At 70.6% G+C, this 56,657-nt stretch carries 53 protein-coding genes and 1 pseudogene (2 of these 54 cut by a window edge); 18 read left to right on the forward strand and 36 right to left on the reverse strand.

Annotated features, from left to right (window positions below):
• The 3 genes from OG972_RS16950 to OG972_RS16960 all read right to left on the reverse strand — a co-directional run.
• Nucleotides 1-1,373, reverse strand: the 5' portion of a protein-coding gene (locus tag OG972_RS16950; RefSeq protein WP_266982469.1) for a serine/threonine-protein kinase. 274 nt of this gene lie to the left of the window's left edge; only the first 1,373 of its 1,647 coding nucleotides appear in the window; the start codon lies at nucleotides 1,371-1,373; its stop codon lies beyond the left edge, outside the window.
• Nucleotides 1,374-1,498: 125 nt separating this feature from the next.
• Complete coding sequence (locus tag OG972_RS16955) at nucleotides 1,499-4,153, reverse strand: protein kinase (protein ID WP_266982471.1); 2,655 nt, start codon at nucleotides 4,151-4,153, stop codon at nucleotides 1,499-1,501.
• Nucleotides 4,154-4,320: 167 nt separating this feature from the next.
• Nucleotides 4,321-6,279 carry a serine/threonine-protein kinase gene (locus OG972_RS16960; RefSeq protein ID WP_266982473.1) on the reverse strand — a complete coding sequence of 653 codons (1,959 nt, stop codon included), beginning with the start codon at nucleotides 6,277-6,279 and terminating at the stop codon, nucleotides 4,321-4,323.
• Between the two features lie 119 nt (nucleotides 6,280-6,398).
• Between OG972_RS16960 and OG972_RS16965 the strand changes: the two genes are divergently transcribed.
• On the forward strand, nucleotides 6,399-7,484 hold the full coding sequence (locus OG972_RS16965; RefSeq protein ID WP_266982475.1) for a serine hydrolase: 1,086 nt from the start codon (nucleotides 6,399-6,401) through the stop codon (nucleotides 7,482-7,484).
• A 36-nt stretch (nucleotides 7,485-7,520) separates the two neighbouring features.
• Here OG972_RS16965 and OG972_RS16970 read toward each other — a convergent pair whose 3' ends face one another.
• The gene (locus OG972_RS16970) at nucleotides 7,521-9,227 is read right to left on the reverse strand and encodes a glycerol-3-phosphate dehydrogenase/oxidase (RefSeq protein WP_266982477.1); all 1,707 of its coding nucleotides are present in this window, start codon (nucleotides 9,225-9,227) and stop codon (nucleotides 7,521-7,523) included.
• A gap of 249 nt (nucleotides 9,228-9,476) precedes the next feature.
• Between OG972_RS16970 and OG972_RS16975 the strand changes: the two genes are divergently transcribed.
• Entirely contained in the window at nucleotides 9,477-10,739 is a 1,263-nt protein-coding gene (locus tag OG972_RS16975; protein WP_266982479.1) for a nucleotide sugar dehydrogenase, read from the forward strand.
• 106 nt (nucleotides 10,740-10,845) lie between these two features.
• A complete protein-coding gene (locus OG972_RS16980; RefSeq protein WP_266982481.1) occupies nucleotides 10,846-11,445 on the forward strand; it encodes a hypothetical protein in 600 nt (199 codons plus the stop codon).
• Between the two features lie 66 nt (nucleotides 11,446-11,511).
• On the opposite strand, the gene OG972_RS16985 is transcribed toward OG972_RS16980, so the two are convergent.
• From OG972_RS16985 to OG972_RS17000, 4 genes are all read right to left on the reverse strand, one after another.
• On the reverse strand, nucleotides 11,512-12,636 hold the full coding sequence (locus tag OG972_RS16985; RefSeq protein WP_030914322.1) for a GuaB3 family IMP dehydrogenase-related protein: 1,125 nt from the start codon (nucleotides 12,634-12,636) through the stop codon (nucleotides 11,512-11,514).
• A 105-nt stretch (nucleotides 12,637-12,741) separates the two neighbouring features.
• Nucleotides 12,742-14,247, reverse strand: coding sequence for an IMP dehydrogenase (guaB, locus tag OG972_RS16990; protein ID WP_266982483.1), 1,506 nt, complete (start codon nucleotides 14,245-14,247; stop codon nucleotides 12,742-12,744).
• Nucleotides 14,248-14,386: 139 nt separating this feature from the next.
• Complete coding sequence (locus OG972_RS16995; RefSeq protein ID WP_030084428.1) at nucleotides 14,387-14,962, reverse strand: sigma-70 family RNA polymerase sigma factor; 576 nt, start codon at nucleotides 14,960-14,962, stop codon at nucleotides 14,387-14,389.
• Between the two features lie 279 nt (nucleotides 14,963-15,241).
• The gene (locus OG972_RS17000; RefSeq protein ID WP_003948568.1) at nucleotides 15,242-15,853 is read right to left on the reverse strand and encodes a response regulator transcription factor; all 612 of its coding nucleotides are present in this window, start codon (nucleotides 15,851-15,853) and stop codon (nucleotides 15,242-15,244) included.
• Nucleotides 15,854-16,267: 414 nt separating this feature from the next.
• Here OG972_RS17000 and OG972_RS17005 point away from each other — a divergent pair, with 414 nt between their 5' ends.
• Nucleotides 16,268-16,600: a WhiB family transcriptional regulator gene (locus tag OG972_RS17005; protein ID WP_266982485.1), complete on the forward strand. Its 333-nt coding sequence runs from the start codon at nucleotides 16,268-16,270 to the stop codon at nucleotides 16,598-16,600.
• A gap of 86 nt (nucleotides 16,601-16,686) precedes the next feature.
• Here the strand turns inward: OG972_RS17005 and OG972_RS17010 are convergent, their stop codons facing one another.
• The gene (locus tag OG972_RS17010; RefSeq protein ID WP_266982486.1) at nucleotides 16,687-17,577 is read right to left on the reverse strand and encodes a LysR family transcriptional regulator; all 891 of its coding nucleotides are present in this window, start codon (nucleotides 17,575-17,577) and stop codon (nucleotides 16,687-16,689) included.
• Between the two features lie 274 nt (nucleotides 17,578-17,851).
• On the opposite strand from OG972_RS17010, the gene OG972_RS17015 reads away from it, so the two are divergent.
• Together OG972_RS17015 and OG972_RS17020 are read left to right on the forward strand one after the other, a co-directional pair.
• A complete protein-coding gene (locus OG972_RS17015) occupies nucleotides 17,852-18,526 on the forward strand; it encodes an MOSC domain-containing protein (RefSeq protein WP_266982488.1) in 675 nt (224 codons plus the stop codon).
• Between the two features lie 34 nt (nucleotides 18,527-18,560).
• Nucleotides 18,561-19,334 carry an SDR family oxidoreductase gene (locus OG972_RS17020; RefSeq protein ID WP_266982490.1) on the forward strand — a complete coding sequence of 258 codons (774 nt, stop codon included), beginning with the start codon at nucleotides 18,561-18,563 and terminating at the stop codon, nucleotides 19,332-19,334.
• A gap of 21 nt (nucleotides 19,335-19,355) precedes the next feature.
• On the opposite strand, the gene OG972_RS17025 is transcribed toward OG972_RS17020, so the two are convergent.
• Entirely contained in the window at nucleotides 19,356-20,885 is a 1,530-nt protein-coding gene (locus OG972_RS17025; RefSeq protein WP_266982492.1) for a right-handed parallel beta-helix repeat-containing protein, read from the reverse strand.
• Nucleotides 20,886-21,051: 166 nt separating this feature from the next.
• On the opposite strand from OG972_RS17025, the gene OG972_RS17030 reads away from it, so the two are divergent.
• From OG972_RS17030 to OG972_RS17055, 6 genes are all read left to right on the forward strand, one after another.
• Nucleotides 21,052-22,149, forward strand: a complete 1,098-nt coding sequence (locus OG972_RS17030; protein ID WP_266982494.1) for a substrate-binding domain-containing protein — start codon at nucleotides 21,052-21,054, stop codon at nucleotides 22,147-22,149.
• A 160-nt stretch (nucleotides 22,150-22,309) separates the two neighbouring features.
• Nucleotides 22,310-23,638 (forward strand): ABC transporter substrate-binding protein, encoded by a 1,329-nt coding sequence (locus OG972_RS17035; protein ID WP_266982496.1) that lies wholly within the window; start codon nucleotides 22,310-22,312, stop codon nucleotides 23,636-23,638.
• The gene (locus OG972_RS17040; protein WP_266982498.1) at nucleotides 23,638-24,531 is read left to right on the forward strand and encodes a carbohydrate ABC transporter permease; all 894 of its coding nucleotides are present in this window, start codon (nucleotides 23,638-23,640) and stop codon (nucleotides 24,529-24,531) included. Before OG972_RS17035 ends, OG972_RS17040 begins: the two co-directional genes overlap by 1 nt.
• Complete coding sequence (locus OG972_RS17045) at nucleotides 24,528-25,382, forward strand: carbohydrate ABC transporter permease (protein WP_266982500.1); 855 nt, start codon at nucleotides 24,528-24,530, stop codon at nucleotides 25,380-25,382. Before OG972_RS17040 ends, OG972_RS17045 begins: the two co-directional genes overlap by 4 nt.
• A gap of 51 nt (nucleotides 25,383-25,433) precedes the next feature.
• The gene (locus OG972_RS17050; RefSeq protein ID WP_266982502.1) at nucleotides 25,434-26,462 is read left to right on the forward strand and encodes a hydroxyacid dehydrogenase; all 1,029 of its coding nucleotides are present in this window, start codon (nucleotides 25,434-25,436) and stop codon (nucleotides 26,460-26,462) included.
• Between the two features lie 66 nt (nucleotides 26,463-26,528).
• On the forward strand, nucleotides 26,529-27,224 hold the full coding sequence (locus tag OG972_RS17055; RefSeq protein ID WP_266982504.1) for an ester cyclase: 696 nt from the start codon (nucleotides 26,529-26,531) through the stop codon (nucleotides 27,222-27,224).
• A gap of 92 nt (nucleotides 27,225-27,316) precedes the next feature.
• Here OG972_RS17055 and groL read toward each other — a convergent pair whose 3' ends face one another.
• From groL to OG972_RS17070, 3 genes are all read right to left on the reverse strand, one after another.
• The gene (gene groL / locus OG972_RS17060; protein WP_266982505.1) at nucleotides 27,317-28,942 is read right to left on the reverse strand and encodes a chaperonin GroEL; all 1,626 of its coding nucleotides are present in this window, start codon (nucleotides 28,940-28,942) and stop codon (nucleotides 27,317-27,319) included.
• Nucleotides 28,943-29,042: 100 nt separating this feature from the next.
• Nucleotides 29,043-29,351 carry a co-chaperone GroES gene (groES, locus tag OG972_RS17065; RefSeq protein WP_190121666.1) on the reverse strand — a complete coding sequence of 103 codons (309 nt, stop codon included), beginning with the start codon at nucleotides 29,349-29,351 and terminating at the stop codon, nucleotides 29,043-29,045.
• Nucleotides 29,352-29,964: 613 nt separating this feature from the next.
• Nucleotides 29,965-30,330 (reverse strand): hypothetical protein, encoded by a 366-nt coding sequence (locus OG972_RS17070; RefSeq protein ID WP_266982509.1) that lies wholly within the window; start codon nucleotides 30,328-30,330, stop codon nucleotides 29,965-29,967.
• A 209-nt stretch (nucleotides 30,331-30,539) separates the two neighbouring features.
• Between OG972_RS17070 and OG972_RS17075 the strand changes: the two genes are divergently transcribed.
• Nucleotides 30,540-31,778: a class I SAM-dependent methyltransferase gene (locus OG972_RS17075; protein WP_266982510.1), complete on the forward strand. Its 1,239-nt coding sequence runs from the start codon at nucleotides 30,540-30,542 to the stop codon at nucleotides 31,776-31,778.
• A gap of 50 nt (nucleotides 31,779-31,828) precedes the next feature.
• On the opposite strand, the gene OG972_RS17080 is transcribed toward OG972_RS17075, so the two are convergent.
• Both OG972_RS17080 and OG972_RS17085 read right to left on the reverse strand, forming a co-directional pair.
• A complete protein-coding gene (locus OG972_RS17080; protein ID WP_266982512.1) occupies nucleotides 31,829-32,194 on the reverse strand; it encodes a hypothetical protein in 366 nt (121 codons plus the stop codon).
• Nucleotides 32,195-32,246: 52 nt separating this feature from the next.
• Nucleotides 32,247-32,906: a hypothetical protein gene (locus OG972_RS17085; RefSeq protein ID WP_266982513.1), complete on the reverse strand. Its 660-nt coding sequence runs from the start codon at nucleotides 32,904-32,906 to the stop codon at nucleotides 32,247-32,249.
• A gap of 125 nt (nucleotides 32,907-33,031) precedes the next feature.
• Between OG972_RS17085 and OG972_RS17090 the strand changes: the two genes are divergently transcribed.
• Entirely contained in the window at nucleotides 33,032-34,090 is a 1,059-nt protein-coding gene (locus OG972_RS17090; RefSeq protein ID WP_266982515.1) for an aldo/keto reductase, read from the forward strand.
• 22 nt (nucleotides 34,091-34,112) lie between these two features.
• Entirely contained in the window at nucleotides 34,113-35,000 is an 888-nt protein-coding gene (locus OG972_RS17095) for an aminoglycoside phosphotransferase family protein (RefSeq protein ID WP_266982516.1), read from the forward strand.
• Nucleotides 35,001-35,071: 71 nt separating this feature from the next.
• Here the strand turns inward: OG972_RS17095 and OG972_RS17100 are convergent, their stop codons facing one another.
• The 10 genes and pseudogenes from OG972_RS17100 to tsaB all read right to left on the reverse strand — a co-directional run bounded on the left by OG972_RS17100 (nucleotide 35,072) and on the right by tsaB (nucleotide 41,483).
• Nucleotides 35,072-35,203 carry a hypothetical protein gene (locus tag OG972_RS17100; RefSeq protein WP_266982518.1) on the reverse strand — a complete coding sequence of 44 codons (132 nt, stop codon included), beginning with the start codon at nucleotides 35,201-35,203 and terminating at the stop codon, nucleotides 35,072-35,074.
• 215 nt (nucleotides 35,204-35,418) lie between these two features.
• The gene (locus OG972_RS17105; RefSeq protein ID WP_266982520.1) at nucleotides 35,419-35,883 is read right to left on the reverse strand and encodes a VOC family protein; all 465 of its coding nucleotides are present in this window, start codon (nucleotides 35,881-35,883) and stop codon (nucleotides 35,419-35,421) included.
• 66 nt (nucleotides 35,884-35,949) lie between these two features.
• A complete protein-coding gene (locus tag OG972_RS17110) occupies nucleotides 35,950-37,230 on the reverse strand; it encodes an RNA polymerase sigma factor (RefSeq protein ID WP_266982522.1) in 1,281 nt (426 codons plus the stop codon).
• A 101-nt stretch (nucleotides 37,231-37,331) separates the two neighbouring features.
• Complete coding sequence (locus OG972_RS17115) at nucleotides 37,332-37,688, reverse strand: YciI family protein (protein ID WP_266982523.1); 357 nt, start codon at nucleotides 37,686-37,688, stop codon at nucleotides 37,332-37,334.
• 126 nt (nucleotides 37,689-37,814) lie between these two features.
• Nucleotides 37,815-38,449: pseudogene (locus OG972_RS17120) on the reverse strand (hypothetical protein).
• 259 nt (nucleotides 38,450-38,708) lie between these two features.
• Entirely contained in the window at nucleotides 38,709-38,855 is a 147-nt protein-coding gene (locus OG972_RS17125) for a hypothetical protein (RefSeq protein ID WP_266982525.1), read from the reverse strand.
• A gap of 84 nt (nucleotides 38,856-38,939) precedes the next feature.
• On the reverse strand, nucleotides 38,940-39,215 hold the full coding sequence (locus tag OG972_RS17130; protein ID WP_266982527.1) for a hypothetical protein: 276 nt from the start codon (nucleotides 39,213-39,215) through the stop codon (nucleotides 38,940-38,942).
• Nucleotides 39,212-40,309: a tRNA (adenosine(37)-N6)-threonylcarbamoyltransferase complex transferase subunit TsaD gene (gene tsaD / locus OG972_RS17135; protein WP_266982529.1), complete on the reverse strand. Its 1,098-nt coding sequence runs from the start codon at nucleotides 40,307-40,309 to the stop codon at nucleotides 39,212-39,214. Before tsaD ends, OG972_RS17130 begins: the two co-directional genes overlap by 4 nt.
• Nucleotides 40,309-40,824 carry a ribosomal protein S18-alanine N-acetyltransferase gene (gene rimI, locus OG972_RS17140; protein WP_266982531.1) on the reverse strand — a complete coding sequence of 172 codons (516 nt, stop codon included), beginning with the start codon at nucleotides 40,822-40,824 and terminating at the stop codon, nucleotides 40,309-40,311. The genes tsaD and rimI overlap by 1 nt, the downstream gene beginning before the upstream one ends.
• Nucleotides 40,821-41,483: a tRNA (adenosine(37)-N6)-threonylcarbamoyltransferase complex dimerization subunit type 1 TsaB gene (gene tsaB / locus OG972_RS17145; RefSeq protein ID WP_266982532.1), complete on the reverse strand. Its 663-nt coding sequence runs from the start codon at nucleotides 41,481-41,483 to the stop codon at nucleotides 40,821-40,823. The genes rimI and tsaB overlap by 4 nt, the downstream gene beginning before the upstream one ends.
• A 149-nt stretch (nucleotides 41,484-41,632) precedes the next feature.
• Between tsaB and OG972_RS17150 the strand changes: the two genes are divergently transcribed.
• Nucleotides 41,633-42,196, forward strand: coding sequence for a hypothetical protein (locus OG972_RS17150; protein WP_266982534.1), 564 nt, complete (start codon nucleotides 41,633-41,635; stop codon nucleotides 42,194-42,196).
• A 242-nt stretch (nucleotides 42,197-42,438) separates the two neighbouring features.
• Here the strand turns inward: OG972_RS17150 and OG972_RS17155 are convergent, their stop codons facing one another.
• The 11 genes from OG972_RS17155 to OG972_RS17205 form a co-directional block, all read right to left on the reverse strand.
• Nucleotides 42,439-42,630 carry a hypothetical protein gene (locus OG972_RS17155; RefSeq protein ID WP_266982536.1) on the reverse strand — a complete coding sequence of 64 codons (192 nt, stop codon included), beginning with the start codon at nucleotides 42,628-42,630 and terminating at the stop codon, nucleotides 42,439-42,441.
• Nucleotides 42,631-42,760: 130 nt separating this feature from the next.
• Complete coding sequence (gene tsaE, locus OG972_RS17160) at nucleotides 42,761-43,318, reverse strand: tRNA (adenosine(37)-N6)-threonylcarbamoyltransferase complex ATPase subunit type 1 TsaE (protein ID WP_266982538.1); 558 nt, start codon at nucleotides 43,316-43,318, stop codon at nucleotides 42,761-42,763.
• On the reverse strand, nucleotides 43,287-44,549 hold the full coding sequence (locus OG972_RS17165; RefSeq protein ID WP_266982540.1) for an alpha/beta fold hydrolase: 1,263 nt from the start codon (nucleotides 44,547-44,549) through the stop codon (nucleotides 43,287-43,289). The genes tsaE and OG972_RS17165 overlap by 32 nt, the downstream gene beginning before the upstream one ends.
• A gap of 64 nt (nucleotides 44,550-44,613) precedes the next feature.
• Nucleotides 44,614-45,771: an alanine racemase gene (gene alr, locus OG972_RS17170; protein ID WP_266982542.1), complete on the reverse strand. Its 1,158-nt coding sequence runs from the start codon at nucleotides 45,769-45,771 to the stop codon at nucleotides 44,614-44,616.
• 160 nt (nucleotides 45,772-45,931) lie between these two features.
• Nucleotides 45,932-46,315, reverse strand: a complete 384-nt coding sequence (locus OG972_RS17175; RefSeq protein ID WP_266982544.1) for a DUF488 domain-containing protein — start codon at nucleotides 46,313-46,315, stop codon at nucleotides 45,932-45,934.
• 58 nt (nucleotides 46,316-46,373) lie between these two features.
• Entirely contained in the window at nucleotides 46,374-47,834 is a 1,461-nt protein-coding gene (locus OG972_RS17180; protein ID WP_266982546.1) for an NAD(P)H-hydrate dehydratase, read from the reverse strand.
• A gap of 4 nt (nucleotides 47,835-47,838) precedes the next feature.
• Nucleotides 47,839-48,207, reverse strand: a complete 369-nt coding sequence (locus OG972_RS17185) for a holo-ACP synthase (RefSeq protein ID WP_266990539.1) — start codon at nucleotides 48,205-48,207, stop codon at nucleotides 47,839-47,841.
• 24 nt (nucleotides 48,208-48,231) lie between these two features.
• A complete protein-coding gene (gene glmS / locus OG972_RS17190; RefSeq protein ID WP_266982548.1) occupies nucleotides 48,232-50,079 on the reverse strand; it encodes a glutamine--fructose-6-phosphate transaminase (isomerizing) in 1,848 nt (615 codons plus the stop codon).
• 351 nt (nucleotides 50,080-50,430) lie between these two features.
• On the reverse strand, nucleotides 50,431-51,186 hold the full coding sequence (locus OG972_RS17195; protein WP_266982550.1) for a copper homeostasis protein CutC: 756 nt from the start codon (nucleotides 51,184-51,186) through the stop codon (nucleotides 50,431-50,433).
• Nucleotides 51,183-52,706, reverse strand: a complete 1,524-nt coding sequence (locus OG972_RS17200) for a M81 family metallopeptidase (protein ID WP_266982552.1) — start codon at nucleotides 52,704-52,706, stop codon at nucleotides 51,183-51,185. Before OG972_RS17200 ends, OG972_RS17195 begins: the two co-directional genes overlap by 4 nt.
• 23 nt (nucleotides 52,707-52,729) lie before the next feature.
• Entirely contained in the window at nucleotides 52,730-53,950 is a 1,221-nt protein-coding gene (locus tag OG972_RS17205) for an ROK family protein (protein WP_266982554.1), read from the reverse strand.
• A 285-nt stretch (nucleotides 53,951-54,235) separates the two neighbouring features.
• Here OG972_RS17205 and OG972_RS17210 point away from each other — a divergent pair, with 285 nt between their 5' ends.
• Both OG972_RS17210 and OG972_RS17215 read left to right on the forward strand, forming a co-directional pair.
• Nucleotides 54,236-56,053 carry a peptide ABC transporter substrate-binding protein gene (locus tag OG972_RS17210; RefSeq protein ID WP_266982556.1) on the forward strand — a complete coding sequence of 606 codons (1,818 nt, stop codon included), beginning with the start codon at nucleotides 54,236-54,238 and terminating at the stop codon, nucleotides 56,051-56,053.
• Nucleotides 56,054-56,103: 50 nt separating this feature from the next.
• Nucleotides 56,104-56,657: the 5' portion of an ABC transporter permease gene (locus OG972_RS17215; RefSeq protein ID WP_266982558.1), read on the forward strand. 406 nt of this gene lie beyond the right edge of the window; the window shows 554 of its 960 coding nt (coding positions 1-554); the start codon lies at nucleotides 56,104-56,106; the stop codon falls past the right edge of the window.

Genomic DNA, 56,657 nt, shown 5'->3' on the forward strand with positions numbered 1-56,657 from the left:
TCCAGGTCCACCATGTGCATGTACGGGTTGTCGAAGTCGGGCTCCGGGTCGGAGCTGATCCGGATGTAGTGCTCGCCGTCGTCCGGGGTGTAGTCGACGTTCTGGCCGTCCACCCGGCGTTCCCAGCCGTCGGGGACGACCAGACCGAACCCTTCGGGGTCGGTCACCGGGTGCCAGCCGTCGGGCGCTGCCTCGGCGGAGGGGCCGGGCCCCGGATCCTGGGACGCGGTGCGCGGCGGAGTGTTGGTCGCACGGACCGTCCCGCCCTCCGTGCCGCCCGTCCCGGAGCTCTCGCCGAACTTCATCGCGGCCAGCCCGGCGCCGCCGCCGACCAGCGCGGCGAGCGCGATGACCACGACCGTCGTACGCCACCGGCCGCGGCTGCGGCGGGTCACCGGGGCGGCCGTGAACTGCGGTAGGGGGCCGAGTGCCTCCGTCCCGGTACCGGCCGTGCGCCCCGTGCCCCCCGGGTCCGTCGCCCGCAGGGCTTCCTCGGGCACTCGCTGCGTCGGTACGTACGCCTGCGCCGCCCGGGGCTGCCGCCCCTCCATCGCGTCCAGCAGCATCCGTTCCGTCTCGGCCGCCGAGGGCCGGTCCGTCGGGTCCTTGCGGAGCAGCGCGACGATCACCGGGCCGAGCGCGCCGGCCCGGGCGGGCGGCGGCGGTTCCTCGGTGACGACGGCCTGCATGGTGGAGATCGGGGACGTACGGCGGAACGGCGAGCGTCCCTCGACCGCGGAGTAGAGCGTGGCGCCGAGCGACCAGAGGTCGGAGGCGGGACCGGGATCGCCGCCGCGTACCCGCTCGGGCGCCAGATAGTCGATGGACCCGACGAGTTCACCGGTCCTGGTGATGGTCGAGTCGCCCTCGATGGCGGCGATGCCGAAGTCGGTGAGCAGCACCTGCCCGTCACGGGCGAGGAGTACGTTGCCGGGCTTCACGTCCCGGTGCAGCACACCGGCGCTGTGCGCGGCGCGCAGTGCGCTCAGGACATGGAGGCCGATCCTGGCCGCCTCGCGCGGCGCGATCTCGCCACTTTCCTTGGCGGCGTCGGCGAGTGACGGCCCGTCGACGTACTGCATGACGATCCAGGGCCTGTTGTCGTACTCGACCACGTCATGGACGGTGACCACACCGGGATGGGTGATGCGGGCCGCGGCACGGGCCTCCTTCTGGGTCCGGGCATGGAGCACGACCCGGTCGGCCTCGGCGACGTACAGCCCGGCGGTCAACTCCTTGACGGCGACCGTGCGATGCAGCACTTCGTCATGGGCGCGCCACACCTTGCCCATGCCGCCGCGCCCCAGGACTTCACCGAGCCGATATCTTCCGGCCAGTACCAGCCCCGCGTCCGTACCTTGTGATTGTTCCACGATTCCCCGCCCCGTTTCCTTCGGATGCCAGGTTACGGAGGGGGAGTACGGCCACGGAACCTCGCACCGCCCACGAAACCGCACTGTGATGCTTGTCGCGCGGGCACGCTTCTCCTGGCGGTGACTCAGGAGTTCACGCGGTAGGAGGCGATGGCCTGTTCATAGACGGCGGTCACCTTGTCCCGCTGGTTCTCCGGGCCGATCACCTGGATGACGTGGTAGCGGCCGTCGACGATCATCGCGAGGTTACGGACGTACACCTCGCGCCCGGTCTCGTCCTGCCAGGTGAACTGGCCTTCCGCCATGGCCTGTCGGCCGACGTCGATACGGCGCAGCCCGGTCGCCGATGACCAGCTGGAGTCCCGGAAGGGCTGCAACTCCCTTTCCTTCTCGCTCTGGTAGACGAGGGGGTCACTGCCGTTCGCCTTCACGGTGTCGCGGCCCGGCACGACCAGCAGGCTGAACCCGTCGCTGCCGTACCTGACCTGACGGTCGGCGCCACCGGCGCTGCGCTGCCAGCCCTTGAGCACGCCGACCTCGAAGCCCTCGGCGTCCTTGCGCAGGGTGTAACCGGGTGCGAGCGCGACGGCCGAGCCGCTGGTCTGCGGCTGCTCCGCACCGGGCGACCCGGACGGTGACGGCGGCTCGGACTGTGCCGGGGGCTTCCCGTCGGAGGAGTCGGGGGAGCCGGTGTCCGCCGCCGCCGGGGCCGAACCCTTGGAGCCGGAGGGGGCGCCCTGCCCGGCACCGCTGTCCGCCTTGGGCATGAACATCACGGCGTACGCGATGGCGGCGGCCAGGCCCAGCAGGATCAACACGAGCAGCAGCCGTCCGAGCCGCCGCGGCGCACGCCCCTCGCCCTGCCGGGGGCGGGGCGGAGTGCGCAGCGCCTTGGGGCCCTTGGGCTCGCGGGGCGGCCGTGGCTTCTCGTACCGCTCGGGTCGCTCCCTCGTCTGGCGGTGGCGGCCGTGCGCGGAGGCGCTGCCCATGCGGCCGCGGCGCTTGCGGACCAGCTCGCCCCGGCGGCGCACGACGGGCAGCCGGGTGCCGTCGACGGACGGCAGCGGCACGACGTCGAGACCGGCCTCGGGCTCGGGCGCCGACCGGACGAGGGAGCGCAGCCAGCCGCGCAGCTCCTCGAAGTCCGGGCGTTCGGTGGGGTCCTGGCGCAGCAGCGACTCCACGACCGGGCGCAGCGGACCGCACTCCTCGGCGAAGGCGGGCGGCTCGCCGCAGACCATCTGGACGAGCTCGGCCGCGCTCTCCTCGGGGTACGGGGCGTGGCCCTGAACGGCGCGGTAGAGCAGGGCGCCGAGCGCCCAGAGGTCGGTGGCGGGGCCGATGGGCGGTGCCAGCTGCCAGTTCTCGTGCACCGGTCCGGCCTGCTCGGGTGCCCAGCGCTCGGTGACGGCGCCGACGACGGCGATCCGTGCCTGCCGGGCGCGCTCGGCGGCGAGGGTGGTGGCGGGGCCGCGATAGGCGGGGGCTCCCTGGCCACCGGCGACGATGTCGTCCCAGCGGCCGGAGGCGGGCTCCTTTTGGTGCTCCTGCTGCTGAGGTGCGGGGTTGCCGTCGCGACGGGCGTCGGCGCGCAGGGCGTCCTCGTTGGAGCCGCCCGCGGGGACAGGGCGGCCGGAGTCGGCGCCGTCGCCCCATGAGCCGATCAGGTGCATCCGCCGGTCGGGCGGCCCCTCGCCACGGTGGCCCCCCTCGCCGCCGTCACGGCCATCGCTGCCGTACGGGGAGTCGTACTCCTCGTCGTCCTCGTCGTCGTACGGGTCCGTCGCAGCGGGGCCCCACCCGCCCGTGAGCGGCGGGAGGCCGGTGTCGGGCGGTCCGGGGCGCTGAACGGGGAGGCGGCCGGTCCGGTCCGCTTCCTCCGGCTCGCCCGTCCGGGCATGTCGCTGGTCCTCGCTGACGCGTGCGGCGGCGCGGGCGCCCGCGCGGTAGGCGGCGATGGCTCCGGCGCGCGCGGCCCGCAGCTGCGCGGACCCGTCCGCGCCGTGGGCGGCCGCGTCGGGGTGCAGCAGCGACCGTACGGCCTCCAGCTCACCGGCCGGGCCGCGCGAGGACGGCAGCTCGACGGGGCCGGGCGGCCCGGCTCGTTCGGCGGGCTCCGCGGGCGGTACGTACGGACCGGTCGGGCCCGACTCGAGCGCGGGCCGCCCGTACCCGTTCTCGTCCTCGGGCTGCGGCGTCGGCACATACCCGCACAACGCCTCCTCCGCCGCCCCGGCCGCCAGACCGGTCAGCATGACGCGTCCGTCGTCGCAGATCAGCACCGTACGGACGGTGATGTTCCGGTGGGTCCAGCCGTGTGCATGCAGCACACGCAGGGCCGTCAGCACATCGGAGCCGATCTCGGCGGCCCGGTACGGATTCAGCGGCCGCTCGGCGAGCAGCGCGGCCAGCGGACGGGCCGCGACCAGTTCGCTCACGATCCAGAGCGATCCGTCCTCGGCGAACACGTCGAAGACCTGATCGAGCCTCGGGTGGTCGGGCACCTGGGCCGCGGCCTGCGCGGCCTCGATCGCGCGCCGGACCGCGGGGTCCGTGGACCGCCGCACCGTACGCCCGCCGGCCCGACGCACCGCCGGCGGCGGCCCGTCCCCGTCGAGCACCTCGGCGTCCACGACCTCCGGCAACGGCACCTGCCGCACCAGGACTTCCTGCCCGCTGTACGTGTCGAACGCCCGGGTCTCGACCAGTTCGTACTCGTCGGAGGGCGGCAGCGGCAGGCGGTAGCGGTCGGCAAGCACCCGACCCGCATAGTCGTCCACGACGCCTCCCCAGAGCGCGCTGTCCCCCGGTCACGGAGACCGCAGCAACCGTCAATTGCGGTCACATACTGTGCAATTCGCCTACGGTTATGGCTGCGTACGGTCCTCGGCCTCTCACGATACGTGGCAAGTGCGGGCCGCGCGGCAGGGTCGAGGCAACCCGCCGCTCAGTCCTTGGGCCGGAACGTGGCGAACGCCGTCTCACGCACGGTCCGGCACGCCTCGCCGTTCCACTCGCTCGCCTTGCAGCTGATCATGATCGAGTAGCCGTGCGTGGCATCGACCTTGAAGCCCCGATTGAGCACGCGGCTCCGCTGTCCGTTCTCATTGCGCTCGAACTGCCAGTCGGCGACGGTCGGATAGCCGTTGAACTCGACCGTCTTGATCCCGAGGTGCCGGTAACCGCTGCTGGTGGCCCCGATATAGCCCTTGGCCGCGTTCCAGGCCGCGGCGGCGTCGTCCTTGGGAGAGCTGTTGTAGTCGACCTGGACGCGCGGGTAGCCGCCGTTCACAGCGTAGATCCGGCCGGAGTTGGCGCCCGCGATCTTGTAGGGCGTGAAGTTCTTGGGCATCGCCATCATGAAGTGGAACCGCTTGTCGGTGACCGTCTTGTAGCCGTCGGGCAGCGCGCCCGCCTTGCCCGGGTCCGATCCCTTGGGCTCGGAGTCGTCCGACCCCTTGCCCGACTCGTCGTCCTTGCTCTTGCCCTTGTCCTTGTCCTCGCCCTGATCGGCGTTCTGCCCCTGGTCCTGGCCCTGGTCCTTGCCGGAGCCGGCGCTCGCGGAAGCCCCCGCCGAGGCCGCCGTGTCCCCCTTGCCGGAACCGCTGCTCCGGTTGTCCGTGTCGCCCCCGCCGAGCGAGAGCACCAGGACGGTGCCGAGCACGACGAGCGCGACGACAGCAGCGATGATCGCCAGGGTGCGACGGGGCACCACGTCCGTGAGGGGCGCACGGACCGGCCTGTTCGACGGGCCGCCCGGACGCTGCGGCGGTACACCCCCGGAGGCGGAGGCCGCCGGAACCTTGGGCCCGGCCGGAGTCGTGGAAACGGCAGAGGGCTCGGCGGAGACAGGAGCGGCGACAGCCGCGCCCGCTCCGGGCGCCGCCTTCGCGTTCCGCACGGAACGCAGCGCACCGCGCAGCCGGTCCCGGGCGCCCTCCGCCGCCTCACCGGGCTTCGACGCCCCCTTGGCGCGGGGAGCGACGACACTTCCGGGCAGCGCCATGACCTGGGTGGAGTCGGCCGGCGGCGGCACCACGGGGGCCGGCTTGTCGGCGGCGTGGATCACGTCGTTGAGCAGGGCCCGCGCACCCGCGTCGTCGAGCCGCTGCTCCGGGTCCCTGGCGAGCAGGCCGTAGATGACCTCCTCCAGCGGGCCCGCGTTCTTCGGCGGGTCGAGCGGCTCGGTCATCACCGCGGTCAGGGTGGCGATCGCCGAACCCTTGTCGTACGGCGGGGAGCCCTCGACGCTCGCGTACAGCAGTCCGCCGAGCGACCACAGGTCCGCGGGCGGTCCCGGCTTGTGCCCGCGGGCGCGCTCCGGCGAGATGTACGACGGTGCGCCGACGAGCATGCCCGTCGACGTGACGGACGGGTCGCCCTCGACCTGGGCGATACCGAAGTCGGTCAGCACGACCCGGCCGTCCTCGGCGATCAGCACGTTGGACGGCTTCACATCGCGGTGCAGAATGCCCTCGCGGTGCGCCGAACGCAGCACGTCGAGGATGGCAAGACCGACCTCGGCCGCGCGCTTCGGCGTCAGCACACCGTCCTCGCGCACCGCCTCGGCGAGCGACTTGCCCTCGATGAGTTCCATCACGATCCACGGCCGGTCGTCCTCGTCGACCACGTCGTAGACCGTCACCGCACCGTTGTTGCGGATCCTGGCGATCGCCTTCGCCTCGCGCAGTGTGCGCGTGATGAGCCGACGCTTCTCGTCCTCGTCGATGGCCGACGGGAACCGCAGCTCCTTGACCGCGACCGTGCGGCCCAGCGTCTCGTCGACGGCACGCCAGACCGTGCCCATACCGCCCCGGCCGAGCACCTCCCCGAGCCGGTACCTACCCGCAAGGAGACGTCCATCCGTGTCCCGTTGGGGCTCCCGTGCCTGCTCCGCCTCCGACATGCGTCCCCTCTGCGATCAACCCGCCCTGGCAGAGCGTTCATTGTCCCTCACCCCGGGACCGGTCATGGTGCCGGGTCCGGAGTCCGTCATGATGTGGCCGGAGGAAGGGACTCCCTGCCATGCCGACACTCAGGGCGCTGCGCGCCACCCTGGTGGTGCTCACACTGTTCGGCCTCGGAACAGCGAGCCTGCCCAGCGAACCACACCTCACGCCCGCAGCCGCGTACCTCCCCCGGCTCGTCGCCGAGGGTGGCGCCCCGGCCGCGGCACTTCTCAGCCGGGACGCCTCCGTCCGCCGCGCCACCTACCGTTCCACGGGTCCCGGCATCCGCTTGGCGGACCGGTTCCGGGCAGGCAGCATCACCAAGACGTTCGTCGCGACGGTCGTCCTCCAACTCGCCCGGGAGCACAGGCTGCAGCTGTCCGACACCGTCGACAGCCGTCTTCCCGGGCTGGTACGCGGCCACCGCAACGACGGCCGCCGCATCACCCTGCGCGCCCTGCTCACCCACACCAGCGGCCTCTACGACTACACCGCGGCCCCGGGCACGCACCCCGTCTCCGCCATCGCCGCGATCCGGACGGCCGTGGCCCACCGTCCCACGAACACCACCGGCAGTTACTCCTACTCCAACACCAACTACGTCCTGCTCGGCCTGGTCGTTCAACGCGTCACCGGACACAGCTACGCCGCCGAGATCAGACGCCGCATCATCAAACCCCTCCGTCTCACCGGCACGTCGCTCCCCGGCGCCCGCACCGGCCTGCCCGCCCCGCACGGGCGCGGCTACTCCCGCGACCCGGCCGACGGCACCCTCCGCGATGTCACCGTCCTCGATCCGCGCACCGCGGGCGCCGCCGGAGAGCTGATCTCCACGCTCGCCGATCTGAACCGCTTCTACGCAGCCCTGCTGGGCGGCCGCCTGCTGCCGCCCGCCCAGCTGAGCACCCTGCTGAACACCGTGAGGACACACGGGACCTACGGCATGGGCATCTATCCGCAGAAACTCTCGTGCGGGACGACCGTCTGGGGTCACAACGGCCACATCGCGGGCAGCTACGTCCGCACCGCAGCCACCCGGGACGGCCGACACACCCTGACGTTCCGCATCAACACGGACACCCTGACCGAAGCGACCCTCGAACCGGCTCTCCTCGAAGCCGAGTTCTGCCCCGCTGGGCAGAATCGTCACCGTTTCTCCTGAAGGGCCGCCGATCGGCTCGGACCGACGACCGGACCGTCAGATCGGCACGATGTCCGGCGCCCCGAGCCGTGCCGCGTCCGCCGTCAGGTCGTCCGGCTGACGCTGCGACTCCCGCTCCGCCTGCACCCGCTTCTCGTAGTGCTCGACCTCCCGCTCGATCTGCCCCTTGTCCCAGCCCAGCACCGGAGCCATCAGCTCCGCGCATATCCGCGCGGAGCGGGTGCCCCGGTCGAAGGTCTCGATGGAGATCCGGGTCCGCCTCGTCAGGACGTCGTCCAGGTGACGGGCCCCCTCGTGCGAGGCGGCGTAGACGATCTCGGCCTTCAGATAGTCGTCCGCCGCCGGCAGCGGCTCGCCCAGCGAAGGATCGGCGGCGATCAGCTCCAGGATCTCCTCGGTCATGGACCCGAACCGGTTCAGCAGATGCTCCACCCGGGCGACATGCAGCCCGGTGCGGGCCGCGATCCTCGCCCGTGCGTTCCACAGCGCCCGGTAGCCCTCCGCACCCAGCAGCGGGATGTCCTCCGTGACACAGTCGGCCACCCGCTGGTCGAGGCCGTGCACCGCCTCGTCCACGGCGTCCTTCGCCATCACCCGGTACGTCGTGTACTTGCCGCCCGCGACGACGACGAGCCCCGGGGCCGGGTGCGCCACCGTGTGCTCGCGCGAGAGCTTGCTGGTCGCGTCCGACTCACCGGCCAGCAGCGGCCGCAGCCCGGCATAGACGCCCTCGACGTCATCCCTGGTCAGCGGGGTGGCCAGGACCGAGTTGACGTGTTCGATGAGGTAGTCGATATCGGCGCTGGACGCGGCCGGGTGCGCCTTGTCCAGGTCCCAGTCGGTGTCCGTCGTCCCGATGATCCAGTGGCGGCCCCACGGGATCACGAACAGCACGGACTTCTCGGTCCGCAGGATGAGCCCGGTCGAGGAGTGAATGCGGTCCTTCGGAACGACCAGGTGGATGCCCTTGGACGCCCGGACGTGGAACTGTCCGCGCTCACCGATCAGCGACTGGGTGTCGTCCGTCCACACCCCGGTCGCATTGACCACCTGCTTGGCCCTGACCTCGTACTCCCCGCCGGCCTCGACGTCCTCCACCCGTGCGCCGACCACCCGTTCGCCCTCGCGCAAAAAGCCGATCACCCGGGCCCGGTTCGCCACCTGCGCGCCGTATCCGGCGGCCGTGCGCACCAGCGCCGCCACGTAGCGGGCGTCGTCCATCTGGGCGTCGTAGTACTGCAACGCCCCGACCAGCGCGTCCTTCCTCAGCGCGGGCGCGACCTGCAGAGCCCGGCGGCGGGAGAGGTGCCGGTGCACGGGCAGCCCGCGGCCGTGCCCCGACGACACCGACATCGCGTCGTACAACGCGACGCCCGAACCGGCGTAGAACCGCTCCCAGCCCTTGTGCTGCAACGGATAGAGGAACGGCACCGGCTTCACCAGATGCGGGGCCAGCCGCTCCAGCAGCAGCCCGCGCTCCTTCAGCGCCTCCCGCACGAGTGCGAAGTCCAGCATCTCCAGGTAGCGCAGCCCGCCATGGATCAGCTTGCTCGATCTGCTCGACGTGCCGGACGCCCAGTCGCGCGCCTCGACCAGTCCGGTCGAGAGCCCTCGCGTCGCCGCATCCAGCGCCGTTCCGGCGCCGACCACGCCCGCCCCCACGACCAGCACGTCCAGTTCGCGCTCGGCCATCGCGGCGAGCGCCTCGGCGCGCTCCGCAGGTCCCAGTGTCGCTGTCCTCACTGCTGCCTCCCGGTAGATCGGGGTGGGTCCGGCACGGGGCTGCGGTCCGACCGGGGGGTCGGGCTCCCGTACCCACCTCTCGATTCTGTCCGCGGTCCGCGACTTCAGCCACCGCCTGTGGACAACACCCGGACGAAGAGATCCACATAATGCGACATACAGGTCATATTTACGCCTAGTCTGACATTGCGCCGTCCTCAGCGGTTGCGCTTTCTGCTCTCATGGTCTTAGGGAAGGACGGCCACTTCTATGCCCGCAGACCTCGCCGTCATCGGACTCGGTCACCTCGGCCTGCCCCTCGCCCAAGCCGCCGTCGCCGCCGGTATCCACACCGTCGGCTACGACACCGACCCACGCCCGTTCGCCGAGCTCTCCGCCGGCCGCACCCCCGTCGAAGGCTCTCTCACGGCCTCGGAGATCCGCCGGATGCTCTCGGGGGGCTTCCGGCCCACCACCGACCCGGCCGAGCTGGGCCGGGTCCGTACCGCCGTGATCTGCGCGCCCACCCCTCTCGGCGCCGACCGCACCATCGACCTCACCGCCGTCGGCGACGCCACCCGCGCCCTCGCCGCCCGACTCCGCCCGCACACCACGGTCCTGCTGGAATCGGCCGTGCCCCCCGGCACCACCGAGAGCTTCGTGCGCCCCCTCCTCGAAGAGGGCTCGGGACTGCGCGCCGGACGCGACTTCCACCTCGCCTGCTCCCCAAGCCGTCTCGACCCGGGCAACCGCGCCCACATCTACGCCAACACCCCCAAGGTCATCGGCGGCCTCACCCCCGCCTGCACCGAATCGGCTGCCGCGTTCTACGGCCGGCTGACCGACAAGGTCGTACGCGCCCGCGGGCCGCGCGAGGCCGAGATGACGAAGGTTCTGGAGACCAACTTCCGGCACGTCAACATCGCCCTGGTGAACGAGATGGCGGTGCTCTGCCACGACCTCGGTGTCGACCTCTGGGACGTCATCCGGTGCGCCGAGACCAAGCCGTTCGGCTTCGAGCCGTTCCGCCCGGGCCCCGGCGTCGGAGGCCACTGCGCCCCGGTCGACCCGGGCTACCTCCCGTACAACAGCCGCACCCCCGGCCACCCGTTGCGGATGGTCTCGCTCGCCCAGGAGATCAACGACCGGATGCCGAGTTACGTGATCCAGCGCTGCGCCACCCTGCTGAACGAACACGGCAAGTCCGTCCGTGGCGCCAGGGTCCTGCTCCTCGGCGTCACCTACAAGCCGGACCTCGCCGACCAGGAGGCGTCCCCCGCCCGGGAGATCGCGACGCGGTTGATGGACATGGGCGCGCAGATCGGCTACCACGACCCGCACGTCCTGGACTGGCGGGTACGCGAACTGCCCGTCCCGCGCGCGGACTCGCTGTACGAGGCGGCGGCGAGCGCGGACATGACGCTGCTGCTGCAACACCACCGTACGTACGACCTCCAAGGCCTCGCCGTGAAGGCCCAACTCCTTCTGGACACCCGCGGCGCCACCCCGGCCGGAGCCGCACACCGGTTGTGAGCGCAGTTCCCCCAAGGATTTCGGTGGGCGATGTCACAGGCGGCTGCTAGCCTGCGGCGTCACTTCTCGCACAGTCGTGCGCATCCGTCCCAGGGGGAATCCCACCATGAGCCAGCCCGTGCCGCCGCCGAACCAGCCGCAGCAGCCGTACGACGCCCAGCCCGGCGGCAACCCGTTCGCGGGCCAGCAGCCGGGCCAGCCCGGTCAGCCCGGCGTCGCGACCGGCAATCCGTTCGCCGGTCAGCAGCCGGGCCAGCCCGGCCAGTTCGGCGGCGTACCGTTCGCACCGGCCCCGGCGCCCGCGCGCAACAACGTCGGACTCGGCCTGCTCGCCGGCGTCGTCGCAGCCGTCGTGGCCGCGGCCGTCTACGGCGCGATCATCGGCGCCACGAAGCACGAGATCGGTTACGCGGCCGTGGGTGTCGGCTTCCTCGTCGGCCTTGCGGCCGGCAAGGTCGGCGGCCGCAACCCCGTACTGCCGGTCCTCAGCGCCGTGATCGCTCTGGTCTCCGTCTACTTCGGCCAGCTGCTCGGCGAGGCGATGATCGCCGCGAAGGAGCTCCCGGTCACCGTCTCCGAGCTGTTCTTCGACCACTTCGGCCTCCTGAACGAGGCGTGGAAGGCCGACGCCGACCCGCTCACCTTCGTCTTCATCGCGATCGCCGCGTTCGCCGCGTTCTCCGGGGCCAAGAAGGCCGCAGGCTGATCCGGTTCATGCGGAAGGGCCCGGACCGCTTGAGCGGTCCGGGCCCTTCCGTATGTCCGTCACCCATCAGCGGCGGTGCTGCGAGTCCGCCACCGTCACCTCGACGCGCTGGAACTCCTTGAGGTCGCTGTATCCCGTCGTCGCCATCGCCCGGCGCAGCGCACCGAAGATGTTCATCGAACCGTCGGGGGTGTGCGAGGGTCCGGTGAGGACCTCCTCCGTCGTGCCGACGGAGCCCAGGTCGACCAGCTTGCCGCGCGGCACGTCCTCGTGGACGGCCTCCATGCCCCAGTGCCGGCCGCGGCCGGGCGCGTCCGTCGCGCGGGCCAGCGGGGAGCCCATCATCACGGCGTCCGCACCGCAGGCGATGGCCTTCGGCAGGTCGCCGGACCAGCCGACGCCGCCGTCCGCGATCACGTGCACGTACCGGCCGCCGGACTCGTCCATGTAGTCGCGGCGGGCCCCGGCCACATCGGCGACCGCGGTCGCCATCGGGACCTGGATGCCGAAGACGTTGCGCGTGGTGTGCGCGGCGCCGCCGCCGAAGCCGACGAGGACACCGGCCGCGCCGGTCCGCATCAGGTGCAGGGCCGCGGTGTACGTGGCGCAGCCGCCGACGATGACCGGGACGTCCAGCTCGTAGATGAACTGCTTGAGGTTGAGCGGCTCGGCCGCGCCCGAGACGTGCTCGGCGGAGACCGTCGTACCGCGGATGACGAAGATGTCCACACCCGCGTCGACGACGGCCTTGGAGAACTGTGCGGTGCGCTGCGGCGAGAGCGCGGCGGCGGTGACGACACCGGAGTCGCGCACCTCCTTGATGCGCTGCCCGATCAGCTCCTCCTGGATCGGGGCCGCGTAGATCTCCTGGAGGCGGCGGGTCGCCGACTCCACGGGCATCTCGGCGATCTCGTCGAGGAGCGGCTGCGGGTCGGCGTGCCGGGTCCACAGGCCCTCGAGGTTGAGGACGCCGAGACCGCCCAGCTCGCCGATCCTGATCGCGGTCTGCGGGGAGACCACGGAGTCCATGGGTGCGGCCAGGAACGGCAGCTCGAACCGGTAGGCGTCGATCTGCCAGGCGATCGAGACCTCCTTCGGGTCGCGGGTGCGACGACTCGGAACGACGGCGATGTCGTCGAATGCGTACGCCCTGCGGCCGCGCTTGCCGCGCCCGATCTCGATCTCAGTCACGATGGTGTGGCCTTTCCCTCTACGTCTGCGTTGTCCAGTATCCCCGACACACGGCTGAGGGGCGGTCCCGGGAACCCCGGACCGCCCCTCAGCTGCGCTGTTGCGTTACTTCCTGCTGTAGTTCGGCGCCTCGACCGTCATCTGGATGTCGTGCGGGTGGCTCTCCTTGAGCCCCGCCGAGGTGATCCGTACGAACCGGCCGTTGGCCTGGAGCTCCGGGACGGTGCGGCCGCCGACGTAGAACATCGACTGGCGCAGACCGCCGGTGAGCTGGTGGACGACCGCGGAGAGCGGGCCGCGGTACGGGACCTGGCCCTCGATGCCCTCGGGGACGAGCTTCTCGTCGGAGGCGACGCCCTCCTGGAAGTAACGGTCCTTGGAGAACGACTTGCGGTCGCCACGGGTCTGCATCGCGGCGAGCGAACCCATGCCGCGGTACGACTTGAACTGCTTGCCGTTGATGAAGAGCAGCTCGCCCGGGGACTCCTCGCAGCCCGCGAGCAGCGAGCCGAGCATCACGGTGTCCGCACCGGCCACGAGAGCCTTGGCGATGTCGCCGGAGTACTGCAGGCCGCCGTCGCCGATGACCGGGACACCGGCCGCCTTGGCGGCGAGCGAGGCCTCGTAGATCGCCGTGACCTGCGGGACGCCGATACCGGCGACGACGCGGGTGGTGCAGATGGAACCGGGGCCGACGCCGACCTTGATGCCGTCGACGCCCGCGTCGATCAGCGCCTGGGCGCCGTCACGGGTGGCGATGTTGCCGCCGATGACGTCGACGCCCGACGCGTTCGACTTGATCTTGGCGACCATGTCGGAGACGAGGCGGGAGTGGCCGTGCGCGGTGTCGACGACGATGAAGTCGACGCCCGCCTCGACGAGTGCCTGGGCCCGCTCGAAGGCGTCGCCCGCGACGCCGACCGCGGCGCCGACCAGCAGCCGGCCTTCCTTGTCCTTCGCGGCGTTCGGGTACTTCTCGGCCTTGACGAAGTCCTTGACGGTGATGAGGCCCTTGAGGACCCCGGCGTCGTCGACCAGCGGAAGCTTCTCGATCTTGTGGCGGCGCAGCAGCTCCATGGCGTCCACGCCGGAGATGCCGACCTTGCCGGTGACGAGCGGCATCGGCGTCATGACCTCGCGCACCTGGCGCGAACGGTCGGACTCGAAGGCCATGTCACGGTTGGTGACGATGCCGAGCAGCTTGCCCGCGGTGTCGGTGACCGGCACGCCGCTGATGCGGAACTTGGCGCACAGCTCGTCGGCGTCACGCAGGGTCGCGTCCGGGTGCACCGTGATCGGGTCGGTGACCATCCCGGACTCGGAGCGCTTCACCAGGTCGACCTGGTTGGCCTGGTCGGCGATGGAGAGATTGCGGTGCAGCACACCGGCGCCGCCCTGCCGGGCCATGGCGATCGCCATGCGGGCTTCGGTGACCTTGTCCATCGCTGCGGAGAGCAGCGGGATGTTCACCCGTACGTTCTTGGAGATGTACGAGGAGGTATCGATCTGATCGGGCGCCATGTCGGACGCGCCGGGCAGCAGCAGCACGTCGTCGTATGTCAGCCCGAGCGTCGCGAATTTCTCGGGCACTCCGTCGACGTTTGCAGTCATGACACCTTCCCCAAATGGCCTTGATCGGTGCGGATGTCCATGCTAACGGCCTCCGGGGGTGTCTCATTCCACGATCAAGATCACCTAGAGGTTCTGTAGCTTCGTACGGAACCTGCGTACGAGGAAATCCGACGCCGCTCTACTGCTCGGCGAGGGCGCGCAGCCTGCTCAGTGCGCGGTGCTGGGCAACCCGGACCGCACCCGGCGACATGCCGAGCATCTGTCCGGTCTCCTCGGCGGTCAGACCGACCGCCACCCGGAGAACCAGCAGCTCACGCTGGTTCTCCGGGAGGTTGGCGAGGAGCTTCTTGGCCCAGGCCGCGTCGCTGCTGAGCAGCGCACGCTCCTCGGGCCCGAGCGAATCGTCCGGCCGCTCCGGCATCTCGTCGGAGGGCACGGCCGTCGACCCCGGGTGCCGCATCGCGGCCCGCTGGAGATCGGCGACCTTGTGGCCGGCGATGGCGAAGACAAAAGCTTCGAAGGGTCTGCCGGTGTCCTTGTAGCGCGGCAACGCCATCAGCACCGCGACACAGACCTCCTGCGCCAGGTCCTCCACGAAGTGGCGAGCATCACCGGGCAACCGGTTCAGCCGGGACCTGCAGTAGCGCAGCGCGAGGGGGTGGACATGAGCCAGCAGATCATGGGTGGCCTGGGCGTCGCCGTCGACGGCACGGTGCACCAGAGCACCGATCACCGTCGTCTCGTCGTCGCGCATCGGACCATGGTGCCTCGACGCCGCTTCATCCGCGGCACCGCGTCCGTAGTTGTGCACCGAAGCGTTATGAGCGGGTGCGCCGGAAGTCATGTCCTGCGCCCTCCCCTTCCGCTCGACCGAATCGTTCCCGAGGAACTCCACATCTCAAGGATGCGTCATCGGCCGGGAAGCGTCACATACCGAGGCTGCCGAGCAGCCGATCGGCGTCATGCCGCCCCCGTCGCCCCGTCCGCCGAAGTGCGGACGGGGAAGCGGCCGACTACCGGTCATGGCTGGTCATCAGCGGACCAGGCCCCAGCGGAAGCCGAGCGCGACGGCGTGCGCCCGGTCCGAGGCGCCGAGTTTCTTGAACAGCCGTCTGGCGTGCGTCTTCACCGTGTCCTCGGAGAGGAAGAGCTCGCGCCCGATCTCCGCGTTGGAACGGCCATGGCTCATCCCTTCGAGCACCTGGATCTCACGCGCAGTGAGCGTGGGCGCCGCACCCATCTCGGCGGACCGCAGCCGACGCGGGGCGAGCCGCCACGTCGGATCGGCCAGCGCCTGGGTGACGGTCGCCCGCAGCTCCGCGCGGGAGGCGTCCTTGTGCAGATATCCGCGGGCACCGGCGGCGACCGCGAGCGCGACACCGTCCAGGTCCTCCGCGACGGTCAGCATGATGATCCGGGCCCCGGGGTCGGCGGAGAGCAGCCGCCGGACCGTCTCCACACCCCCCAGACCGGGCATGCGTACGTCCATCAGAATCAAATCCGAACGGTCGGCCCCCCAGCGGCGGAGGACTTCCTCGCCGTTGGCCGCCGTCGTCACACGCTCAACGCCGGGCACGGTCGCAACCGCGCGACGGAGCGCCTCTCGGGCAAGCGGGGAGTCGTCGCAGACGAGGACGGATGTCATGACCGTCCTCCGCAGCTGATGCGCGTCACCTTGAGCCTCCAGGCTGGTACAAGTCGTCACCTGTGCGGTTGACGCTCTCGGACATCTGCCCGATCGCTTTTTCTGCCAACCGCCTCCGCACTCTCAACGATGGTCACTCGAAAGAGTTACGGGTCCGCGGCGCGGGTTCGGCACTCTACGTGAGGGACCGTGCACAGAGGAGAGCGGCGCGGCTCGTCAAGCCGTCAACCGAACTTTCACTTCAACGTATGCCCCATTTAGTCGGTTTTCTTCCCTTTTGCTGGTGTCTGTGGCTAGATTCGCAATCAGTCATATTTACATCTACTAGCACCACAGATGTACGGTCATGGGCACCGGTCCAACGACGAACGCCAACGACGTTTCCTACCCACCATGGTTTCGAGGGGACAAGCAATGGCAGATTTCTCCCGCCTTCCCGGACCCAACGCCGATCTGTGGGACTGGCAGCTGCTGGCGGCCTGCCGTGGGGTCGACAGTTCGCTGTTCTTCCATCCGGAGGGTGAGCGCGGAGCGGCACGGAGCGCCCGCGAGAACTCGGCAAAAGAGGTTTGTATGCGATGCCCGGTACGCGCCGAGTGCGCAGCGCACGCCCTGGCGGTGCGGGAGCCCTACGGGGTGTGGGGCGGACTGACCGAGGACGAGCGCGAGGAGCTCATGGGACGGGCCCGCAACCGACTGATCGCGGCAGCACCTCCGGGGATGGCCGCCCCATCCGGGCACACCTGATCCTTACGCACTCCGCACAACAACAGAAGAAACGTTCCTGCACCGCATGTCTGCGGGGCGGGCCAGTGGCATGCGCCGACCCCGGCCTAGCGGGCGGCAGCCAGGGACAACTGATCCAGGGTGGCCGCCACAGCGGGGACGTGGGCCAGGTCGGGAAGAGTCAGTGCGACGATCTCGCGCTCGATCGCCGGCTCCACCGTCACGGTGCGGGCCCCCTTGGGGCGCACCGACTCGATCGCCAGCGCCGGCAGCACGGCCACTCCCAGACCGGCGCCGACCAGGCCGATCACCGCAGGGTAGTCATCGGTGGCGAAGTCGATCCGGGGGATGAAGCCGGACTCCTCGCAGACCTCCACCAGCTGCCGCCGGCAGCGCGGGCAGCCCGCGATCCAGGACTCGTCGGCCAGTTCACCGATCCCCACCGCGTCCGCGCCGGCCAGCCGGTGCCCGTCGGGAACCAGGCCGATCAGCCGGTCGGTGAGCAGTGGGCGCACGACCAGGTCCTCCCACTCGCCGCCCGAGGCGCCGTAGCGGAACGCCAGCGCGATGTCGCAGTCACCCTCCCTGAGCATCTCGACCGAGCGTGGCGGCTCCGCCTCGACCAGGGAGACCCTCGTCCCCGGGTGGGCGGCGCGCAGGGCGGCCAGGGCCCCGGGAACCAGCGTGGAGCTGCCGCTGGGAAACGAGACGAGCCGGACCCGGCCTGCCCGCAGCCCGGCGATCGCGGCGACCTCCTCCTCGGCGGCGGTCAGCCCGGCGAGGATGCCGGACGCGTGACGTACCAGCGCCTCACCCGCCTGGGTGAGGCGCATCTCGCGGCCTGTGCGGATCAGCAGCGTGGTGCCGGCCGAGGACTCCAGGGCCTTCATCTGCTGGCTGACCGCGGGCTGGGTGCAGCCCAGTTCGCGCGCGGCGGCGGAGAACGAGCCGGTGGCGGCCACGGCGCGCAGGACACGGAGATGACGGGCTTCGATCACTCTTCAACCATAAGGGCAGCTTGGGTGGGATGTGAATTGTTCGCATGCATCTTTGAGGATGGGGTCGCCAGTGCCCCTCGCGGCAAGCTCTGCCCCGTCGCAGCGCCCGGCACGTGTCGGCCAAAAGCCTTGGCGGCTCCTTTCCCGAGCTCTCGACTCCGTTCGAGCAGGGGAGACCCCCGTCCAAGGACGTCCGGCCGCCTTGCGATCACACGCACCGGACGACGCTCCTCATGGGGCAAGCATGGCCGGTCACGGCACTAGCGTTCGCCGCATGGAACTGCTGACTGTGAATGCGGGACGGCCCGAGGCCGTCGACTACACCGACGCCGCCGGCGGCGTGACCGGGATCGGCAAGCAGCCGGCCGACGGCCCGGTGCGGGTCACCGACCCCGGCCCCAAGGGCACCGGCGGCAGTGGGGTGGCCGGGGACGCGGTGTGCGATCTGCGCCATCACGGCGGCTCGGACCAGGCCGTGTACGCCGTCGCCCGTGAGGATCTCGATGCCTGGGAGCGTTCGCTCGGCCGCCCGCTGGCCAACGGCGCGTTCGGCGAGAACCTGACGACCGCCGGACTGGACGTGAGCGGCGCGAGGATCGGCGAACGCTGGCGGATCGGACCCGATCTGGTCCTGGAGGTGACGTCGGGTCGCATTCCGTGCCGCACGTTCGCCGGTCACCTCGGAGAGAAGCGCTGGGTCAAGCGGTTCACCGAGGCGGCCGCTCCGGGCGCCTACCTGCGGGTGATCGAGCCGGGCGAGATCCGCGCCGGGGACCCGGTCGAGATCGTGCACCGGCCGGACCACGACATCACCGTACGGATGCAGTTCCTGGCGGCGACGGTGCGACGGGACCTGCTGCCGGAACTGCTCATGGCCCGGGACGCACTGCATCCCGAGACGCTGCGCGCCGCCCTGAAGTACGTGGAGTCGCAGGCACCGGGCGAGTGATCAGTGCGGTGTGCGGGGCACTAACGTGCCGCGTATGACGACTGCATTGATTACGGGTGCGACCGCGGGAATCGGGGCCGCCTTCGCGCGGCGTCTCGCGGCCGACGGGCACAATCTGGTGCTGGTGGCGCGCAGCACCGAGCGGCTCCGGGAACAGGCCACCGAACTGCACGACCGGCACGGCATCGAGGCCGAGGTGCTGACCGCCGACCTCTCCGAGGACGACGGGATCGCCTCGGTCGAGGCGCGGCTGACGGACCACCGGCAGCCCGTCGATCTGCTGATCAACAATGCCGGGTTCGGCAACAAGGGCCGCTATCTGGATGTGTCGATGGCGGACGAGCTGAAGATGCTGAAGGTGCACTGCGAGGCGGTGCTGCGGCTGACCTCGGCTGCCGCGGCGGGGATGAAGGAACGCGGGCGGGGCGGGGTGGTCAATGTGGCCTCGGTGGCGGCGTTCGTACCGCGCGGGACGTACGGCGCGTCCAAGGCGTGGGTCGTTCAGTTCACCCAGGGCGCGGCGAAGGACCTGGCCGGTTCGGGTGTGCGGCTGATGGCGCTGTGCCCCGGCTTCGTACGGACCGAGTTCCATGAGCGCGCCGGGATGGGGACCGACAACATTCCGGGCTGGATGTGGCTCGACGCGGACAAGCTGGTCGCCTCGGCGCTGGCGGATCTGGCGCGCGGGAAGTCGGTGTCGATCCCCGACGCGCGGTACAAGGCGCTGATGGGGCTGGTGAAGGTGGCGCCGCGCGGCCTGCTCGGAGGGGTCACCTCCAAGACAGGCCGCAAGTACGGTCCGCAGTAGGGCGGTCGGACCGTGTGCGGATTACTTGACGCCGCGGCCCGCGTACGCGCCGATGTTGGGGGCGCCGGGCTTCAGCTCGTTGCCGAACCAGTCCTTGCCGCCGTTGTTCTCGATGACGGTTCCGGCGGCCAGGGCGGGCGAGCCCTCGCCGAGCCGGAAGTCGTCCCGCAGCTTCGGGTCCTCGGTGATACCGCCGGGGTTGGGGCGGGTCATGTCGATGCCGTGGAACGCGTTGTGGTCGAAGGAGAGCCCGGGGGTCGGGTTCTTGAACGCGTAGCCGCCGGTGCCCTCGCTCACGAAGATGTTGTTACGGATGGACAGTTCGTGCTGGGTGGTGGCGGGGCTTCCGGCGTCGTCCTGGACGAGGTAGCCGGGCACCTTCTCCTTGTTGTGGAAGGTGTTGTTGTAGATCTGCGTGTCGAGGATCGGACCCCAGCAGTTCTGGATGAGGCGCGCGCCGTCGTTCCGGCTGACGTTGTAGCGGGCGACCGTGCCGATGGTCTTGGCACCGCTGTAGGGACAGATCAGCAGGAAGCCACCGGTGTTGTCGTGGCTGTAGTTGTACTGGAAGACGGTGTTCTGCGAGGCGCCGTCGGCGTCGAAGGACATGCCGTCATGGGTGTTTCCGCCGCCCGAGACCTCGTTGTATTCGATGGTCGTGTCGTCGGTGTTGAAGGTCCAGATACCGGCGTTGGCGGAGGGCGAGCGGAGCTGGAAGCCGTCGACCCTGTTGTGGTCGACGCGGGCGCCGCTGGTGGTGTCGAGCTTCATGCCGTCACCCGCGAGGGACTTCAGCGTGTTGTGGTGGATCCGCACGCCGGTACTGGGCGTCCACTCCCCCGGGTAGACGTTCGGGTCCTGCTGCTGGCCGACCAGATCGCGCTTGGAGAACGTCGACTTGAAGTAGATGCCCTCGCGGTCGACGTCCTCGATGCGGTTGTGGCTGATGTCGAGACCGTCGTACGCGCTGGGCTTCGCCTTCCCCTCGACCGCGATCTGGATCGCGCTGGAGCCGGAGACCGTCTTGTAGTCGCCTCCGCGCACATCGTGGATGTACAGGCCGGAGATCTTGAAGCCGCGGGCGGTGCCGTAGTCGGTCAGGCGCAGCCGGACCCCGTTGCGCTCGCTGCCGGGGGCGGCGGCGTTGGTGATCTCCAGGTCGCCGAGGTGCACGTACTGCGTGTTGGAGAGCAGGACGATGTCGTGGGCGCCCGCGCCGTCGAGCTTCGCGCGGGCCTCGCCGCTGCCGTAGTCGGCAATGGTGAAGGGCGCGCGGGCGGAGCCTTCACCCCGCGGGGCGAGGGTGCCGGTGCAGGTGGTGCCGCGCTTGAAGAGCAGCCGGTCGCCGGGGCCGTAGGTGGGGGCGCCGGCCTCGGCCAGGGTGGTCCACGGATGCTCCTTGCTGCCGGTGGCGCCGGCCGGGTCGGCCGAGCAGTCGACATGGAACGTGCGGCCGGTGGGCGCGGCCTGCGCGGCCGTCTGGCCCGCGACGGTCACACCGGCGGCAGCAGTCAGGGCCGCGAGCGCTGCGGCGGTGACGCGATGTCTCACAATTCCTCCGTACGAACAGTCAGGGTCGAGTCGGCATCGCCGGAATCCTGGACTCGGATTGATCGAACGTCAATGGATTGCGTTTGAATGATCGAAACTGCCATCGTTCGATCACGCTGGACTAGGGTCGATCCCGAGGTCGGATCACTGCGAGGGGACTGCTGCCGTGCGCGAAACTGCTGCTGAACGTCATGACCGGCTGCTGGGGCTGGTACGGGAACGGGGCTCGGCCCGGGTCTCCGATCTCGCCTCCCAGCTGGGCGTCTCGCCCGTCACGGTGCGCCGGGACGTGGAGGAGCTGGCGGGCCGGGGCCTGCTGGACCGGGTGCACGGCTCGGTCTCCTGGCCACAGGACCACGCGACCCCCGGTGCCACCTCCGGCACGGCCGCCGGCGCGGGCAGCGGCCTGGTCCTCGGCATGCTCGCACCCTCAGCGACGTACTACTTCGCCGAGGTCATCCGCGGGGCGCACGAGGCGGCGGCCCGGGCCGGGGCCCGGCTGATCCTGCGGATCTCCGACTACCGGCCCGAGGAGGACCACGCGCGCACCGAGGGGCTGCTCTCGGCGGGCGCCGAGGGCCTGCTGATCGCGCCCGGCTGGCAGCATCCCGGCGACCCGGCGGCGTTCGGCGACTGGATCGCCTCACTGCCCGTGCCCACGGTGCTGCTGGAGCGCCGGCCCGCCGCGGGCTCACGGCTGGACGGCTTGGACCGGGTCTGCTCGGACCATGCCCACGGGGTACTGCTCGCCGTGCGCCACCTGGTGGAACTGGGGCACGGGGCGCCGCTGCTGATGGCCCGCGCCGATTCCCCGACAGCGATCGCGGTGCGGTCCGGATACGCGGAGGCACTGGCCGTGCTGGGGCTGCGGGCACCGCAGGACGTGATCGATTCCGTACCGGCGGAGCTGGCCCCCGACGCCTTCGAGGCGGCGGTGCAGGCGCTGCGCGAGGCGGTCGTCCCGGGGGTGGCCACGGCGGCGCTGATCCACAACGACGTGGACGCGATCCAGGTGGTGCAGCGCCTGGCCGAGCTGGGCGTGCGGGTGCCGGACGACCTGGCGCTGATCGCGTACGACGACGAGGTGGCGGCGCTCGCCGACACGCCGCTGACGGCGGTGGCGCCACCCAAACGCGATGTGGGCCGGCATGCCACCGAGCTGCTGGTGGAACGGCTGGGCGAGGGGGCGGGCGCGCCGCGGCGCCATCTGACGCTGCTGCCGCAGCTGCGGGTCCGCGACTCGTGCGGTTCACCCCTCCCGTAACCGGCCCTCGCACCCTCTCCCGCAGCTCCCACCTTCCGCTTCCGTACGTAACTTGTTTGATCTTTTTTCGATCAATCAATCTTTCGCTCTTGACTTCGGTCACGACTGGTTCAAGGATCACGGCCAACGCCAATGTCGTCGCCTGTTCAGGAGCCTCGCCGTGAGCCGCAGTTCGAGCAGAACGTCCCTTGCCCTCGCCGGCACCGCCACCGCCCTCGCCGTACTCACGGCCTGCGGCGGCAGCGGCAGCGACAGCGCCGCCCCCGGAAGCGACGGCAAGCCCGTCAGCATCACCTTCTGGGGCTGGGCCAAGGGGTCCAAGGAGGTCGTTGACGCGTTCAACGCCTCGCACAAAAACATCAAGGTCGTGTACGAGGAGATCCCGTCCGGCAACGCGGGCGGCTACGCCAAGATCTCCAACGCGGTGAAGGCGGGCAACGCCCCCGACCTGGTGTCCATCGAGTACCCGCAGCTTCCGGAGTACGTCAGTCAGGGCGCGCTCCAGGACATAGGCCAGTACTTCACCGAGGACATCAGGAAGAAGCTGCTGCCGCAGGCGGTGGAGCTGACGACGCTCGGCGGCAAGAACTGGGCCGTCCCCTTCGACGCCTCGCCGCAGGCCTTCTACTACCGCAAGGACCTGTTCGAGAAGTACGGCGTCGAGGTCCCCACCACCTGGGACGAGTTCCGCAAGGCGGCCGAGAAGATCAAGAAGGCCGACAAGAAGGCCCGCATCGGCACCTTCTTCCCCGACGACCCGACCACGTTCCAGGCAATGGCCTGGCAGGCCGGCGCCCAGTGGTTCAAAGCCGAGGGCGACACCTGGAAGGTCGACACGACCGACGCCGCCACCAACAAGGTCGCCGACTACTGGCAGGGTCTGCTCGACGACGACCTGATCCGCGCCAACGCCTCGTTCAGCCCCGAGTGGACCAACTCCCTGAAGAACGGCGGCACCGTCGGCTATCTCGGCGCCGCCTGGGGCGCGGGCGTCCTCAAGGGCACCCTGCCCGAACAGAGCGGCAAGTGGGCGGTCGCCCCGATGCCCAGCTGGGACGGCAAGCCGGCCAGCGGCATGCTCGGCGGCTCCACCTTCGCGGTGACGAAGACCAGCAAGAAGGCGAAGGCCGCGGTCGAGTTCGCCACCTGGATGTCGACCACCGAGGACGGCATCAAGGCCCGGATCGAGTCCGGCACGTCGAGCGCCTTCCCGGCCGCGGCCGAGCTGCGTCCGGTGGCGAAGAATGCCTTCGACGCGGACTTCTACGGCGGCGAGGACATCTACCAGGTGTTCGAGGACGCGGCGGCGTCCATCGGCCCCGACTGGACCTGGGGTCCGACGACCGGCACGACGAACACCACCATCAAGGACCAGTTCGGCAAGGTCGCGGCCGGCGGCACGACGATCACCGACGCGGTCAAGGCGGGCCATGACGCCACGGTCGCCGAGCTGAAGAAGCGCGGCCTGAAGGTCGAGGACGCAGGCTGATGAACCGCGCCCGGACGACCAGAGCCGCCGCCATCCTGCTGGGGCCCTTCTTCGTACTGTTCACGTTGGCGATGGTGGTGCCGATCGGATACGCGGTCTGGCTCAGCCTGTTCACCGAGAAACAGTCCGGCCTGGGCTTCGGCGGCACCGAGACCGTCTTCAGCGGACTCGACAACTACGCGGCGGCGCTGGGCGACCGGGCGTTCCGCGAGGGCTTCGGCGTACTCCTCGGATACTGCCTCTTCTACATTCCGCTGCTGCTCATCGGGGCCCTCGCCCTCGCCCTGCTGCTGGACTCCACGCTGGCCCGCGCCCGCCGGTTCTTCCAGCTCGCGCTCTTCCTGCCGCATGCCGTGCCGGGCATCATCGCCGCGCTGATCTGGGTGTACCTCTACACGCCGCAGCTCAGCCCGGTCATCAGCGCCATGGAGTCCGGCGGCATCGGCTTCGACTTCTTCTCCCCCGAGGGCGCGCTCCCGTCCGTCGTCAACATCGCCCTGTGGGAATGGCTCGGCTACAACATGGTGATCTTCTACGCCGCGCTGCAGGCCATCGACCGCTCGGTGCTCGAAGCGGCCACGGTCGACGGGGCGGGCGCCTGGCGCATCGCGCTGAGCATCAAGGTGCCGCTGATCCGCGCCTCCGTCGTGATGGTCGCCCTGTTCACGGTCATCGGCTCGCTGCAGCTGTTCACCGAACCGCTGATCCTCAACAAGGGCACCGGATCCGCCGTCTCCTCCACCTGGACGCCGAACATGTACGCGTACACCGCGGCCTTCGAACGCAACGACTACGGCCTCGCGGCCGCGGCCTCCATCCTGCTGGCCCTCACCGCAGCGCTGCTGTCCTTCGTCGTCACCCGCTTCACCGGCCGGAAGGGCAGGAAGGCATGAACTCCTCAGCTCCTAAGAGCCGTTGGATGTCCAGGACGGCGGTCAACGGCTTCCTGGTCCTCGCGGTCGTCTACATGCTCTTCCCTCTCGTCTGGCTGGTCACCGCCGCCACCAAGGACACCGGCGGTCTGCTCGCGGGCAACGCGTTCTCCTTCGACGGCTTCAACCTCGGCGAGAACCTGTCGAACCTCGCCTCCTACGGCGACGGCATCTACTTCCGCTGGTACCTCAACAGCCTCTTCTACGCGGGCGGCGGCGCGGTCGTCTGTTCGCTGATCTGTGTCGCCGCGGGGTACGCCTTCGACAAGTACGAATTCCGGGGCAAGGAGAAGCTGTTCGGCCTGGTACTGATGGGCGTGCTGGTCCCGACCACCGCGCTCGCCCTGCCGATGTACCTCCTGGCGTCCAGGACCGGTCTCGTCAACACCTACTGGTCGGTGCTGATCCCGGTCCTCGTCAATCCGTTCGGCGTCTACCTCGCCCGGGTGTTCTCCACCGGCTACATCCCGAACGAGGCGCTGGAGGCCGCCCGTATCGACGGAGCCAGCGAGCTGCGCGTCTTCTGGTCGATCGGGCTGCGCATGGTCATGCCGGGCTTCGTGACGGTCTTCCTCTTCCAGTTCACCGCGATCTGGAACAACTTCTTCCTCCCCCTCGTGATGCTGTCGGACCGCAAGCTGTTCCCGCTGAGCCTCGGTCTGTACTCCTGGAACACCAACACCCACGGCGAGCCGAGCTTCTATCCGCTCGTCGTCACCGGATCCCTCCTCGCCGTGATCCCCCTGATCGTCGCCTTCGTCTCCCTGCAGCGGCACTGGAAGGCGGGTCTGACCGCCGGAAGCGTCAAGTGACCGTCGCCCGCCCCTTGAGCCGAGCGCCCTTTGAGGAGTCCGAGTTCCACCATGTCCCACGCCACTGACAACCGGCCGAAAGCCCTGCTGGCGATGGGCCCCGGCATCGCCGACCGGCTCCTCGCCGACCGCCACCGCACACGACTGGCCGCCCTCACCCGTACGGATCCCCGCTTCGTGGCCCACGACCTGGCCGCCCCGACACCGGAGACGGCCGCCGCGCTCGCCGAGGCCGAGGTGCTGTTGACCTGCTGGGGTGCGACACCGCTGACCGCCGAGGTTCTGGACGGCGCACCGCGGCTGCGGGCCGTGGTGCACGCGGCCGGTTCCGTGAAGCACCACATCACGGACGCCTGCTGGGAACGCGGGATCGCCGTCACCTCGGCGGCCGGTGCCAATGCGCTGCCCGTCGCCGAGTTCACCCTTGCCGCGATCCTTTTCGCGGGCAAGCGGGTGCTGCAGACCGCGCAGCGTTACGCCGCCCTGCGCACCGACCACGACTGGCTCAAGGAGCTCGCCGGCTCCGGCAACTACCGCCGCACCGTCGGCATCATCGGAGCATCCCGCATCGGCCGACGGGTGATCGAGCTGCTGCACCCCTTCGACCTGGACGTCCTGCTGTACGACCCCTACGTCGACGCGGCGGAGGCGGCCCGGCTGGGCGCACGGCTCGCGGCGCTGGACGAGCTGTGCGCACGCAGCTCGGTCGTCTCCGTGCATGCACCGCAGCTGCCGGAGACGCACCATCTGATCGGCGCGGCGCAGCTGGCGGCGATGGCGACGGGCGCGACGCTGATCAACACGGCTCGCGGGTCGCTGATCGACGAGGACGCCTTGCTTGCGGAGCTGCGGAGCGGGCGATTGCACGCGGTGCTGGATGTGACGGATCCCGAACTTCCACCCGCGCTCTCGCCGTTGTACGAGCTGCCGAATGTATTGCTCACCCCGCACATCGCGGGCTCGCAGGGCGATGAGCTGCACCGGATGGCCGACCGGGCACTCGACGAGATGGAGCGGTTCGCGTCCGGCCTGCCCTTCGCGGACCCCGTGCACGCCGGGAGCCTGCAGCACTCGGCCTGAGCCCCGAACGTCGAAAGCCCTCTAAACTGGAAGGATCCCATCCAAACTGTAGGACCGGGAGACGCCATGAGATTCGTACAGGTAATCGACTGCAAGACGGAGCGGTTCGACGACATGGACCGCCTCATGGACGAATGGGTCGAACGGACCAAGGGCACCCGGACGGCCACGCACAGCCTCATCGGCAAGGACCGAACCGACGGGTCCCACTACGTCGAGATCGTCGAATTCCCTTCGTACGAAGATGCGATGGCGAACTCGAAGCTGCCGGAGACCGACCAGATCTTCCAGGAGATGGTGGCGCTCTGCAACGGAATGCCCACCTTCACCGACCTCGATGTGGTCCGTGACGAACAGTTGAACCAGACACTGTCGCGCCGGTTCTTCCACGAGATCGCCGTCGGCGGCAACCTCGAAGCCATCGACGAGGTGTTCGCGCCCGACTACATCGACCACGACGTCGCGAAGGAACAGGACACGGTGATCGGGTCCGACTCCCTGAAGAACGACGTGATCGGATGGCGCGCGGCCTTCGACTTCACCCTCAGCCTGGACCGGCAGGTCTGCGAGGGTGACGACGTCGTGACGCTGTGGACCTGGACCGGCACCCACGAGGGCGACTTCATGGGAATCGCCCCCACGGGCAGGCAGTGCACCATGACGGGCACCACGATCTTCCGGTTCAAGGACGGCAGGATCCAGGAAGGCTGGTGGCACGAGGACCTCCTCGGCCTGATGCGCCAGCTCGGCGCGCTCGACTGATCCAACGGCAAAGGACAGCCGAAGGCCCCCGTTCCCATCGCTAACAGCGGGAACGGGGGCCTTGTGCGGCGGTGAGCCGAGGTGGCAGCTCGTCAGTGCGAGTGACCGTGGCCGCCGTGACCGGCTTCGGCCTCTTCCTCGGCCGGCTTCTCGACGACCAGGGTCTCGGTCGTCAGCAGCAGCGACGCGATGGACGCGGCGTTCTCCAGCGCGGAGCGGGTGACCTTGACCGGGTCGATGACGCCGGCCTTCACCAGGTCGCCGTACTCACCGGTCGCGGCGTTGAAGCCCTGGCCCTTGTCGAGGTCGGCGACCTTCGAGGTGATGACGTAACCCTCGAGGCCGGCGTTCTCGGCGATCCAGCGCAGCGGCTCGACCGCGGCGCGGCGCACGACCGCGACACCCGTGGCCTCGTCGCCGGCCTTGTCGAGGTTGCCCTCGAGGACCTTGACGGCGTGGACCAGAGCGGAGCCACCACCGGAGACGATGCCCTCCTCGACCGCGGCGCGGGTCGCGGAGATGGCGTCCTCCAGACGGTGCTTCTTCTCCTTGAGCTCCACCTCGGTGGCGGCACCGACACGGATCACGCACACGCCGCCGGCCAGCTTCGCGAGGCGCTCCTGGAGCTTCTCGCGGTCCCAGTCGGAGTCGGTGGCGTCGATCTCGGCCTTGATCTGGTTGACCCGGCCCTTGACGTCGCCGGACTCGCCGCCGCCGTCCACGATGGTCGTGTCGTCCTTGGAGACGGTGACACGGCGGGCGGTGCCCAGCACGTCCAGACCGGCCTGGTCGAGCTTGAGGCCGACCTCCTCGGCGATGACGGTCGCACCGGTGAGGGTGGCGATGTCACCGAGCATGGCCTTGCGGCGGTCACCGAAGCCCGGGGCCTTCACCGCGACGGCGTTGAAGGTGCCACGGATCTTGTTGACGACCAGGGTCGACAGGGCCTCGCCCTCGACGTCCTCGGCGATGATCAGCAGCGGCTTGGAGCCACCGGCCTGGATGACCTTCTCCAGCAGCGGGAGCAGCTCCTGGATCGAGCCGATCTTGCCCTGGTGGATCAGGATGTACGGGTCGTCGAGGACGGCCTCCATACGCTCCTGGTCGGTCACCATGTACGGGGACAGGTAACCCTTGTCGAAGGCCATGCCCTCGGTGAACTCGAGGTCCAGGCCGAAGGTGTTGGACTCCTCGACGGTGATGACACCGTCCTTGCCGACCTTGTCCATCGCGTCCGCGATGAGCTCGCCGACCTGCGAGTCCTGCGCGGAGAGCGCGGCCACGGCGGCGATGTCGGACTTGTCGTCGATCGGGCGGGCGGTCGCGAGGAGCTCCTCGGACACAGCCTTGACCGCGGCGTCGATGCCCTTCTTCAGGGCGGCCGGGGAAGCACCCGCGGCAACGTTGCGCAGGCCCTCGCGGACGAGCGCCTGGGCGAGCACGGTGGCGGTGGTGGTGCCGTCACCCGCTACGTCGTTGGTCTTGGTCGCCACCTCCTTCACCAGCTGGGCACCGAGGTTCTCGTACGGGTCGTCGAGCTCGACCTCGCGCGCGATGGTGACACCGTCGTTGGTGATGGTGGGAGCGCCGAACTTCTTGTCGATGACGACGTTGCGGCCCTTGGGGCCGATCGTCACCTTGACCGTGTCGGCAAGCTTGTTGACGCCGCGCTCAAGGGCGCGACGGGCGTCCTCGTCGAACTTCAGAATCTTCGCCATGGGAGCTGAACTGTCCTCTCGAACGAACTGCGCCCCTGACCGCCCGGCTTGTTATCTCGCAGGGGACCAGGGGCGCAGAACGGAAGCAAACGTGTGTGAATTACTTCTCGATGATCGCGAGCACGTCGCGGGCCGAGAGGACGAGGTACTCCTCGCCGTTGTACTTCACCTCGGTGCCGCCGTACTTGCTGTACAGCACGACGTCACCGGTCTTGACGTCGAGCGGCAGGCGCTCGCCGTTCTCGAAGCGACCCGGGCCCACGGCCAGGACGACGCCCTCCTGGGGCTTCTCCTTGGCGGTGTCCGGGATGACCAGGCCAGAGGCCGTGGTCTGCTCGGCGTCGAGCGGCTGGACCACAATGCGGTCCTCAAGCGGCTTGATGGCAACCTTGGAGCTGGTGGTCGTCACGATCCGGCCTCCCCCTTCGGAGATCTCGGGGTTAACTGCGGGGTTAACTGTCTGGGGTGGCGATCAGGTGGGTCCGTCGTCGCGGGTGCCGGACCTGCCGGTCGCACAGTACTGCTGGCACTCTCCAGCGGGGAGTGCCAGAGCTGACACTATGACCGCGATTAGCACTCGGTCAAGCGGAGTGCCAATTCAGTCCGGTCGTGGCGTCACTGCACCGGACTGTCCCGGTGGGGCGACGCACGGGGAACGCAGGGACGGACCGCTCCGTTCCGTACGACGGCGGGGAGATGCCGGACGTCGCGCCCCCGCGTCGGCGCCGGCTGTCGGGGCAGGTCTCGACATCGCTCCGGTTCCGCCCCTGGCGGCTCCTCCGGGCGGCGGTCTGTCCGACCGTCACGTTCCGGACGGCCGGGGCGGGCCGCCTCCTGCGCCGACCCGCTCGAGGCGGCCGAACCACCGCCGATGAACAGGGCCGTGATCGCATTCGGAGTGCTCACCCCGGTGGTCGTCGCGATCGGCGTCGCACCACTGCGCGCGAACCGGCCCCGGGCCCGGTCCAGGCCTTCGCCGCGATCGCACCGTGCCTCGTGACGGTGCGGAGCGGGCACGTCGACTACCGCCGCTCGCAGCCCGTACCGATGCCCGCTCCGCCGGACGGTCCCAGCCGGTCCGGCCACCAGTGCCTCAGCGGCGAGGACAACCCCGTGGGCCCGGTCTCCGGCAGCCGACCCGGCCGACCGCAGGAGCCGACGACCGTCGACCCCGCGGCCCCGTGATCGCCCCGCACACCCGCCCGCCGCTCCGACTCCGCCCCCGCCGCCGGTCCCGGACTCGGCGTCCGGTGCGGCCGGCTCACCTTCTGCGCGGCCTTCCGGCCCAGCCGTTCGATCGGGTCGACCGACTGCGCGCACCCGGCGGTGGCGGTCAGGAGCGCACCGGTTGCCAGCAGTCCGGCGAGCAGTCGGTGCGCCCTCCTCATGCGTAGTCCTCCAGCCGGGCCACGGCGTATCCCTTCTCCGTGATGGCCGGCCCGCGCCGCATCAGGGCCGACCCATGCCCCTGCTCGGTTAAATCTTCCTTTTGTCGTACAAGCTGCATGGTTTCGCATACTGTCAGTGGCTGCTCGGCCACTGGCGCCGACACCTCCGCAGGGCCCGCGCGGTCCCCCGGCTAGCTCACAATGGCCCGGTGAACGCCTTCGATCCGACCGACCCGACCGACCCGACCGACCCGCTCGCCGCCTTCACGGCCCTGCGCACGCCCGAGGGCGAGGCACTCCTCGCCGAGCTGCGGACGTACGACCCCTCCCAGGAGCTCGCCACCGCGACCCGGCTGCGCCGCAGCCATCCGGCCCCGCTGGTGTCGGCGGCGCTGGGGCAGGCACGGCTGCGGCAGCGGGCGGTGGCGAAGTTCGGCGCCGAGGACGCGTACCGGATGTTCTTCACCCCGAACGGCGTCGAGCAGGCGACCCGCACCTCGGTCGCCACCCACCGCGCCCGGCGCTTCGCCGAAGCGGGCGTACGCAGCGTCGCCGACCTCTGCTGCGGGATCGGCGGCGACGCCCTCGCCCTCGCCCGCGCGGGCATCTCCGTCCTCGCCGTGGACCGCGACCCGCTGACCGCCGAGGTGGCCCGCGCCAATGCCGCCGCACTCGGTCTCGACACCCTGATCGAGGTGCGCTGCGCCGATGTCACCGAGATCGACACGACCGCGTACGACGCGGTCTTCGTCGACCCGGCCCGGCGCGGCGGACGCGGCAGGATCTTCGACCCCGAGGCGTACTCGCCGCCGCTCTCCTGGGCGATTGCCGCCGCGCTGACGGCCCCCCGTGCCGCGCTGAAGATCGCCCCCGGCATCCCGCACGAGGCGATCCCGGCGCAGGCGGAGGCGGAGTGGATCTCGGACGCCGGCGATGTGAAGGAGGCGGTGCTCTGGTTCGGCGAAGGGTTCGCCCCGGGCTCGTACCGCGCCACACTGCTCCCGGCGGGCGCGACCCTGTCGGCCCCGGCCGCACTGCCCGCCCCGCCCGTCGGACCGGTGGGCCGCTATCTGTACGAGCCGGACGGCGCCGTCATCCGCGCCCATCTGGTCGCCCACGTCGTGGAGCAATCGGGTGGCCGGCTGGTCGACGAGACGATCGCGTACGTCACGAGCGACGAGCCGTACGACTCCCCCTACGCCTCCGCGTACGAGATCACCGACCAACTGCCCTTCAACCTGAAGAAGCTGAAGGCGCTGCTGCGGGAGCGGAAGGTCGGCGTCCTGACCGTCAAGAAGCGGGGCTCGGCCGTCGAACCGGAGGAGCTGCGCCGGAAGATGAAGCTCCAGGGCCCGAACGCGGCGACCGTGTTCCTGACCCGGGTCGCCGGGGCACCGACCATGCTGATCGGCCACCCCGTGCGGCCCGACACGCGTGCGAGCTCCTAGTGCCGTGACCGGCCATGTCTGCCCCGGGGCAAAGCGTGCCGGGAGGGGCACTAGGCCAGGTCGGTCAGGTCGTCGGCGTACACCTGGGAGAGCGGCTGCGGACCCACGTACTGCTGGCAGTTGCACTGCCCGGCTTCGAAGCGGACCGGGTTCTTGCTCTCGTCCCAGGCCGTCGGCACCTCGACCCGCTCATGGCACTTGCCCTGCTTGTCATGCTTGGCAAGGTGGTGCGTGCAGCCACAGATCGGCTCCGGCGGCCGGTTCGCCGCCTCGACGGCCAGGCGTTCCTGTTTGCCCGCCTCCAGCAGTTCCAGCTTGCGGGTGTGCCGGTTGCGCAGCGCCGTACGGACGTTGTCGACCGCCCATCCGAAGCCACCGGTCCAGAAGATGATGAGCACCCACCAGTACCACTCCATGTGACCCCTCCCCCTGCGCGGATCCTGCTACGCGGCCAGAATAGAGGCGGGTTCAGCGGTGAGCACCGCCGCGGACGGAGAACAGCGGCCCGGGCGCCCCGACAAGCACCCTCAGCACCCAACGGCGGTGCGCGAACGCCTTGGTGACGCCGATCAGACCGAGCAGCCAGCCGATCATCCCGAGCCCCATGACGAGGGCGACCGCACCGTAGGTGTCCTCGGGGGCCTCCGCACCTGCCGGGACGGCCACGCAGGCGTACAGCCCGACCGCACACAGCGCGAACGACGAGAGCATCCAGGCGAGGCTCGCACCGGAGGCCCGCAGCCGCATGTCGCCTTCCGGATCGCGGTCCAACTCGCCCCAGGCGTCGAGCAGTCGGCGGATCTGCCGGTCGCGGCGCAGACCGACGACGACGAAGACCACCGACGGCACGACGCAGCAGGCGCCCAGGGCGGCGAGGACGACGCCGAGGACGGCACCGAAGATGTCGTACGACTCCTCGAACGTGAGCATCGCGGTCCCCACCAGCGACCAGCCGAGCGCGCACAGGGCGCCCCACAGCCACAGCAGCGCCAGCCGGCCGCGCCCCACATGCATGGTGACCAGCTCGCCGAGGACGAACGCCCGGTCGGCGAGCAGGGCTTCCCTGTCGGGCCAGGAACGTATCTCGACAGGCGGAGGGGGCGGCGGCAACAGTGTGCGGCGGGACATGGGCCCGAGCCTACCGACCGGGTGCGGGCACGGTTCGGCGTGGCTTGCGTTGAAGCGCGCTCCAGCTCGTAACGTCCGAATGCGACCGGCTGACCGGAAGCACGCACGTACCGAGGGAGAACACTGTGCAGTACACACTGTTCGGCCGGACCGGCCTGCGGGTGAGCGAGCTGAGCCTCGGCGCCATGACCATCGGCGAGGACTGGGGATGGGGCGCGGACAAGGAGACCAGCGCCCGGATCGTCGACGCGTACGCGGACGCGGGCGGCAACTTCATCGATACCGCCAACAACTACACCAACGGCAGCTCGGAGACGATCCTCGGCGAGCTGCTCCAAGGCCGCCGGGACCGGTTCGTACTCGCCACGAAATACAGCTGCGCCACCCGCACGGGCGATCCGAACGCGGCGGGCAATCACCGGAAGAACCTGGTCCGGTCGGTGGAGGCGAGCCTCGCCCGGCTGCGTACCGACCGCATCGACGTGCTGTGGGTGCACGCACGGGACAACTTCACCCCGGTCGAGGAGGTCATGCGCGCCCTCGACGACCTCGTACGGTCCGGCAAGGTGCTCTATCTCGGGGTGTCGGACTGGGCGGCGTGGGAGATCGCGCAGGCGAACACCATGGCCGAGCTGCGGGGCTGGACCTCGTTCGCCGGTTCGCAGCTGCGGTACAACCTGCTGGAGCGCACCCCGGAACGCGAACTGCTGCCGCAGGCCCGCGCCTTCGACCAAGCCGTCCTGGCGTGGAGCCCGCTCGCCGCAGGCAAGCTCACCGGGAAGTACCGCCGCGGCGAAACGGGCCGGCTGGACGCGCCCGCCTTCGACAACCGGGCCGATCGCCGGGAGGAGGAGGTCCTCACCGCGGTGCTGGAGGTCGCCGAGCAGGGCGGCTGGAGCCCGGCGCAGGTGGCGCTGGCGTGGCTGCGCGGGCGGCCCGGGAACATCATCCCGATCGTCGCCGCCACCAGGGTGAGCCAGCTCGTCGACAATCTCGCCGGTGTCGATGTCGCGCTCGACGCCGCCGCGGTGCACCGGCTCGACGCGGCGAGCGAGGTACCGCTCGGTTTTCCGCACGACTTCCTGCGGGAGCCGGGGGTCATGAGGAACGTGTACGGGGACCTCTGGGCGGACATCACGGACCGGCGCTCGACCTACCGCCGGACGGCGAGCGAGATCCGCTAGCGGCGCTCCGTAGGCTGTCCGGATGATCGCGATACCGGCGGACTTCGAGCGGACCACGGTCGGCCGGGAAGGCGCACGCGGCCGGGCCTGGGTGGAGTCGCTGCCGGGGCTGGTCGACGAGCTGCTGCGGCGCTGGGACTGCGCCGTGGACACCGGACCGGTCCTGCACGGCCAGGTCGGGATCGTCGTTCCCGCTCGGCGGTACGACGGGTCCCGCGCCGTGCTGAAGGTGTCGTTCCCCCACCCGGGCAACATCCATGAGCCGGACGCCTTCGCGGTGTGGCGCGGGCGCGGAGCCGTCGCCCTGTACGAGCGGGACGACGAGCGGTTCGCGATGCTGCTGGAACGGGCCGGGCCCGACACCCTCGCCGGTCTCGACGACCTCGACGCGGCGGTGACCGCGGCCGGCCGTGTGGTGCGCAGGCTGGCGGTCCCGGCCCCGCCCGGACTGCCCCGGCTCGCCGACCGGTCCGACGCGTGGGAGCAGGAGATCCGCGAACACGTCGGACGGCTGGCCCGGCCCCTGCCGCGGTACGTCACCGACGCGGCGCTGGCGACCGTACGGGAACTGGGCCGCGAGCAGCCGGACACCCTCGTCCACGGCGATCTGAACTACGGCAACGTGATCGCCGGCGCACGCGAGCCCTGGCTGGCCATCGACCCCAAGGGCTGGGTGGGTGACCCGGCGTACGACGGGATCACGCTGCTCCGCGGCCGCCTCGACACCCTGGACGCCACGCTGCAGCGCCGCGTCTCGCTCTTCGCGGACGCCGCCGAGCTGGACCGCGACCGGGTGCGCCGCTGGGCGCAGGCGCGTGCGGTGACGGCGGCCCACTGGGGACGGCTGTACGGCGACCCGGAGTGGCTGATCGCCGCGACCGACGGGATCGCGACGGCGCTCGTCCGATGAGGTGAGGCCGCAACGGTGTACGGGACGGGCGGGACCGGTGGCGTCGGGGATTCCGCCCGTTCCGTCCGGTCTCAGCTGTCCGACCGGCCGTCCGGGTACTCGCTGTACCCGTCGAACCCGGCGTCCGCGCCGTCGTACTCGAAGTCGTCGGCGCCGTCGCCGCCCGCCCCCGACTCGGGGCTGTAGTCGTACTGGTCGGACATGATGGCTCCTCTCGCGACGGGCGCCTCATGCGCCCCGGTCACGCGGTCAACGAGGCTGCCGGACCGGCCGATGCGCCCGCGCGACCCGGGCCACCTCAGTGGCGTACAGCCCGGTCGGCCGGTTGACCGATTCCCGCCCATGGCCCGTCAGTTGCCGATCACCGGGGCGGCCTTGAGGCACGTGTCGCGCACCCGGCCGGGCGGCACGGGCGCCGTCAGGCGTTGCGCAGCGCCTCGATGTCGAGCTTCTTCATGCCGAGCATGGCCTTCATGGCCCGGTCCGCCTTGGCCGGGTCGGGGTGGGAGAGCGCCTCGGACAGCCCGCGCGGGACGATCTGCCAGGACAGCCCGTACTTGTCCTTGAGCCAGCCGCACTGGCTCTCCTCGCCGCCGTCGGTGAGCCTGTCCCACAGCTCGTCGACCTCCGCCTGCGTCTCGCAGTCGACGGCGAGCGAGATCGCCTCGGTGAACGGGAACTGCGGACCGCCGTTGAGCGCCACGTACTCCTGGCCGGCCAGCCGGAAGTCGACGGTCATGACGGTGCCCGGCTCGCCGGGCGACGACTCGGTGTAGTGCGACACGCCGAGCACCTTCGAGTCGCCGCCGAAGACGGAGACGTAGAAGTGCGCGGCCTCCTCGGCCTGGCTGTCGAACCACAGGAAGGTCTTGATCTTCTGCATGGCCTGCTCCTCGGTTGTCCGTACGGGCGTTGACTGTGCATGGTGGACCGGGCGGGCCGCGGAAACTCATCGCTCCGCGCCGGATTCCTTCTCCGCCCGGGCCAGCAACAGCGCCCGCTCGCGCGCGTTACGGGTCAGGTCCGCCGCCCGCCGGAACTCCGCGCGTGCCTCGTCCGTGCGCCCGAGCCGCGCCAGCAGATCGCCGCGCACACTCGGCAGCAGGTGGTACGCCCTCAGCGCCGGGTCCCCGGCCAGGGCGTCGACCAGCGCGAGCCCCGCCTCCGGCCCCTGCGCCATCGAGACGGCGACCGCCCGGTTCAGCTCGACGACCGGCGACGGGGCCGCCTTCAGCAGCAGCCCGTAGAGCGTGGCGATGACCCTCCAGTCCGTCTCCTCGTACGTCACCGCGTGGGCGTGGCACGCGGCGATCGCGGCCTGCAGGGCGTAGGGGCCCGGTGCGTCGCCCGCCGCGTTCGCCCGCTCCAGGGCCGCGTATCCGCGCCGGATCAGCAGCCGGTCCCAGCGGGACCGGTTCTGGTCGGCGAGCAGCACGGGCGCACCGTCCGGCCCGGTCCTGGCCGCGACGCGGGACGCCTGGAGTTCCAACAGGGCCACCAGGCCGTGCACTTCGGGCTCCTTGTCCATCAGTCCGGCCAGCACCCGGGCCAGCCGCAGCGCGTCCTCGCAGAGCGCCGGGCGCAGCCAGTCGTCGCCCGCGGTGGCCGAATAACCCTCGTTGAAGATCAGATAGATGACTTCGAGGACGGAGTCGAGCCGGGCCGCGCGCTCGGGGCCGTACGGCACTTCGAAGGGGACGCCCGCCCGGCCCAGGGTGCGCTTCGCGCGGACGATGCGCTGGGCGACAGTCGGCTCGGACGCCAGGAAGGCTCGCGCGATCTCGTCGGTGGTGAGTCCGCCGAGCAGCCGCAGGGTGAGCGCGATCCGGGCCTCGGTCGACAGCACGGGGTGGCAGGCGGTGAAGATCAGCCGCAGCAGGTCGTCGTCGATGTGGTGGGGGTCCTCGGTGCTGTTGAAGTCTCCCGGCTCGGGCGGCGGCACGTCCTCCAGGCTCCGCCCGACCTCGGCCAGCTTCCGCGCGTACGTCTCCCTGCGGCGTACGAGATCGATCGCGCGGTGCTTGGCGGTGGCCATGAGCCAGGCGCCCGGTCTGTCCGGGACACCCGACTCCGGCCACTGCTCCAGCGCGGCGACCAGAGCGTCCTGCGCGAGCTCCTCGGCGATGCCGACGTCCCGCACGATGCGGGTGACACCGGCGATGATCCGCGCGGACTCGATCCTGAATACCGCCTCGACCGCCTGCGTCGCGCTTGCTTCCGTCACGGCCACCCATCAGAGCAGCCGTACCGGGGCGCAGCAAGCACGGCCCGGGACACCCCTTACGGCCTGGTGCGCGACAGCGAGCGGGCTCGCTGTCGCGCACCAGGCCGTCAGCTCTCGGCGATCTCGCGGACCTCGGAGGTGACGGTCCAGTTCTTCGGGTGGATCTCCAGGAACCGCTTGGTCCACTCCAGCGCCTCGGCCATGTCCTTGCACTGGGTGATGGCGTAGCCGCCGACGACTTCCTTCGTCTCGGTGAAGGGCCCGTCGGTGTAGCTCAGCTTGCCGTCCTCCCAGGTGACCCGGGTCCCCTGCGAGGTGGGGGTGAGCCCGGCGGTCTCCAGCATGACCCCGGCCTTGGTGATCTCCTCGAACAGCGCGCCCATGCGCGCCTCGAAGTCGGGGTCGGGGGCCTCGGAGGGGAGGTTCTGCTCATCGATGCGGATCATCGACAGGAAGCGCGGCATGGTGACTCCATCGGTACGGGAGGGCGGGGGCTTTCCCTGCCTCTCACCCTTGCGTCGAACGGGAGACGTCGCAATCGACACACTCCCCCGAAGAAATTGAAGAAGTTTCCGGGAGGCTTTTCCGGACTACCGCAGGGACGCCCACAGCTTGCTCGCGGCCGGTTCCCGCGCCACCACCCGGTTGGGGTCGGACGGGGCGGTGACGACGGGCATGGTGACCGTGGTCAGCCCGGTCGCGGGGATGGCGCCCAGGCTCTGCGCCAGGTCTCTCAGCTCGCCGAGCGAGTCGAGGCCGGTGTCCGTGGTGAGGCTGCCGGTGAACGCGTGCGCCATCGTATACAGGCCGACCGGGTCGGTCAGTGGATCGGTTGTCCCGGCCTGCTCCAGCAGCGCCTCGACCAGTTGTTGCTGGAGCTTGATCCGGCCCAGGTCGCCGCCGTCCGAATGTTCCGGTCGCTAACCAGGTGGACGACCACCGCTGTATCGGAGCGGGCGTGGGAGCTGTCACTGCCGCCGAGCACGGAGTTCTCCTTGCCGCTGCGCGAGCCCGAACCGAGGACCAGGGTATTCAGCGCGCCGGTGGGAGCGGGGGTGCGGAGGCCGCGGCCGACGGCGTCGTGCCCGGGACATCGACCGTGCCCTGGCCGGGCGGTCGCGCCCAGGGCACGGTCGATGTCCATACTGTGGATGTTCTGGTTCAGATGCCAGTACGCCCACCGTTCCTGGGCAGTGAGCAGGAGTAAGTCCTGGCTCACTGGCACGCCCCGAACGGTCTTGGGCGCGCTGGTCCTCCGCTTTCGCGTCCCGGTCGGCGACGCATATCCCGTATGCGGTCCGTCCCGGGCGGGCGGAATCCCTACGACCTGGCCATGTGGGTGTGGCCGGAGGCGACGGGGAGGCCCCGAACCATCTCGCTGGTGACACGGGGGCCCCGACTGCTGACGCCACACCCGGCGTCCCAGATCGCACCGAATACGTTACGCACACCCCGCCGGACATACCCGCAGCTTGTGACACCGTTCACTCAATCGTGGCCATCTGCACAAAGCGGCTTGCGTGCACAGCAGTTGCGAACCCCGCTCCGGCCGCGGCGAGCACCAGCACGCAGCCGATCACCGCGGCGGCCGCCCTGAGCGGGCGGGGGCGGCGTCTCTTCTCTCGGGTCACGTCGAGGAACGTAAGTCCGAATTATTACGAAGGGAACCGTTGTTCGGTTTCCCTTCGGAAAATCTCAGGATCCCTTGAGTTTTCTCATGTTCCGCCGACGGAGCCGCCGGCCACCTCGAACCGCCATCGGTGCACCGCCCTGGTGATCAACTCGGCTGCGGGTTCGGGCAGCTCGGGCAACTCGGCGCCGTATGCCGCCTCCCACCAGGTGATGACCAGCACCCGGTCCTGCGGGGCGCGCAGCAGCTCGTACCGCAGCGGCTCGTCCGCCAGCTCACCGGTGCGCGCCCGGGCCCACTCCAGCAGTTCGGCGCCCCGGCCGTCCACGGCCCGGGCCTCCCACATGAGGGCGACGGTCATGAGTACAGGTTGTCCTTGCTGATCTCGTGCACATGGTCGTGGTCGTGCACGCTGCCCGGCACATGCGTGTCCGTCACCGGCAGCGACGAGTCCGCCGACAGTTCCAGATCGGACGCGGAACGGTTGCGCGCCACCATCTCGGCGCCCAGCGCCGCGACCATCGCCCCGTTGTCCGTGCACAGTCCGGGCCGCGGCACCCGCAGCCGGATGCCGGCCCGCTCGCAGCGCTCCTCGGCGAGCGCCCGCAGCCGCGAGTTGGCCGCGACGCCGCCGCCGATCATCAGGTGGTCGACGCCCTCGTCCTTGCAGGCCCGGACGGCCTTCCGGGTGAGCACATCGACGACGGCCTCCTGGAAGGACGCCGCCACGTCCCGTACCGGCACCTCCTCGCCCGCGGCCCGCTTCGCCTCGATCCAGCGGGCGACGGACGTCTTCAGACCGGAGAAGGAGAAGTCGTACGCGGGGTCGCGCGAGCCGCTCAGTCCGCGCGGGAACGCGATCGCCTTCGGATCGCCCTCCTTCGCCAGCCGGTCGATGACGGGGCCGCCGGGGAAGCCGAGGTTCAGCACCCGGGCGATCTTGTCGAACGCCTCGCCCGCCGCGTCGTCGATGGTCGCGCCCAGAGGCCGTACGTCGTTGGTGATGTCCGGCGCGAGCAGCAGCGAGGAGTGGCCGCCGCTGACCAGCAGCGCCATCGTCGGCTCGGGCAGCGGGCCGTGCTCCAGCTGGTCGACGCAGATGTGCGAGGCGAGGTGGTTCACCCCGTACAGCGGTTTGTTCAGGGCGTACGCGTACGCCTTCGCCGCGGAGACGCCGACGAGCAGCGCGCCCGCCAGCCCGGGACCCGCGGTGACGGCGATGCCGTCGAGGTCGCGGGCGCTGATGCCCGCTTCCTTCAGGGCGCGTTCGATGGTGGGGACCATCGACTCCAGGTGCGCGCGGGAGGCGATCTCCGGGACGACGCCGCCGAAGCGGGCGTGGGTGTCGACGCTGGACGCGACAGCGTCCGCGAGCAGCGTCGTACCGCGGACGATGCCGACGCCGGTCTCGTCGCAGGAGGTCTCGATGCCGAGTACGAGCGGTTCGTCAGCCATCAGTCAGTTCCAGTTTCCTGTACGTGCTCTGGTGCGGGTTCTTGTACGTGGAGGCGCATGACGAGTGCGTCGATGTTGCCCGGCTGGTAGTAGCCGCGGCGGAAGCCGATCGGTTCGAAGCCGAAGCGTTCGTACAGCTTCTGCGCACGCGTGTTGTCGACCCGGACTTCGAGGAGCACCTCCGCGCACTCGAAGGCCGTGGCGTGCTTCAGCAGATCGGTGAGGAGTTCGGAGCCCAGCCCGCCGCCCCAGTGGTCGCGGGTGACGCCGATCGTCTGGACGTCGGCGAGGTCACCGGCGGCGGCGAGTCCGGCGTACCCGGCGATGCGTCCGGTGTCCGGGGCCTCGGCGACGACATAGCGGCGGGTGGCCTGCGGCCCGCGGGCGTGCGCCAGCTCGGACCAGAACATGCCGGCCGACCAGGCGTCCTCCGGGAACAGCTCGTGTTCGAGCTGCAGCACCGGGTCGATGTCCCACCAGCGCATCTCACGCAGCACGGCAGTCGGGCTCGTCACTTCGGGGTGACCACCTTGTAGTTCTTCGGGACCTGGGCGTCGGGCCGGCGGAGATACAGCGGCTGCGGCGGCAGCAGCTCCGCTCCCGCGGCGAGCCGCTCGGCGGCCAGCGCCGCGAGCGCCCCGGCGCTGACGTGCTCGGGACCGCGGGCGTCCGGGAACGCGTCGGGGTAGAGCGCCGCGCCCGCCCCGACCACCGGGAGCCCGGCGAGCTGCTCGACGATGTCGGCGGGCCGGTCGACGGCGGGTTCGCCGACGCGGGTACGGGGATCCTCGTACCGCGCCCAGTAGACCTCCTTGCGGCGGGCGTCCGTCGCCACGGCGAACGGGCCCTCCAGTCCGCCCTGCCCGGCGGCGTACGCGAGACCGTCCAGCGTGCACAGCCCGTGGACCGGCACGGAGAGCACCGAGCCGAACGTCGCGGCCGTCACAAGACCGACCCGGAGACCGGTGTACGGGCCGGGGCCGACGCCCACGACCACGCCGGTCACGGCATCGAGTTTCACCCCGGCCTCGGCGAGGACCCGGTCGACGGCGGGCAGCAGCAGCTCCCCGTGCCTTCGGGCATCGACCTGGCCAGACTCGGCGACGACGGAGTTCCCGTCGTGCAGGGCGACGGTGACGGCGGGGGTGGCGGTATCCACGGCGAGCAAGAGCACGCAAACAGCCTACGGCTCCGCCGACGGCTCCATGGCGCCCCGTACGGCATCCCGTTCCCACCGGCGCCTGCTGCTACCGTCACCGGGAGACGCGGGTACGACGTAAACGCTTGTACGACATACGGACGTCGGCGAAAGGGGCACGCACGGTGGCAAGGGGCAGCTCGGGAATCGTGGCCGGGCTCACCGCGGCGGCACTCGTCGCGGTCGGCTTCCTGGCCTACCAGGCATCGGCGAACGCCCCCGACTCCGTCGCCGTCCCCAAGCCGGAGGCGTCCAGCAGCGCCCCCGCCGTCGGCCACGACAAGCCGAAGGACAAGGAGCGTCCGACCGCGCTTCCCGCCGAATCCGGGACCGGGGCGCGGGTGGTGTACGCACTGGGCGACCGGCGTGTGTGGCTGGTCGACGCGCGGGGGAAAGTGACCCGGACCTTCGCCGTCATGCCGAGTGCCCTGAGCCCACGGCCCGGGGTCTACCAGGTGGGTTCGCGCTCGGGCTCGATCAAGGGCTCGGACGGCGTGCTGATCGAGCACGTGGTGCGGTTCGCGATGGCCGACGGGGATGTGCCCGTGGGGTTCAGCGCGGCACAGGACGGCTCGATGGAGAGCCCGGACCCGACGCTGAAGACCGGCGGGGTGCGGATGAAGCGCGCGGACGGCGACGCGATGTGGAGGTTCGCGACGGTCGGCGCCAAGGTGGTCGTCGTCCCGTAACGCCACCGGGTACGGGCGGCCCGGGGCCTCTCGTTCGGATCGGGCCGGGGTCGGCACGCACCTCTGCGGCGTTTTTTGTCGTCGGTCGCCGACTCCCCCGTGGCCCTCAAGGGCCGTCAAAACATCGGGGGACGCCCTTCGCGTGGGCTTCTTCCTGCGCCTTGCGGCTGCATGCACCGAGGCGACGCCGACCGCTCCGAGGCGGGCCGCTCCTCGATCCGGCCCCATCCGGACGAAAGACCTCAGGCGGCGTCGCGCTCCTCGTCACACCCCTGGGGCCCCTGCTGCTCCTGGGGCTCGTGCCGCTCCTGCCGTTCCTCCGACGGCGGCGTCGAGACCGCGGTCGCCGCGGCGCAGGCCGCCAGCAGATCCTTCATCGACACCGCGGACGTCACTGGCGGCTGCGGCTGCGCTTCACGCTCGGGCGTCGGCATGGATGCCTCCTGGGCTCCGGTGGAAGGCGTGGTTAGGCAGACCTAACCAGCTCTCGGCATCCATGTGACCACGCCCAACCCGCCCCGCGCAACAATTTACCGACAGCCTGTCGGAAACGTGTCGGTACTCTCAGCGGCCGGCTTCCAGCGCCGCCCCCAGTCCTGACCAGCGCTCCCCGATCCCGACCAGCGTGACCGAGCGCCGTTCGTCGTCCGTGTCCCCGACCGCGCGGTGGATCAGCACCTGCAGCCGGTCGTCCGAGAGCTCCTCGACCTTGCCGTCGCCCCACTCCACGACCACCACCGACTCCGGCAGCGACACATCGAGGTCCAGGTCCTCCATCTCGTCGAGGCCGCCGCCCAGCCGGTACGCGTCGACATGGACGAGCGCCGGACCCCCGCTCAGGGACGGATGGACGCGGGCGATCACAAAGGTGGGAGAGGTGACGGCGCCGCGCACCCCGAGACCCTCGCCGAGCCCCCGGGTCAGTGTCGTCTTCCCTGCGCCGAGCTCGCCGCTGAGCATCACGAGGTCGCCGGGGCGCAGCAGACCGGCGAGACGGCGGCCCAGCGCCTGCATCTGTTCGGCGGACGTGACATCGAAACGGGCGGTGACCTGGGCCTGTGCGGTCATGACCGCCGGAGTGTGCGCGGTTTCAGCTGCCGGGCTGTTGTGCGGTGCTTCCATGCCCGCCAACGTTAGCCGCTGCCGGTACGGCTCCGATCCGTACCAGCAGGTCCGCCAGCCGGTCGGTCACCGTCTCCGGGTGCTCCAGCATCACCAGATGCCCGCCGTCCGGCACGATGACAAGCTCCGCGTCCGGCAGCTGGTCGGCGATCGCCTCGCTGTGCGAGCTGGGTGTCACCAGGTCCTTGTCGCCCGCCAGGATCAGCACCGGCACGTCACGGAACGCGGGCAGCGCCGTGCTCTTGTCGTGCTCGGTGAAGGCCGGGTAGAACTCCGCGACCACATCGATCGGTGTGGACTCGATGAGCCGCTCGGCGAACCGCTCGACCGCCGGGTCCACGTCCCGGGAACTGAACGAGTACCGCTTGATGAGCCCGGCGAAGAGATCGGCGGTCGCCCGCCGCCCCCGCTCCACCAGCTCGGCCTGTGAGCCGAGCGCCCTCAGCACCCCGGGCAGCACCCGCCGCACGGCGTTCACACCCGCGACCGGCAGCCCGAAACTGACCTCGCCGAGCTTCCCGCTCGACGTACCGACGAAGGCGACGGCGGCGACCCGCTCCCGGATCAGCTGCGGGTACTGCTCGGCGAGCGCCATGATCGTCATGCCGCCCATCGAGTGCCCGACCAGTACCAGCCGCCCCTCGGGGGCCGCCGCGTCGATCACCGCCTTCAGATCGCGGCCGAGCTGGTCGATCCCGACGGTCACGCCCTGCGCCTGGGCCCGGCCGCGCTCGGACCGGCCGTGGCTGCGCTGGTCCCAGTGCACGGTGCGCACCAGGTCGCGCAGCGCCGCCCGCTGGAAGTGCCAGGAGTCCTGGCTGAGGCAGTAGCCGTGGCTGAAGACGACGGTGACGGGCCCGGGGACCTTGCGGCCGAAAAGACGGCGTCTGCGCGGTCCGGTACCGGCGGGCCCGGAGAACGCACCCGGGCCGGCGCCCGCGCCCGTACCGCCGTCCGGTCCGACCTCGTCGGTCTCGTAGTACAGCTCGGTGCCGTCGTCGGCTGCGGCCCGGCCGGGCATGCCGCGCAGCGAGCCGTACGGCCCCGAGGCGTCCAGCGCCAGCCTGGCCCGCCTGCGCATGCCCCGGCCGACGGTCATCCGCTCGACCGCGACACCGGCCGCCGCCCCGGCTGCGATCACGCCTATGGCGGCTCCGGCGATGCCCGCCCGGCGCCAGCCGACCGCCGAAGCGGCCGTCGCCATCGCGTCCCCCGCGCTGATCTCGCTCACCGTGCCGTGCTCCTCGTCGGTCGTTGTCCGTCAGGTCAGGTCAGGACGTGCAGGACAGAGCGGATCAGAGAGAACCGGTCGGGATCTCGTTCAGATAGACGCGCGGCACGCGGCCGCCGATGCGGGTGACGATCTCGTACGCGATCGTGCCGGCCGCCTCCGCCCAGTCCTCGGCGCTCGGCTCGCCCCGGTCCCCCGGGCCGAACAGCACCGCGTCGCTGCCCACCTCGACGGTGTCCCCGTCGAGATCGACGACGAACTGGTCCATGGCCACCCGGCCCGCGACCCGCCTCCGGGCGCCGCCGACCAGGACCGGGCCGCGCCCGGAGGCGTGGCGCGGGATGCCGTCCGCGTAGCCGAGCGGGATCAGGCCGAGTGTCGTCTCGGCGGACGTCGTGTAGTGGTGCCCGTAGCTGATGCCGTGCCCGGCCGGTACCTGCTTGACCAGGGCGACCGACGCGGCGAGCGTCATCACGGGGCGCAGCCCGAAGTCGGCCGGGGTGCCCAGCTCCGGGCTGGGCGAGATGCCGTACATGGCGATGCCGGTCCGCACGAGGTCGAAGTGCGACTCGGGGATCGTCAGCGTCGCCGGGGAGTTGGCCATGTGCCGCACCTCGGGTTCGACGCCCGCCTTCTCCGCGTGCGCGACCATGTCGCGGTACACCGCCAGCTGGGCGGCGATCGACGGATGGCCGGGCTCGTCGGCGCAGGCGAAGTGGGACCAGAGGCCGGTGACCTTCACCGTGCCCTCGCCCTCGGCGGTGCGGGCGGCGGAGACCAGTTCGGGCCAGTCTGCGGGCTGGCAGCCGTTGCGTCCCAGTCCCGTGTCGGCCTTGAGCTGGATACGGGCCGGCCGTCCGGCCTCCCGGGCCGCGGCGACGACCTCGCGCAGCGCCCACATGCCGCTGACCGACACATCGATGTCGGCCTCGATCGCCTCGCGCCAGGGGCCGCCCGGTGTCCACAGCCAGCACATCACCCGGCCGCCGAGCCCGGCGTCGCGCAGGGCGAGCGCCTCGTGCGGGGTCGCGGTGCCGAGCCAGGTCGCCCCGGCTTGGAGCGCGGCCCTGGCACAGGGCACCGCCCCGTGCCCGTACGCATCGGATTTGACGACGGCCATGAGTTGCGCGCCGGCCGCCCGGGCACGCAGAACACGCACGTTGGCGCGCAGTGCTGCGAGGTCGATCTCGGCTCGGGCTCTCAAGGACGCTGTCTCGTTCATCGCGCCCAGTCTCTCAGAGGCGCACGGCAGGACCCTCAGGTGCCGGGTCCGGTCAGCGCCTTTCTTTCGGATCGTGCCGGGCTCGCGGGGTCCGGCCCGATCCGGATGAACGGCCCGGGGCGCGTCACCGGTGGCGGCAGCGGTCGCGAGGCCGCTGCTGTCACTGATGGCGCAGCTCATGTTCCACGTGGTCGACGAGGACCGGGACATGGCTGTGCGGGACGTCCTTCACCGCTGTGACGAGGGTCACCGGCCCGCCCGCACGGACCAGCTCGACCAGCTCCCGCACCGCCGCCGTGTGGGAGGGGTCGGCGAGTTCGGCGCGGTAGCGGTCCACAAAGTCGTCGTACCGGGTACCGCTGCGGTCCTCGTGGTACCAGGAGCGGAGCTCGTCCGACGGGGTGAGGTCCTTCAGCCACCGGTCGATCCGGGCCCGGTCCTTGGCGACGCCGCGGGGCCAGAGCCGATCGACGAGGACGCGGGTCCCGTCACCGTCCTCCTGCGGGTCGTACACCCGGCGTACGCGTACGGAGTCGCTGCCCACCGTCGACCACTCCTCACCGGCTCTCCTGCGCGGTTCCGTGTCCGCTGCCCAGGATCTCTCAGGCCCGCACGTCACGCCACGCCGCGGGGACCGCGTCCGCGACGTCCTGGGCGGAGACCGGGCCGCCGTCCGAGGCGTGGCGGGCGGCGAGGCCGTGCAGGTAGGCGCCGGCGGAGGCGGCGTCGCGCGGGTCGAGACCCGCGGCCAGCAGGGAACCGGTCAGCCCGGAGAGGACGTCGCCGCTGCCCGCCGTGGCCAGCCAGGAGGTGCCGGTCGGGTTGACCCGTACGGGAGCGCGTCCGGTGCCGTCGGCGACCAGGGTCGTCGACCCCTTGAGCAGCACGGTGGAGCGGTAGCGGGCGGCGAGCTCCCGGACGGCGGCGAGCCGTTCCTCCTCGACCGCCTCGCGCGGGACGCCGAGCAGCGCGGCGGCCTCCCCGGCGTGCGGGGTGAGCACCGTCGGTGCGGTGCGCGACCGCACGACGGCGGCGTCGAGCAGCCGCAGCCCGTCCGCGTCGACGAGTACCGGAACCTCGGCGTCCAGCACGTCGGCGACCGCCGAGACGGCGTCCGTACCGTCCCCGAGCCCGGGTCCGACGACCCACGCCTGCACCCGCCCCGCCTTCGACGGCGGGCCCGTGTGGACCAGGGTCTCCGGGTGCCGGGCGATCACGGCACCGGCGCCCGGTCCGACGTACCGCACCGCGCCCGCACCGCCCCGCAGCGCCCCGCCGACGGCGAGCACCGCCGCGCCCGGATACCGCGCGGATCCGGCAACGATGCCGACGACGCCACGCCGGTACTTGTCGCTCTCGCTGCCGGGAACGGGCAGCAGAGCGGCGACATCGGCGTACTGCAGCGCCTCCAGATCGGGTACGCCGGGCAGCTCGTCGCCGAGCCCGATGTCGACGAGGTGCAGCGCGCCCGCCAGGTCGGCGGCCGGGTCGATGAGCAGCCCCGGCTTGTACGCACCGAAGGTGACCGTCGCATCGGCCCGCACGGCGTCGCCGAGCACCTCCCCGGTGTCCGCCTCGACGCCGCTGGGCAGGTCGACGGCGAGAATCGGCGCCCCGGTCGCCTGGTAGGCGCGCACCAGCGCGGCCGCGTCCGGGCGCAACCCGCCGCGCCCACCGATGCCGGTGATGCCGTCGACCACCAGATCGACACGGCCGATCCGGTCCGTGCCCACCTGCGCCGCATCCTCCGCCAGCCCGCCCGCCGCGCGGAGGGCCGCGACCCCGCCCTCGTGGGCGCGGTCCGGCGAGGTCAGCAGCGCGCGGACGCCCGCGCCGCGCCGGGCCAGCCGGGCACCCGCGTACAGCGCGTCGCCGCCGTTGTCGCCGCTGCCGACGAGCAGGACGACCCGGGACCCGTACACGCGGCCATTGCGCCGCAGCAGATCGCCGCAGGCCACGGCGAGTCCCGCGGCGGCCCGCTGCATCAGGGCGCCCTCCGGCAGCCGTGCCATCAGGGCACGCTCGGCGGCCCGTACGGTCTTCACGCTGTACGCAGTTCGCATACGGTCAACCTTCCGCGATCACCACGGCCGACGCCACCCCCGCATCATGGCTCAGCGAGACGTGCCAGTGCCGTACGCCCCGCTCGGCGGCACAGGCGGCGACGCTGCCGCGGACCCGCAGCCGGGGCCGCCCGCTGTCCTCGACGTACACCTCGGCGTCCGTCCACAGCAGCCCGCCCGGCGCGCCGAGGGCCTTCGCGACGGCTTCCTTGGCGGCGAACCTGGCGGCCAGCGAGGCGATACCGCGCCGCTCACCGCTGGGCAGCAGCAACTCCCGTTCCAGGAAAAGCCGCTGAGCCAGATGCGGCGTACGCTCCAGCGCCGCACCGAACCGTTCGATCTCCGCCACATCGATCCCGACCCCGATGATCACGCGCTCACTCACTCATTCTTCGACTCACTCGACGGTCACGGACTTCGCCAGATTGCGCGGCTGGTCCACCTCGTTGCCGCGGGCGGTGGCCAGTTCGCAGGCGAAGACCTGCAGGGGCACGGTCGCCACCAGCGGCTGAAGCAGCGTAGGCGCAGCGGGGATCCAGATCAGATGATCAGCGTACGGAACGACCGCCTCGTCGCCCTCCTCGGCGATGACGATGGTGCGGGCGCCGCGGGCCCGGATCTCCTGGATGTTCGACACGATCTTTTCGTGGAGCACCGAACGCCCGCGCGGCGACGGCACGACCACGACGACCGGCAGATCGTCCTCGATCAGCGCGATCGGCCCGTGCTTGAGCTCGCCGGCGGCGAAGCCCTCGGCGTGCATGTAGGCGAGTTCCTTGAGCTTCAACGCCCCTTCGAGGGCGACCGGATAACCGACGTGGCGCCCCAGGAAGAGGACGGTGTTCTTGTGCGCGAGCGAACGGGCCAGCGCCCGCACCGGCTCCATGGTCTCCAGGACCCGTTCGACCTGCCCGGGAACCTCGGAGAGCTGCCGGACGACGGTCCGGATCTCGTCGCCCCACTTCGTACCGCGGGTCTGGCCGAGATACAGGGCGACGAGGTAGCAGGCGACGAGCTGCGTCAGAAACGCCTTGGTCGAGGCGACGGCGACCTCCGGCCCGGCGTGCGTGTACAGCACCGCGTCGGACTCGCGCGGAATGGTCGACCCGTTCGTATTGCAGATCGCGAGGACCTTCGCCCCCTGCTCGCGGGCGTGCCGCAGTGCCATCAGCGTGTCCATCGTCTCGCCGGACTGGGAGATCGCGATGACGAGGGTGCGCTGGTCGAGGATCGGGTCGCGGTATCGGAACTCGCTGGCGAGCTCCGTCTCGCAGGGCAGCCTGGTCCAGTGCTCGATGGCGTACTTGGCGATCATCCCGGCGTGGTACGCGGTCCCGCAGGCCACGACGACGACCTTGTCGACCTCCCGGAGCACGCTCGGCGCGATGCGCACCTCGTCGAGGTGGAGCGCGCCCGAGCCGTCGATCCGCCCGAGGAGCGTGTCGGCCACGGCCTTCGGCTGCTCGGCGATCTCCTTGAGCATGAAGTAGTCGTAGCCACCCTTCTCGGCGGCGGAGGCGTCCCAGTCCACGTGGTACTTACGGACCTCGGCGGGCTGTCCGTCGAAGTCGGTGACCGTGACGGACTCCCGGCGCAGCTCGACGACCTGATCCTGCCCCAGCTCGATCGCGGACCGGGTGTGCGCGATGAACGCGGCCACATCGGAGGCCAGGAACGCCTCCCCCTCCCCGACCCCGACCACGAGCGGTGAGTTCCGCCGGGCTCCCACCACCACATCCGGCTCATCGGCATGCACGGCAACCAGGGTGAACGCCCCTTCGAGCTGCCGGCAGACCTGTCGCATCGCCTCTGCCGGGTCACCGGTCGACGAGTACGCCTCGGCGAGCAGATGGGCGACGACCTCGGTGTCGGTCTCGGACGCCAGATCGTGCCCGCGCTCGGCGAGTTCGGCGCGCAGCCCGGCGAAGTTCTCGATGATTCCGTTGTGCACGACGGCGACGCGGCCCGCGTTGTCGAGGTGCGGGTGGGCGTTGGCATCGGTGGGCCCGCCGTGGGTGGCCCACCGGGTGTGCCCGATCCCGGTGGTCCCGGCCGGAAGGGGCTGTTCGACCAGCGCCTTCTCCAGATTGACGAGTTTGCCGGCCTTCTTCGTGGAGGCCAGCCCGCCGTCCGCGAGAACGGCGACACCCGCGGAGTCGTACCCGCGGTATTCGAGGCGCTTCAGCCCTGCGACGACAACATCAAGCGCGGACTGCCCACCGACGTACCCGACGATTCCACACATAATGATCCTTTCGTGGTCGCCCTCCCCTCGCTTGGCATCGTCGCAGAAGGGGCGCGGGGCGGCCGGGATCATTCGTCGGCGGAGTCGCTGCAATCCTCTGCGAGCGGCAGCCCCAGGTCCGCAGTTCGGCGCACCGGCACCCACGGGAGCGCGCAACTCGCGGCGCCCGGCCCGAGTAGCGGACGCGGTCTGGTGCGTGCGATTCCAAGGCGGCGGGATGCCCTCGGACGGGGTCTCCCCTGCTCGAACGAAGCCGAGAGCTCGGGGAAGGAGCTACGAGGACATTTCGGCAACGCGGGAAGCGTGCGCGCCAGGGCGTGGCCGCCCGGTCAGAGGTCACCCGACAGGCTCTCAGCCCTGCGCCCCCACCGCCCGCCGTGCCTCGGCCACCACGTCGGGATCGGTGACGAAATGGGTGTCCTGCTCGGCCGACGCACCCCCGGCGCCGAGCGGTACCCAGCCGCCGCCACGCCTGGGCAGCGCCCTGGTCTTGGCGGAGAGGTGGACGGCGGCGGCTCCGGCGGAGGTCAGGGCCGGGATGTCGGCGGGGCGCACCCCGCCGCCGGCCATCACCTGCACCCCGGGTGCGGCGGCGGCCATCGCGGCGATCGCCTCCAGCCCCTCGGCCGCGGTGGGGGCGCCGCCCGAGGTGAGGACCCGGGTGAGGCCGAGCGAGGGCAGCAGTGCGGCGGTGGCCACCGGGTCGGCGGACTGGTCGATGGCGCGGTGCAGGGTGATGTCCACCGGGCGGCCCGAGGCACGGGCCGCTTCGGCAAGCCGGGCGACCGCCACGGTGTCCAGGGCGCCGTCGGCGGTCAGCGCGCCGATCACGACGCCGGAGGCGCCGGAGGCGATGACGGACCGCACCTCGGCGGCCATCAGCGCGATCTCCTCGGCATCATGGACGAAGTCGCCGGGCCGGCACCTGACCAGCACCTGCACCGGCAGCCCCTCCCCGGCGACCGCCTCCACCAGGGCTGCCGACGGCGTCAGGCCGCCCAACTCCAGGGCGACGCAGAGCTCGACCCGGTCGGCGCCGTTCTCCCGGGCGGCGCGGGCGCCGGCCGGTGAGGTGACGGCGATCTCCAAGGCAGGACGTGCGGTCACTCGTCGTCCCCGGTCAGCGGCTGGTCGGAGGCGGGAATGATGCGGGCCGACAAGTCCGGGTCGGCCATCTCGCGGTCGAAGGGGAACATCGGGCGGCGGATGCGGTCGTGGCCCAGGCGTACCAGGTCCTGGTCCACACCGCCGGGGGTGAGCGCCATCTTCCAGCCGACCGACATGTCGAAGAGTTCGGGCTCCAGGTAGCCGATCTTCACGATCACGATGTCGGCGCCGCGCGGGTCGAGGTCCAGGTCGGTGAAGTCGTGCTCGTGGTGGTAGGGCTTGCGCAGCTTGGTGAGGATCGCGTACACGCTGCCGACCCGGATGACGACCTCGGTCTCGGCGTCGCGGTCGCCGTGCCGGATGGCGTGCACCACACCGGTCAGGGTGACCGGGCCCGCGTGCCGGTCGTCCACCTCGGCACCGGCGGTGACCGTGACGGTGGCGCCGACACCGGCGGCGACGGCGGTCTCGACGGCGGCCGGTCCGGGCACCGAGGCGTAGATGACAGTCGGGCCGTCGTCCTTCTGGAACTCCGGGCGGGTCAGCAGCCGGGTCAGACCCCAGGTCACGTCGCCGGCGCCGCCGGCGGTCGGGTTGTCCCCGGTGTCGCTGATGAAGTACGGGCGCTGGTCGGAGGCCAGGGCCTCGTCCAGGATGCCGTCGAAGGTGCCGGTCGGGGCGACGAAGTCGAAGTCGTCGCGGGCCTTCCAGAAGCCCTGGGCCAGGCGCTCGGAACCGGCCGACACGACGGCCCGGTCGGTGCCGGTGACCACCACCACGGCGCGGTTGCGCGGTTCGTCGGCCCAGGCGTAGCCGACCCATATCGCGGCGTCGATCACGCCGTCCATGGCCTCGACCTCGTCCACGGCCGCGTACACGCTCCTGGCCGGCTCGATCCGGGTGGAGGTCTGCTCGCCGGCCAGCAGCACCGGCACCGGCACCCAGGCCTTGACCGGACGGGGCGCGCCGGAGACCAGCAGGTCCACCAGGTTGCGGACGGCCCGCTCCTTGGTCTCCATGTGGTCCTCGTGCGGGGCCATCCGGTAGCAGGTGATCAGGTCGCTGCCGTGGGCGAGTTCGCGGGAGACGTTGCCGTGCAGGTCCATCGAGGTGGAGATGATCACGTCGGGGCCGACGGTGGCACGGATGCGCTCCAGCAGCACCGCCTCGGCGTCGTCGATGCCCTCCACGGTCATGGCGCCGTGGATGTCGTACCAGAGGCCGTCCGGCTTGGGCAGCGCGGCGAGCCGTTCGATCAGCTCATCGGTCAGTTCGGCCCAGGCGGCGGCGGTGACGGTACCGCCCGGCAGCGACTTGCCGACCAGGGCGCCGTGCCAGTCGGCCGCCTCCCGCAGTTCCTCACCGGGGGTCAGGAAGGGGTAGCGGTCCAGCACTTCGGCGCCGCGCGAGGGGTGGAAGGCGGGGGCCTGGGTGCGAGCGGGAGAGAAGGTGGACGACTCGATGCCGAGTCCGGCTATGGCGATGACCGGGCGGGCTGCGGCGGTGCGGGATTGCGACATGGCTCCTCGTAGGGGGTGGGGCGTCAGGCGTGGCGGGGCGCCGGGGCGCGGAATTGGTCGGTGCCGCCGACCTCGCGCAGCGCGAGGGCCAGGGCGCGCTGCAGGGCGAACTGCCCGGCGCCGACCAGACCTGCGTCGGCGCCCAGGCTGGCCCGCTCGATGGTGAGGTGTTGGGTGACCAGCGGGTGGCAGCTCTCGTAGAGCTGGCTGCGCACGGCGGCGACGAACGGCTCCAGGGTGGAGAGAATGCCGCCGAGGTAGACCGCGTCCGGGTTGAAGAAGTTGACGTTGGCGGCGAGCACTTGGCCCAGGTAGTCGCCGGCCCTGCGGACCGCGCGGGTGGCCTCCGGGTCGGCGTCGACGGCCAGCCTGGCCACGTCCTCGGTGCTGCTGACGTCGGCCCCGCGCTCGCGCAGGATGCGGACCAGGGCGGCGCCGGACGCCACGGTTTCCAGGCAGCCGGTGTTGCCGCAGGAACAGGGAATGTCTGCGCCGCCGTCGATCCGGATGTGGGTGATGTCACCGGCCGCGCCGGTGGCGCCCCGGTAGAGACGTCCGTCGGCGATGACGCCGGCGCCGATCGCGGAGCCGATCTTCACCATGATCGTCTGCCGGTGCTCGGCGGGCCGTACGGTGTGCTCGCCGATCGCCATGCAGTTGGCGTCGTTGTCCACGGCGGCAGGGACACCGAAGCGTTCCTCCAGCCAGGCGGTGACCGGGAAACGGTTCCAGCCCGGCATCCGGGACGGCAGGACGACCGAGCCCGACGCGATGTCCACCGGCCCGGGCAGCGAGAGCCCGACCCCGCGCAGCCGGCCGCGGCCGCGCTGCTCGGCCAGCACCTCCAGGGTCTCGGCGAGTCGGGGCAGGGCCGCCTCGGGGCCGTCGGCGATCACGAAGGGGACGGTCGAGACATCGGTCAGACCGCCGCCGGGCAGCACCACACCGATCCGGGCATGCCGGCCGCCGAGGTCGGCGGCGACGGCGAACTCGTCGTTGCTTCCCAGTCTCAGCACTTTGCGGGGGCGCCCGCCGGTGGAGGACTGGGTGCCCTCCTCGGCGATCAGCCCGCGCTCCACCAGATGGGCCACGGTGAGAGAGATGGTGGAGGCTGCGGCCCCCAGCAGTCCGGCGAGTTCGGCGCGTGACGAGGCCTGGCCCGATGCGACGAGTTCCAGGACCCGCGCGGCGAGGGCCGGTGTGCCTTTCGCGGCCTTGCGGTCCCATGCACTTATTTCAGTCATGTACGAAGTAACTTCCGCAACGGTGTGTGTGGCGAAGACAATACGCCCGCGCTTGGCGCGGGGGAACAGCTCCGCGAAGGAAGTGAGCCATACCTGAAACCCATTCAATCCACCCAAATTCACCCAAAGGAGAGGGGGGATCGGAGCGAGTGGGCTTTTTTCGGAGGTGCAGTAACTTACTTTTTACTAATTCTTGTTTGTTTCTTCGGCGTGTCCGACGTTAGCTGTCGTGAACGCAGTGCCGGTCCCGGGACACATACGGGTCCTTTCACTCTGAGGAGAGTCATGTTCCTTGCTCACACGGCGAACAGCCGCCGCTGGGCCCTCGTCACGGGCGCCGTTGTCACCGCGGGCGCTCTGCTGACGGGCTGTTCCGGCGGCGACACCTCGTCGTCCGCCTCCGGCTCGTCGGACACCATCAACTACGCGCTGCCGGCCAACTTCACGCCGAACTGGATCCTCCCGATCGGCACCGCCGCGCACCTGAACACCAACAACTCCTCCATATCCCAGTCCCTCTGGGAGCCGCTGATCGCGTACGACGGCTCCACCGGCAAGGTCGGCTGGAACAAGGACAACTCGCTGGCCACCGCAGCCGACTTCGCCAAGGACAGCAAGAGCGTCACGATCACGCTCGGCGAGCGGCACTGGAGCGACGGCAAGCAGATCACCTCCCGCGACGTGGAGTTCTGGTTCAACCTGGTCAAGGCCAACAAGGCCGACTGGGCCAGCTACAGCCCGGGTAAGGCGCCGGACAACTGGACGTCGCTGAAGATCGTCGACGACACGCACTTCACCATCACTTTCGACCAGGCGTACAACCAGCAGTGGATGCTCGCCAACGAGTTGAGCATGATCCGCCCGATGCCGCAGCACGTCTGGGACAAGACCAGCGACTCGGGCACCGTGTCGGACCTCGACCGCACCACCGCGGGCGCCAAGAAGGTCTGGACGTACCTGAACGGCGTCGCCAAGAAGATCTCCGGCTACGCCACCGACCCGCTCTGGAAGACGGTCAGCGGCCCCTACACCATCAAGTCGTTCTCCACAGCCGGCAAGGTCGAGCTGACCGCCAACGCCAAGTACGACGGCGGCGGCAAGGCCAACATCAAGAACGTGAACCTGCTGCCGTTCACCACCACGGACGCCGAGAAGAACGCGCTCCGGGCAGGCACGGTCGACTACGGCTACATCAACGCCACCGACCTCAGCCAGGAATCGTCCTTCGCTTCCAAGGGCTACACGGTGAAGCCGTGGTCCGGCTGGGCCATCACCTACATGCCCTACAACTTCAACAACCCCGCCATGGGCGCGGTCTTCAAGCAGCTCTACGCCCGCCAGGCAATCCAGATGTCGGTGGACCAGACCACCCTCTCCAAGGTCGTCTTCAACGGCACCGCGGTCTCCACCTACGGCCCGATCCCGCAGGGCCAGACTTCGTCCTTCGTCTCGTCGGAGCAGAAGAACAACCCGTACCCGTACTCCACCACCAAGGCGAAGAAGCTGCTGACCAGCCACGGCTGGACCGAGCAGAACGGCACCATGGTGTGCACCAGCCCGGGCACCGGCGACAGCCAGTGCGGCGCCGGCGTGGACAAGGGCACCAAGTTCCGGATGCAGGTGCTCTCGCAGTCCGGTTCGACCGTGACCGACAACATGATGAGCGCCCTGCAGTCGTCGTTCGCCAAGACCGGCATCGACTTCACCATCAAGACCGCACCGGTCAACTCTGTCCTCTCGCAGGCCGGTCAGTGCACGGCCGACCAGGCCGGCTGCAAGTGGCAGCTCTCGTTCTTCGGCACCGCTGGCAGCTGGTACTTCCCGGCCTACCCGAGCGGTGACTCCCTCTTCGCCACCGGCGGCGGCTCCAACTTCGGCAGCTACTCCAACTCCGCCGTGGACAAGCTGATCACCCAGACCACCACCTCCTCCTCCAACGAGGCGGTGCAGAAGTACAGCGCCGCCCTGGCCAAGGACCTCCCGGTCATCTGGCTGCCGGAGCCGGACTACCAGGTCTCCGTGGTCAAGAACGGCCTGGGCGGCTTCGCCCAGGACTCGCTTGCCAACTTCCACCCCGCCATGTGGAAGTGGACCACCAAGTGAGCCCGGTCGGTGACCGTACGTACCACTGAGCCGAAGCGACCGGAAAACACATGAGCACTTCCTCGTACCTGATCAGACGGGTCCTCCAAGCCGTCGTGGTGATCGTCATCGTGACGATCGTGGTCTTCGGTCTGCTGCACGCCCTGCCCGGGGGTCCCGCTCGCGGGATCCTCGGCCCGCAGGCCACGGCGCAGCAGATCGCGTCCTTCAACCACGAGCAGGGCCTCGACAAGCCACTCCCCGTGCAGTACTTCTACTACCTGAACCAGCTGCTGCACGGCGACCTCGGATCCTCGTACACCCTCAATGAGCCGGTCTCCCAGCTCATCTCCGAGCGGCTGGCCAAGACCCTGGTCCTCACCGCCCTGTCGGCGATCGTCGGCCTCGTGCTGGCCATCCCGCTGGGCATGTGGCAGGCCGTCCGGCGCAACAAGCCCGTCGACTACGTCATCACCACGCTGAGCTTCATCGCCTACTCCACACCCGTGTACTTCCTCGGGCTGATCCTGGTGCTGGTGTTCAGCCAGGCGCTGCCGTGGTTCCCATCCCAGGCCCCGCAGGGGGACACGCTCGCCCAGGTGTTCTCCGACCCGCTGGCGCTGGT

The sequence above is a fragment of the Streptomyces sp. NBC_01669 genome (assembly GCF_026339735.1).
GTDB lineage: Bacteria > Actinomycetota > Actinomycetes > Streptomycetales > Streptomycetaceae > Streptomyces > Streptomyces yanii.

What these genes read in the sequence shown, in the direction of transcription:
- OG972_RS16960 (WP_266982473.1), bottom strand. Translation starts at nt 6,279, where the DNA reads ATGTCGGAGGCGGAGCAGGCACGGGAGCCCCAACGGGACACGGATGGA.
- OG972_RS16965 (WP_266982475.1), top strand. Translation starts at nt 6,399, where the DNA reads ATGCCGACACTCAGGGCGCTGCGCGCCACCCTGGTGGTGCTCACACTG.
- OG972_RS16975 (WP_266982479.1), top strand. Translation starts at nt 9,477, where the DNA reads ATGCCCGCAGACCTCGCCGTCATCGGACTCGGTCACCTCGGCCTGCCC.
- OG972_RS16980 (WP_266982481.1), top strand. Translation starts at nt 10,846, where the DNA reads ATGAGCCAGCCCGTGCCGCCGCCGAACCAGCCGCAGCAGCCGTACGAC.
- guaB (WP_266982483.1), bottom strand. Translation starts at nt 14,247, where the DNA reads ATGACTGCAAACGTCGACGGAGTGCCCGAGAAATTCGCGACGCTCGGG.
- OG972_RS16995 (WP_030084428.1), bottom strand. Translation starts at nt 14,962, where the DNA reads ATGCGCGACGACGAGACGACGGTGATCGGTGCTCTGGTGCACCGTGCC.
- OG972_RS17000 (WP_003948568.1), bottom strand. Translation starts at nt 15,853, where the DNA reads ATGACATCCGTCCTCGTCTGCGACGACTCCCCGCTTGCCCGAGAGGCG.
- OG972_RS17005 (WP_266982485.1), top strand. Translation starts at nt 16,268, where the DNA reads ATGGCAGATTTCTCCCGCCTTCCCGGACCCAACGCCGATCTGTGGGAC.
- OG972_RS17015 (WP_266982488.1), top strand. Translation starts at nt 17,852, where the DNA reads ATGGAACTGCTGACTGTGAATGCGGGACGGCCCGAGGCCGTCGACTAC.
- OG972_RS17020 (WP_266982490.1), top strand. Translation starts at nt 18,561, where the DNA reads ATGACGACTGCATTGATTACGGGTGCGACCGCGGGAATCGGGGCCGCC.
- OG972_RS17040 (WP_266982498.1), top strand. Translation starts at nt 23,638, where the DNA reads ATGAACCGCGCCCGGACGACCAGAGCCGCCGCCATCCTGCTGGGGCCC.
- OG972_RS17045 (WP_266982500.1), top strand. Translation starts at nt 24,528, where the DNA reads ATGAACTCCTCAGCTCCTAAGAGCCGTTGGATGTCCAGGACGGCGGTC.
- OG972_RS17050 (WP_266982502.1), top strand. Translation starts at nt 25,434, where the DNA reads ATGTCCCACGCCACTGACAACCGGCCGAAAGCCCTGCTGGCGATGGGC.
- OG972_RS17055 (WP_266982504.1), top strand. Translation starts at nt 26,529, where the DNA reads ATGAGATTCGTACAGGTAATCGACTGCAAGACGGAGCGGTTCGACGAC.
- groL (WP_266982505.1), bottom strand. Translation starts at nt 28,942, where the DNA reads ATGGCGAAGATTCTGAAGTTCGACGAGGACGCCCGTCGCGCCCTTGAG.
- OG972_RS17070 (WP_266982509.1), bottom strand. Translation starts at nt 30,330, where the DNA reads ATGAGGAGGGCGCACCGACTGCTCGCCGGACTGCTGGCAACCGGTGCG.
- OG972_RS17080 (WP_266982512.1), bottom strand. Translation starts at nt 32,194, where the DNA reads ATGGAGTGGTACTGGTGGGTGCTCATCATCTTCTGGACCGGTGGCTTC.
- OG972_RS17085 (WP_266982513.1), bottom strand. Translation starts at nt 32,906, where the DNA reads ATGTCCCGCCGCACACTGTTGCCGCCGCCCCCTCCGCCTGTCGAGATA.
- OG972_RS17095 (WP_266982516.1), top strand. Translation starts at nt 34,113, where the DNA reads ATGATCGCGATACCGGCGGACTTCGAGCGGACCACGGTCGGCCGGGAA.
- OG972_RS17100 (WP_266982518.1), bottom strand. Translation starts at nt 35,203, where the DNA reads ATGTCCGACCAGTACGACTACAGCCCCGAGTCGGGGGCGGGCGGCGAC.
- OG972_RS17105 (WP_266982520.1), bottom strand. Translation starts at nt 35,883, where the DNA reads ATGCAGAAGATCAAGACCTTCCTGTGGTTCGACAGCCAGGCCGAGGAG.
- OG972_RS17115 (WP_266982523.1), bottom strand. Translation starts at nt 37,688, where the DNA reads ATGCCGCGCTTCCTGTCGATGATCCGCATCGATGAGCAGAACCTCCCC.
- OG972_RS17130 (WP_266982527.1), bottom strand. Translation starts at nt 39,215, where the DNA reads ATGACCGTCGCCCTCATGTGGGAGGCCCGGGCCGTGGACGGCCGGGGC.
- tsaD (WP_266982529.1), bottom strand. Translation starts at nt 40,309, where the DNA reads ATGGCTGACGAACCGCTCGTACTCGGCATCGAGACCTCCTGCGACGAG.
- OG972_RS17155 (WP_266982536.1), bottom strand. Translation starts at nt 42,630, where the DNA reads ATGCCGACGCCCGAGCGTGAAGCGCAGCCGCAGCCGCCAGTGACGTCC.
- tsaE (WP_266982538.1), bottom strand. Translation starts at nt 43,318, where the DNA reads ATGGAAGCACCGCACAACAGCCCGGCAGCTGAAACCGCGCACACTCCG.
- alr (WP_266982542.1), bottom strand. Translation starts at nt 45,771, where the DNA reads ATGAACGAGACAGCGTCCTTGAGAGCCCGAGCCGAGATCGACCTCGCA.
- OG972_RS17180 (WP_266982546.1), bottom strand. Translation starts at nt 47,834, where the DNA reads ATGCGAACTGCGTACAGCGTGAAGACCGTACGGGCCGCCGAGCGTGCC.
- glmS (WP_266982548.1), bottom strand. Translation starts at nt 50,079, where the DNA reads ATGTGTGGAATCGTCGGGTACGTCGGTGGGCAGTCCGCGCTTGATGTT.
- OG972_RS17200 (WP_266982552.1), bottom strand. Translation starts at nt 52,706, where the DNA reads ATGTCGCAATCCCGCACCGCCGCAGCCCGCCCGGTCATCGCCATAGCC.
- OG972_RS17205 (WP_266982554.1), bottom strand. Translation starts at nt 53,950, where the DNA reads ATGACTGAAATAAGTGCATGGGACCGCAAGGCCGCGAAAGGCACACCG.
- OG972_RS17210 (WP_266982556.1), top strand. Translation starts at nt 54,236, where the DNA reads ATGTTCCTTGCTCACACGGCGAACAGCCGCCGCTGGGCCCTCGTCACG.